This is a genomic window from Saccharopolyspora erythraea (assembly GCF_018141105.1).
GTDB lineage: Bacteria > Actinomycetota > Actinomycetes > Mycobacteriales > Pseudonocardiaceae > Saccharopolyspora_D > Saccharopolyspora_D erythraea_A.
The window spans coordinates 2,338,604-2,396,274 of record NZ_CP054839.1 but is presented as its reverse complement, the minus strand read 5'-3'; the positions used below and the strand labels follow the sequence as shown (position 1 = coordinate 2,396,274).

51 protein-coding genes and 1 riboswitch (2 of these 52 running past the window's edge) are annotated in these 57,671 nt (G+C 72.6%); of the genes, 21 read left to right on the top strand and 30 right to left on the bottom strand.

What is annotated here, in order from left to right; genetic code table 11:
- Positions 1–340: the 3' portion of a bifunctional 4-hydroxy-2-oxoglutarate aldolase/2-dehydro-3-deoxy-phosphogluconate aldolase gene (eda, locus tag HUO13_RS11065; RefSeq protein WP_009943794.1), read on the top strand. It extends 296 nt beyond the left edge of the window; only the last 340 of its 636 coding nucleotides appear in the window; its start codon lies off the left edge, out of view; the stop codon is at positions 338–340.
- Positions 341–658: 318 nt separating this feature from the next.
- Here eda and HUO13_RS11060 read toward each other — a convergent pair whose 3' ends face one another.
- The 3 genes from HUO13_RS11060 to recA all read right to left on the bottom strand — a co-directional run bounded on the left by HUO13_RS11060 (position 659) and on the right by recA (position 3,958).
- Entirely contained in the window at positions 659–1,327 is a 669-nt protein-coding gene (locus tag HUO13_RS11060; protein WP_211901306.1) for an HAD family hydrolase, read from the bottom strand.
- A 135-nt stretch (positions 1,328–1,462) separates the two neighbouring features.
- The gene (locus HUO13_RS38255; RefSeq protein ID WP_349253369.1) at positions 1,463–2,473 is read right to left on the bottom strand and encodes a regulatory protein RecX; all 1,011 of its coding nucleotides are present in this window, start codon (positions 2,471–2,473) and stop codon (positions 1,463–1,465) included.
- Between the two features lie 444 nt (positions 2,474–2,917).
- Positions 2,918–3,958, bottom strand: coding sequence for a recombinase RecA (gene recA / locus HUO13_RS11050; RefSeq protein WP_211901305.1), 1,041 nt, complete (start codon positions 3,956–3,958; stop codon positions 2,918–2,920).
- 271 nt (positions 3,959–4,229) lie between these two features.
- On the opposite strand from recA, the gene HUO13_RS11045 reads away from it, so the two are divergent.
- Positions 4,230–5,087: a DUF4383 domain-containing protein gene (locus tag HUO13_RS11045; RefSeq protein ID WP_211901304.1), complete on the top strand. Its 858-nt coding sequence runs from the start codon at positions 4,230–4,232 to the stop codon at positions 5,085–5,087.
- 38 nt (positions 5,088–5,125) lie between these two features.
- Here the strand turns inward: HUO13_RS11045 and HUO13_RS11040 are convergent, their stop codons facing one another.
- Positions 5,126–5,320: a DUF3046 domain-containing protein gene (locus HUO13_RS11040; RefSeq protein WP_211901303.1), complete on the bottom strand. Its 195-nt coding sequence runs from the start codon at positions 5,318–5,320 to the stop codon at positions 5,126–5,128.
- A gap of 39 nt (positions 5,321–5,359) precedes the next feature.
- On the opposite strand from HUO13_RS11040, the gene HUO13_RS11035 reads away from it, so the two are divergent.
- Positions 5,360–5,497: a hypothetical protein gene (locus tag HUO13_RS11035; RefSeq protein ID WP_211903425.1), complete on the top strand. Its 138-nt coding sequence runs from the start codon at positions 5,360–5,362 to the stop codon at positions 5,495–5,497.
- Positions 5,498–5,534: 37 nt separating this feature from the next.
- Here the strand turns inward: HUO13_RS11035 and HUO13_RS11030 are convergent, their stop codons facing one another.
- Positions 5,535–7,376 carry an Hsp70 family protein gene (locus HUO13_RS11030; RefSeq protein ID WP_211902817.1) on the bottom strand — a complete coding sequence of 614 codons (1,842 nt, stop codon included), beginning with the start codon at positions 7,374–7,376 and terminating at the stop codon, positions 5,535–5,537.
- A 123-nt stretch (positions 7,377–7,499) separates the two neighbouring features.
- Here HUO13_RS11030 and HUO13_RS11025 point away from each other — a divergent pair, with 123 nt between their 5' ends.
- The 8 genes from HUO13_RS11025 to HUO13_RS10990 all read left to right on the top strand — a co-directional run bounded on the left by HUO13_RS11025 (position 7,500) and on the right by HUO13_RS10990 (position 19,329).
- Positions 7,500–7,994 carry a DUF3291 domain-containing protein gene (locus HUO13_RS11025; RefSeq protein WP_211901302.1) on the top strand — a complete coding sequence of 165 codons (495 nt, stop codon included), beginning with the start codon at positions 7,500–7,502 and terminating at the stop codon, positions 7,992–7,994.
- Positions 7,995–8,028: 34 nt separating this feature from the next.
- The gene (locus HUO13_RS11020; RefSeq protein ID WP_211901301.1) at positions 8,029–12,588 is read left to right on the top strand and encodes an ATP-dependent helicase; all 4,560 of its coding nucleotides are present in this window, start codon (positions 8,029–8,031) and stop codon (positions 12,586–12,588) included.
- Between the two features lie 269 nt (positions 12,589–12,857).
- Complete coding sequence (locus tag HUO13_RS11015) at positions 12,858–13,448, top strand: TetR/AcrR family transcriptional regulator (protein WP_211901300.1); 591 nt, start codon at positions 12,858–12,860, stop codon at positions 13,446–13,448.
- Positions 13,445–14,623, top strand: a complete 1,179-nt coding sequence (locus HUO13_RS11010; RefSeq protein WP_211901299.1) for an FAD-dependent monooxygenase — start codon at positions 13,445–13,447, stop codon at positions 14,621–14,623. Before HUO13_RS11015 ends, HUO13_RS11010 begins: the two co-directional genes overlap by 4 nt.
- A 165-nt stretch (positions 14,624–14,788) precedes the next feature.
- Positions 14,789–15,184, top strand: coding sequence for a hypothetical protein (locus tag HUO13_RS11005; protein WP_249124656.1), 396 nt, complete (start codon positions 14,789–14,791; stop codon positions 15,182–15,184).
- Positions 15,185–15,448: 264 nt separating this feature from the next.
- Positions 15,449–16,576: a PLP-dependent cysteine synthase family protein gene (locus HUO13_RS11000; RefSeq protein WP_211901297.1), complete on the top strand. Its 1,128-nt coding sequence runs from the start codon at positions 15,449–15,451 to the stop codon at positions 16,574–16,576.
- Positions 16,576–17,826, top strand: a complete 1,251-nt coding sequence (locus HUO13_RS10995; RefSeq protein ID WP_211901296.1) for an MFS transporter — start codon at positions 16,576–16,578, stop codon at positions 17,824–17,826. The genes HUO13_RS11000 and HUO13_RS10995 overlap by 1 nt, the downstream gene beginning before the upstream one ends.
- A gap of 198 nt (positions 17,827–18,024) precedes the next feature.
- A complete protein-coding gene (locus HUO13_RS10990) occupies positions 18,025–19,329 on the top strand; it encodes a phosphodiester glycosidase family protein (protein ID WP_211901295.1) in 1,305 nt (434 codons plus the stop codon).
- Positions 19,330–19,849: 520 nt separating this feature from the next.
- Here the strand turns inward: HUO13_RS10990 and HUO13_RS10985 are convergent.
- A complete protein-coding gene (locus HUO13_RS10985) occupies positions 19,850–20,710 on the bottom strand; it encodes a maleylpyruvate isomerase N-terminal domain-containing protein (protein ID WP_249124655.1) in 861 nt (286 codons plus the stop codon).
- 11 nt (positions 20,711–20,721) lie between these two features.
- Positions 20,722–21,174: an SAV_6107 family HEPN domain-containing protein gene (locus tag HUO13_RS10980; protein WP_211901293.1), complete on the bottom strand. Its 453-nt coding sequence runs from the start codon at positions 21,172–21,174 to the stop codon at positions 20,722–20,724.
- Positions 21,175–21,479: 305 nt separating this feature from the next.
- Between HUO13_RS10980 and HUO13_RS10975 the strand changes: the two genes are divergently transcribed.
- A complete protein-coding gene (locus HUO13_RS10975; protein ID WP_211901292.1) occupies positions 21,480–22,055 on the top strand; it encodes a GNAT family N-acetyltransferase in 576 nt (191 codons plus the stop codon).
- 124 nt (positions 22,056–22,179) lie between these two features.
- Here HUO13_RS10975 and HUO13_RS10970 read toward each other — a convergent pair whose 3' ends face one another.
- Positions 22,180–23,856, bottom strand: a complete 1,677-nt coding sequence (locus HUO13_RS10970) for a DUF885 domain-containing protein (protein ID WP_211901291.1) — start codon at positions 23,854–23,856, stop codon at positions 22,180–22,182.
- 79 nt (positions 23,857–23,935) lie between these two features.
- Here HUO13_RS10970 and HUO13_RS10965 point away from each other — a divergent pair, with 79 nt between their 5' ends.
- Positions 23,936–24,631 (top strand): DUF3153 domain-containing protein, encoded by a 696-nt coding sequence (locus tag HUO13_RS10965; RefSeq protein ID WP_249124653.1) that lies wholly within the window; start codon positions 23,936–23,938, stop codon positions 24,629–24,631.
- A gap of 41 nt (positions 24,632–24,672) precedes the next feature.
- Here the strand turns inward: HUO13_RS10965 and HUO13_RS10960 are convergent, their stop codons facing one another.
- Entirely contained in the window at positions 24,673–25,671 is a 999-nt protein-coding gene (locus HUO13_RS10960) for a helix-turn-helix transcriptional regulator (protein WP_211901290.1), read from the bottom strand.
- Positions 25,672–25,792: 121 nt separating this feature from the next.
- Here HUO13_RS10960 and HUO13_RS10955 point away from each other — a divergent pair, with 121 nt between their 5' ends.
- Positions 25,793–26,830: a hypothetical protein gene (locus tag HUO13_RS10955; RefSeq protein WP_249124652.1), complete on the top strand. Its 1,038-nt coding sequence runs from the start codon at positions 25,793–25,795 to the stop codon at positions 26,828–26,830.
- Positions 26,831–27,007: 177 nt separating this feature from the next.
- On the opposite strand, the gene HUO13_RS10950 is transcribed toward HUO13_RS10955, so the two are convergent.
- Positions 27,008–27,448, bottom strand: a complete 441-nt coding sequence (locus tag HUO13_RS10950) for a hypothetical protein (RefSeq protein WP_211901289.1) — start codon at positions 27,446–27,448, stop codon at positions 27,008–27,010.
- An 82-nt stretch (positions 27,449–27,530) separates the two neighbouring features.
- Complete coding sequence (metF, locus tag HUO13_RS10945; protein ID WP_211901288.1) at positions 27,531–28,415, bottom strand: methylenetetrahydrofolate reductase [NAD(P)H]; 885 nt, start codon at positions 28,413–28,415, stop codon at positions 27,531–27,533.
- A 231-nt stretch (positions 28,416–28,646) separates the two neighbouring features.
- Here metF and HUO13_RS10940 point away from each other — a divergent pair, with 231 nt between their 5' ends.
- On the top strand, positions 28,647–29,723 hold the full coding sequence (locus HUO13_RS10940; protein ID WP_249124650.1) for a polyprenyl synthetase family protein: 1,077 nt from the start codon (positions 28,647–28,649) through the stop codon (positions 29,721–29,723).
- Positions 29,723–31,189: a phytoene desaturase family protein gene (gene crtI, locus HUO13_RS10935; RefSeq protein ID WP_211901287.1), complete on the top strand. Its 1,467-nt coding sequence runs from the start codon at positions 29,723–29,725 to the stop codon at positions 31,187–31,189. The genes HUO13_RS10940 and crtI overlap by 1 nt, the downstream gene beginning before the upstream one ends.
- A gap of 38 nt (positions 31,190–31,227) precedes the next feature.
- On the opposite strand, the gene HUO13_RS10930 is transcribed toward crtI, so the two are convergent.
- The 3 genes from HUO13_RS10930 to HUO13_RS10920 form a co-directional block, all read right to left on the bottom strand.
- Positions 31,228–31,845, bottom strand: a complete 618-nt coding sequence (locus HUO13_RS10930; RefSeq protein ID WP_249124648.1) for a VanZ family protein — start codon at positions 31,843–31,845, stop codon at positions 31,228–31,230.
- A gap of 239 nt (positions 31,846–32,084) precedes the next feature.
- On the bottom strand, positions 32,085–32,285 hold the full coding sequence (locus HUO13_RS10925; protein ID WP_211901286.1) for a hypothetical protein: 201 nt from the start codon (positions 32,283–32,285) through the stop codon (positions 32,085–32,087).
- A 110-nt stretch (positions 32,286–32,395) separates the two neighbouring features.
- Positions 32,396–32,761 (bottom strand): Rv2175c family DNA-binding protein, encoded by a 366-nt coding sequence (locus tag HUO13_RS10920; RefSeq protein WP_211901285.1) that lies wholly within the window; start codon positions 32,759–32,761, stop codon positions 32,396–32,398.
- A 127-nt stretch (positions 32,762–32,888) separates the two neighbouring features.
- On the opposite strand from HUO13_RS10920, the gene pknB reads away from it, so the two are divergent.
- Together pknB and mptB are read left to right on the top strand one after the other, a co-directional pair.
- A complete protein-coding gene (gene pknB, locus HUO13_RS10915) occupies positions 32,889–34,901 on the top strand; it encodes a Stk1 family PASTA domain-containing Ser/Thr kinase (protein WP_249124646.1) in 2,013 nt (670 codons plus the stop codon).
- 225 nt (positions 34,902–35,126) lie between these two features.
- Positions 35,127–36,692, top strand: coding sequence for a polyprenol phosphomannose-dependent alpha 1,6 mannosyltransferase MptB (gene mptB / locus HUO13_RS10910; protein WP_211901284.1), 1,566 nt, complete (start codon positions 35,127–35,129; stop codon positions 36,690–36,692).
- A gap of 106 nt (positions 36,693–36,798) precedes the next feature.
- Here the strand turns inward: mptB and HUO13_RS10905 are convergent, their stop codons facing one another.
- From HUO13_RS10905 to HUO13_RS10875, 7 genes are all read right to left on the bottom strand, one after another.
- Complete coding sequence (locus HUO13_RS10905; protein ID WP_211901283.1) at positions 36,799–38,187, bottom strand: class II 3-deoxy-7-phosphoheptulonate synthase; 1,389 nt, start codon at positions 38,185–38,187, stop codon at positions 36,799–36,801.
- Positions 38,188–38,340: 153 nt separating this feature from the next.
- Positions 38,341–39,570: an acyltransferase family protein gene (locus HUO13_RS10900; protein ID WP_249124645.1), complete on the bottom strand. Its 1,230-nt coding sequence runs from the start codon at positions 39,568–39,570 to the stop codon at positions 38,341–38,343.
- Between the two features lie 242 nt (positions 39,571–39,812).
- Positions 39,813–40,490, bottom strand: a complete 678-nt coding sequence (locus tag HUO13_RS10895) for a response regulator (RefSeq protein WP_211901282.1) — start codon at positions 40,488–40,490, stop codon at positions 39,813–39,815.
- A 5-nt stretch (positions 40,491–40,495) separates the two neighbouring features.
- The gene (locus HUO13_RS10890; RefSeq protein WP_211901281.1) at positions 40,496–41,740 is read right to left on the bottom strand and encodes a sensor histidine kinase; all 1,245 of its coding nucleotides are present in this window, start codon (positions 41,738–41,740) and stop codon (positions 40,496–40,498) included.
- Between the two features lie 128 nt (positions 41,741–41,868).
- On the bottom strand, positions 41,869–42,894 hold the full coding sequence (locus tag HUO13_RS10885; protein ID WP_211901280.1) for a 6-phosphofructokinase: 1,026 nt from the start codon (positions 42,892–42,894) through the stop codon (positions 41,869–41,871).
- A 117-nt stretch (positions 42,895–43,011) separates the two neighbouring features.
- A complete protein-coding gene (locus HUO13_RS10880; RefSeq protein WP_211901279.1) occupies positions 43,012–43,512 on the bottom strand; it encodes a polyadenylate-specific 3'-exoribonuclease AS in 501 nt (166 codons plus the stop codon).
- A 43-nt stretch (positions 43,513–43,555) separates the two neighbouring features.
- On the bottom strand, positions 43,556–44,317 hold the full coding sequence (locus HUO13_RS10875; protein WP_211901278.1) for a lysophospholipid acyltransferase family protein: 762 nt from the start codon (positions 44,315–44,317) through the stop codon (positions 43,556–43,558).
- Positions 44,318–44,838: 521 nt separating this feature from the next.
- Here HUO13_RS10875 and HUO13_RS10870 point away from each other — a divergent pair.
- Positions 44,839–45,318, top strand: coding sequence for a DUF308 domain-containing protein (locus HUO13_RS10870; RefSeq protein WP_211901277.1), 480 nt, complete (start codon positions 44,839–44,841; stop codon positions 45,316–45,318).
- 94 nt (positions 45,319–45,412) lie between these two features.
- On the opposite strand, the gene HUO13_RS10865 is transcribed toward HUO13_RS10870, so the two are convergent.
- The 6 genes from HUO13_RS10865 to HUO13_RS10840 form a co-directional block, all read right to left on the bottom strand.
- On the bottom strand, positions 45,413–46,366 hold the full coding sequence (locus HUO13_RS10865; RefSeq protein WP_211901276.1) for an ROK family glucokinase: 954 nt from the start codon (positions 46,364–46,366) through the stop codon (positions 45,413–45,415).
- Positions 46,360–46,761, bottom strand: a complete 402-nt coding sequence (locus tag HUO13_RS10860) for a hypothetical protein (protein ID WP_211901275.1) — start codon at positions 46,759–46,761, stop codon at positions 46,360–46,362. The genes HUO13_RS10865 and HUO13_RS10860 overlap by 7 nt, the downstream gene beginning before the upstream one ends.
- A 5-nt stretch (positions 46,762–46,766) precedes the next feature.
- A complete protein-coding gene (locus HUO13_RS10855) occupies positions 46,767–47,969 on the bottom strand; it encodes an ArsA family ATPase (RefSeq protein WP_211901274.1) in 1,203 nt (400 codons plus the stop codon).
- Positions 47,970–47,988: 19 nt separating this feature from the next.
- Complete coding sequence (locus tag HUO13_RS10850; protein WP_211901273.1) at positions 47,989–48,432, bottom strand: SRPBCC family protein; 444 nt, start codon at positions 48,430–48,432, stop codon at positions 47,989–47,991.
- Positions 48,433–48,532: 100 nt separating this feature from the next.
- Entirely contained in the window at positions 48,533–49,321 is a 789-nt protein-coding gene (locus tag HUO13_RS10845) for a metallophosphoesterase family protein (RefSeq protein ID WP_211901272.1), read from the bottom strand.
- 25 nt (positions 49,322–49,346) lie between these two features.
- On the bottom strand, positions 49,347–49,739 hold the full coding sequence (locus HUO13_RS10840) for a polyketide cyclase / dehydrase and lipid transport (protein ID WP_211902810.1): 393 nt from the start codon (positions 49,737–49,739) through the stop codon (positions 49,347–49,349).
- Positions 49,740–50,037: 298 nt separating this feature from the next.
- Here HUO13_RS10840 and HUO13_RS10835 point away from each other — a divergent pair, with 298 nt between their 5' ends.
- The gene (locus tag HUO13_RS10835) at positions 50,038–51,846 is read left to right on the top strand and encodes an AMP-dependent synthetase/ligase (RefSeq protein WP_211901271.1); all 1,809 of its coding nucleotides are present in this window, start codon (positions 50,038–50,040) and stop codon (positions 51,844–51,846) included.
- Between the two features lie 351 nt (positions 51,847–52,197).
- On the opposite strand, the gene HUO13_RS10830 is transcribed toward HUO13_RS10835, so the two are convergent.
- From HUO13_RS10830 to HUO13_RS10820, 3 genes are all read right to left on the bottom strand, one after another.
- Positions 52,198–53,514, bottom strand: a complete 1,317-nt coding sequence (locus HUO13_RS10830; RefSeq protein WP_249124643.1) for a basic secretory family protein — start codon at positions 53,512–53,514, stop codon at positions 52,198–52,200.
- Between the two features lie 128 nt (positions 53,515–53,642).
- Positions 53,643–54,599, bottom strand: a complete 957-nt coding sequence (locus HUO13_RS10825) for a C40 family peptidase (protein WP_249124641.1) — start codon at positions 54,597–54,599, stop codon at positions 53,643–53,645.
- A gap of 105 nt (positions 54,600–54,704) precedes the next feature.
- A riboswitch (cyclic di-AMP (ydaO/yuaA leader) is annotated at positions 54,705–54,858 on the bottom strand.
- Positions 54,859–55,259: 401 nt separating this feature from the next.
- Positions 55,260–56,573, bottom strand: coding sequence for an NYN domain-containing protein (locus HUO13_RS10820; protein ID WP_249124639.1), 1,314 nt, complete (start codon positions 56,571–56,573; stop codon positions 55,260–55,262).
- A 350-nt stretch (positions 56,574–56,923) separates the two neighbouring features.
- Between HUO13_RS10820 and HUO13_RS10815 the strand changes: the two genes are divergently transcribed.
- On the top strand, positions 56,924–57,671 hold the 5' end (the start) of the coding sequence (locus HUO13_RS10815; RefSeq protein ID WP_211901269.1) for a DEDD exonuclease domain-containing protein. Its footprint extends 971 nt past the window's final position; 748 of the gene's 1,719 nt are visible here — the first part of the coding sequence; it begins with the start codon at positions 56,924–56,926; its stop codon lies off the right edge, out of view.

Genomic DNA, 57,671 nt, shown 5'->3' with positions numbered 1-57,671 from the left:
GCTGCTCGACGACGTCGAGAGCGCCGGCATCCCCTACCTGGCGGGGGTGAGCACCGTGTCGGAGGCGATGGCGCTGGCCGAGCGGGGCGTCACGGCGATGAAGTTCTTCCCGGCCGAGCCCAGCGGGGGCGTGCCGTACCTGAAGGCGATCGCGGGGCCCCTGCCCGGCCTGCGGTTCTGCCCGACAGGCGGGATCAGCGTGGAGACCGCGCCGAAGTACCTCGCGCTGGCCAACGTCGGTTGCGTCGGCGGCTCGTGGCTGACGCCGAAGAAGCTGCTCGACACCGGCTCGTGGGGCCAGGTCGAGGCCCTGGCCCGCCAGGCTTCCGCTCTCGGCTGAGGTTCGGGGCCGCCAGGGCTCGCTTCTGTACAGGGCCGGTCACGGCTCGCTTCTGAGCTGGGGCCGGGTGAGCGCATCACCCGGCCCCAGTGCTCAAGCTGCCGCGTCTGTCCAGAACGCAGGGCTTCTGGCCCGGTAGCCGGAGGCTTCCCCAGCCCGCGAGGTTTCCGCCCGCTCGGTTTCCGCACACCCGCTCGGCCTCCGCCGACTCGGCTTCCGCCCGCCCGCTCGGTTTCCGCCCACGCGGCTGGCCCTCTCTCGCCGACCTTGTTCGGCCGCCCGCGTCGTCCGCTCGGTCAGTTCAGGAGGGTCGCTCGGTCAGTTCAGGAGGGCCAGCGCCTCCGGGATCGAGTCGGCGACCGGGAAGTCGGTGGCTTCCAGCTTCGAACGGCTCATGACGCCGGTCGTCACCAGCACGCATGAGGTACCGGCGTGCCGGGCCGCTTCGGCGTCGTCGACGACATCGCCGATCAGGACGACGTCGGCCGGGTCCAGCCTGAGTTCGGACAGGTGCTGTTCGAGGTGGGCCGCCTTCGAACCGCCGCCGACCTCCGCGCGCAGTCCGTCCATCCGCGCGAACAGGCCGTGCAGGCCGAGGTGCGTCACCAGCGCCACCAGCTCCTCGTGGAACCACATCGACAGCAGCGACTGCGTGCGCCCGGTCTCCCGCCAGTCCTCGAGTGCGTGCGGGACACCCTTCGCCAGTCCGCACGTGTGGAGCAGCTCCCGGTAAGCGTCGTGGTACAGCACGTCGATGCGTGCCCAGTCCTCGTCGCTGAGGGAACGCCGGAGCAGGCGTTCGTAGCACTGGAGCAGCGGACGGCTGAAAACGGCGCGCCACTCGTCGATGTCGATGTGGTCGCGCTCGAACGCCGAGCACACCTCGTTCACGGCCGACACCACGGCGTGGTTGTCGTCGAGGAGAGTTCCGTTCCAGTCCCAGACGATGTGTCGCGGGCTCCCCGGCGTATCGGCAAGACTCGTCATGGTCGGTGACTCTACGATGCCACCACGACAATCCGGTACCGGCGTCCCAATACTGGGAACTCGATCAACCTGGACGATCTGGATGACTCGCGGTCAGCGCATTGCGTCGGCCTGAGGGGCCGATGCCCGACCAGGTCAGAGGTCGTCGGAAGGTGGGCCGTCTGCGGCGTCGTCTTTCGCACTCGAACCCGAGCGTTCCAGTTCTTCCTTGGCCACGCGGTACGCGAGACCTTCGGAATAGCCCTTGCGCGCAAGCATTCCGACCAGCCTGCGCATCTTCGCCGTGTAGTCGGCAGAACCCAGCGAGCGGAGCTTGCGCCGCACCAATTCGCGGGCGCGCTCCACCTCGACGTCCTCATCCACAGTGGACAACGCGGCTTCGACCAGGTTCTCGTCAACACCCTTGCGGCGCAGCTCGAAACCGAGCGCCCTGCGCCCGAGTCCCTTGTTGCGCTGCCTTGCGTGCACCCACGTCTCGGCGAACGCGGCATCGTCGATCAGGCCCGCGTCGGCGAACTTCTGGAGCACCTCGTCGGCGACGTCTTCCTCGATCTCCTTGCGCAGCAACGCCTGCCGCAGCTCGGAACGACTTCGCGCCCGCGCGGCCAGCAACCGGTACACGGTGTCGCGGGCGAGTTGCTCCGGCGACTCGGACCGGCCCGGCGACTCGGACCGCTTTGGGCCGGTGGACTGCGCGGGTGAGTCGGTGTGTCCGGGCGAGTCGGCCTGCTCGGACGCGGCGGGCACCTCGACCGAGTCGGACTCGCCGTAGGCAGCCGACTGCTCGGAGGCACGGGACCGCCGGGACGGGCCAGACCGCCTGGACGCACTGGAACGCTGAGCCGAACCGGAGCGCTGGGACAAACCGGAGCGTTGGGAGCCCGGAGCGTGCTTGGGCGTGTCCGGACCTGCCGAGGAGACCGGCTCCTCCTCGGCGGCCTCAGCCGAGATCGCCGACCGCCGACGCTTGCGCCCACCGGGGGCCACCCCACCGCCCGCGCCCGACAACGCCGAGGCGGTGAACACCCCGGGCACCTGCCCAGCCGCCGGGCCACTGGCAGCCGCCACCTCGTCGGCAGCCGCGCCTTCGGCGACGGCGTCGCCGCCGGTGTCATCGCCCGCGAGCCCGCCGGTCGCGGGACTCACGCCCGCAGCACCCGCTTCGGCGCCATCGGCAGTGTCTCCACCCACTGTGCCCTCACCCAGAACCCCGCATGCCCAGCCATCGACCGGCACTCTCAGCGCATCGACAGCCCGGCTACCCACCGTTCAGCAGCACACCCGGACCCGATCGTTTCTGTGAGCCCGGCTCACCAACCGGCCCGTTCGACCGTTCCCTGGCCGCCTGTCGCCCGATCGTTCCCAGCCCGACCGGTACCCCCGCCGCTCGGGCACCCCGGCATACCAACCGACCTACTTCCCCAGCCGCCCGGCACCCCGATCGCTCCAGACCGTTTCCCGGCCGCCGGTACGCCAGCCGCTCCAGACCCGCCCGGTACCCCGGTACCCATCGCCCCGTCCGCTCCCCACCCCGCCCCGCCCCCGGCGGGCCCGGCGGGGGCCCGGCGGGGAGCCGGGGAGCGGAAAGGCTCAGAAGTCGACCGGTGCCGGGTCGGCGCTCTCGGAGTCGACCTGCGCCCCGATGCCGAGCTTCTCCTTGATCCGCTTCTCGATCTCGTTGGCGACGTCGGGGTTCTCGCGCATGAACTTCCGGGCGTTCTCCTTGCCCTGGCCGAGCTGGTCGCCCTCGTAGGTGTACCAGGCACCGGACTTGCGGATGATGCCCTGCTCGACGCCCATGTCGATCAGCGAGCCCTCGCGGCTGATGCCGACGCCGTAGATGATGTCGAACTCGGCCTGCTTGAACGGCGGCGCGACCTTGTTCTTGACGACCTTGACGCGGGTGCGGTTGCCGACCGCGTCCGAGCCGTCCTTCAGCGTCTCGATCCGGCGGACGTCCAGGCGCACCGACGAGTAGAACTTCAGCGCCTTGCCACCGGTGGTGGTCTCCGGGGAGCCGAACATCACGCCGACCTTCTCCCGGAGCTGGTTGATGAAGATCGCCGTGGTCTTGGCGTTGTAGAGCGCGGAGGTCAGCTTCCGCAGCGCCTGGCTCATCAGCCGGGCCTGCAGGCCGACGTGGCTGTCGCCCATCTCGCCCTCGATCTCGGCGCGCGGCACCAGCGCGGCCACCGAGTCGATGACGATGATGTCCAGCGCGCCGGAGCGGATCAGCATGTCGGCGATCTCCAGCGCCTGCTCACCGGTGTCGGGCTGGGACACCAGCAGCGCGTCGGTGTCGACCCCGATCGACTTGGCGTACTCCGGGTCCAGCGCGTGCTCGGCGTCGATGAACGCCGCGGTGCCGCCGAGCTTCTGGGCGTTGGCCACCGCGTGCAGCGCCACCGACGTCTTACCGCTGCTCTCCGGGCCGTAGACCTCGACGATCCGGCCCCGCGGCAGGCCACCGATCCCCAGCGCCACGTCCAGCGAGATGGAGCCGGTCGGGATGACCTCGATCGGCGCGCGCGTCTCGTCGCCGAGCCGCATAACCGATCCCTTGCCGTACTGCTTGTCGATCTGTGCGAGGGCGAGCTCTAGCGCCTTGCCCTTGTCGGGTGTCGCTGCCATCGGGGGTCCACCTCGGTCGAAGTCGAACGTCGTCTCTGCGTCAGCACCGACGCTACGGGTCGGGACCGACAATTCACCCGCGGGGCCGCCGCCTGCGATCGCCCGATCCCGCTGCCGCCATACTAGACGAACGGGTGTTCGATCTAGATGCCGACACGCCAGTCTCGCTACTCGTTCGTGTGAACGTGTAAGGAGTGCGGCGAATGGGGACTCTGTTGTCGACAGATCAACGTGGTCGACAGATCAACGCAGCACCCGGGGAGGCGCCGCGATGAGAATGGATCGTTATCTGCCGCCGGACCACCCGCTGAGCAAGATCTACCGCATCGGCGCCGCCATCTTCGGCGCGGGGCTGCTGGCCTTCGGCGTGCTGGGGCTGGCCAACCAGCTCCCCTTCCTGAGCACCGAGGGCGCCGTGCTGCTCGGGTTGTCCTCCAACGGGCTGCTGTCGGTGATCTCGATCCTCGTCGGCGCGATCCTGATCGGCGCGGCGGTGTGGGGCGGCGCGATCGCCTCCACCACGACCACCGTGATCGGCGTGCTGTTCTTCGTGTCCGGCCTGGCCAACCTGGCGGTCATGGAGACGCCGTTCAACCTGCTGGCGTTCCGCTGGCCCAACGTCATCTTCAGCCTGGTCGCGGGCATGCTGCTGACGTTCTTGGGCACCTACGGCCGGATCGCGGGCCGGCTGCCGGAGGACAACCCGTACTACCGCTACCGCCACCACGAGCCGCCGCCGGACGAGGAGCCCGTGGAGGAGGTCACCAACGAGGTCCCCTCCGCCTCCGACGACGAGCTGACCGAGGCCGAGATGGCCTTCGCCGAGGGGCACCCGACGCCGAAGCAGGAGCGGATGGTGCGCGCCGACGCCTGGCGGCACCAGCAGGAGGAGCGCCGCCGCGCCTACCAGCACTACGCGGAGAGCGGCCGCACCCCGGACCAGGAGATCAGCGCCCAGAACCTGTGGGCGGACTTCCCGTCCGAGGGCAAACCCACCGCACCCGGTGAGGGCGAGAGCGCGCCCGACGTGGGCGCCCCGGGCGAAGGCGCACCCGCTGACAGCACACCCCCGAGGACCAGGCCAGGCGTGGGCACTCACCGCCGGACCGGAATAGCGCGGGAACCCTAGGCAGCGACACGCACGCACACGAGGTGCCGGCCTGCGGCTCAGCGCCGTTCAGCTGGCACCTCGAACGCGTCGCAGACCGCCGTCCAGACCTCCTTGGGCGGCATGCCTGCCTCCAGGGCCTCGTCCACGGTTCGCCCGCCCAGCGACGAGAACACGTGGTCCTGGGCGAGCATCTCGGCCCGGGTCTGTCCGAACTCGGCCGCCATCCAACGGCGGAAAACTGTGTGGCGCATCGTCGCCCAGCCTACGACCGGCCGTGGCATGGTGGAGTCGTGTTCATCGCACTGCTCGCGCAGGCAGATCCGACGGGGATGTCCAGCCCGCTTGGCAGGCTGGTCGTCGCCGCGGGGCTGCTGGTCGTGATCGTGCTGGCGGTCCGCTTCCTGTGGGAGCGCCGCAACAAGCGCTGACGGCGGCGCACCTGCGGTCCCGGCAACGCGGCGCCGGTCAGTCGGTGCCCGGCTGGATCCTGCGCTCGAACTCGTCGGCCACCTGCCCGGGCGCGAGCCGCTGATCCTTGTTGGGCATCAGCACCATCCCCACCAGCGGCCTGTCGTCCACGGTGAAGACGAGCGTGCCGAAGGTGTCGCTGGTGACGGCGCGGTACTCGCCGGACAGCCCGTTCCCGCTCCAGTCGGCCCGCACCTGGTCGCCGGTGACGCCGTTGAACTCCAGCAGCAGATCGGCCCGCTGCTCCGCCTTCTGCATCGAGTCGAGGTGGGTGTAGACGATCGTGGTGCCCTCGTTGGGGTTGCCGATCGAGCAGGACGCGACGGCGCCGCCCAGCTCGCGCAGGCCGGGCATGATCCGCTGCCACCCCGGCGCGCAGTTGGTCGTCTCGGGCACGTCACCGGCCAGTTGCAGCATGCACTTGTCGAAGCCCTTGGTGTCGCGGGTCTCCGAGGGAGCCCGGCACTCCGAGGCGCTGGCGGCCTGGGCGCCTCCGCCCGAGGTCAGCACGATCGACACGACCGCGACGATCACCGCGACCAGGGCCACCGCGCCGAGGCCGACCAGCATGTTGCGCGAGACGGTGCGCGGCTGCTCGGCGCTCTGCCGCCGCACCTGCTGCGGGTAGGGCTGCTGCTGCGGGACGACGGGCGCGAACGCCGTCCGGACGGTCTCGGGCTCCTGGTAGACCGGCCGCGGCCCCTGGTTGCCGACGCCCTGCTGGGCGGCGGTGAACGTCGAGCCCAGGTCCTGGGTGTTGAGGGCGGTGCCGTCCCGCGAGACGTGGTGGGCGCCGAGCGCCACCGCGGTCTCCGGCTGGTCGAGGCTGGTGGCCACGATCCGCAGCTGCTCGCCGATCAGGGTGGCCACCAGCGGCAACCGGCTGGACCCGCCGACCAGGTACAGCCCGGCGAGGTTCTCCGGCGCCATCCCGTTGGACCGGACAACCGAGGCCACCATCTCGACGCTGCGCAGCATGCTCGGCCGCACCAGCGCCTCCAGCTCACCGCGGGTGACCAGCACGTCCTCGAACGGCTCCGGCATCGGGACCTCGGTCTGGACGTGCCGGGAGAGCGCCTCCTTGGCGGCCTTGACGTCCTCGCGCAGCGCCCGCTGGGCGCGGCGGTCCGCGGTGGACTCCGGCCGCAGCAGGCGCTGCCACCGCTGCGGGTCCTTGTTGGAGACCTGGCGTCCGACGTGCTCCAGCAGCGCCTGGTCGACGTCGAGACCGCCGAGGTCGGGCAGGCCGTCCTCGGCCAGCACGGCGAAGCCGCCCTGGGTGGCGCCGACCACGGCGCAGTCGAAGGTGCCCGCGCCGAGGTCGTAGACGGCCAGCGCCTGGCCGGGCGCCAGCGAGCGGTCGGGGAACGAGGCGAAGTGCGCCGCAGCGGCCACCGGCTCCGGCACCAGCACCAGGTTGCTGCCGAAACCGGCCAACCGGGCCGCCGACAGCAGCACGTTGCGGCGCGTCGGACCCCACTGCGCGGGGTGGGTGAGCCGCACCTCGTCGGGCTGCGCGCCGCCGAGCTGGCGGGTCGTCTCCTCGGCAACCCGGTGCAGCACCGCGGCCATCGCGTCGGTGACGGTGATGATCGACTCGCCGAGCAGCAGCGTGCCCTCGTCGACGCGGCGCTTCGGGTTCGGTTCGAACCGCGACGGGTCGAGGCGGGCGCGCCGTTCGGCCTCGCGTCCGACGATGATCGCGCCGTCCTCGGCGGCGAACACCGCGGAGGGCATGGTCGCCGACCCGTCCACCTCGACCACCCTGGGTGGCCTGCCGTGCGCCGAGAGCACCGCGACGGTGTTGGAGGTGCCGAGATCCACCGACAGGACGCGCACCGGATGCCTCCTACTGCTGTTGTTGCCGGGCGCGTGCAAGGTCATCGCCCGGCCGAGATGTTGCCATGCCGCTACACCCGAAAGGCGGTGATCCCCGCAATTGGCCGAACTAGTCTCACGTCCATGGCTGATCACCACCTCGCGCAGGTCAACATCGCGCTCCCCGCGGCCCCTATGGACAGTGCCGAGCTCGCCGGGTTCGTCGCGGCGCTGGAGCCGGTGAACGCGGCGGCCGACGCCGCGCCCGGTTTCGTCTGGCGGTTGCAGACCGAGGACGGCGACGCCACCGCCGTCCGCGGCTTCGGCGACGACCGGATCATCGTCAACATGTCGGTGTGGGAGTCGGTGGAGGCGCTGGCCGACTACGTCTACCGCGACCCGGAGCACGTCGCGGTCCTGCGGCGCCGGCGCGAGTGGTTCCCGAAGATGGCCGAGGCGCACACCGTGCTGTGGTGGGTGCCCGCCGGGCACCGGCCGACGGTGGCCGAGGCCGAGGAGCGGCTGGCGCTGCTGCGCGCGAACGGGCCGTCACCGGCCGCGTTCACCTTCCGCGAACCGTTCCCCGCTCCGGACGGTGCGCAGGTCAGCGCCGACGACGACTGGATGTGCCCGGCCTGACGCGGGTGTCGGTGGGCTGGTCCAGCATGGGGGTGTGACCGACGTGCTGGACCGCTTCTCCCCCGCGACCCGGGACTGGTTCCGCGGTGCCTTCGACGCGCCGACCGAGGCCCAGGCCGGCGCGTGGGAGGCGATCGCCGACGGCGAGCACGCGCTGGTCATCGCCCCGACCGGTTCGGGCAAGACGCTCGCGGCGTTCCTGTCCGCCCTCGACCGGCTGGCCGCCGAGGGACCGCCGAGGGACCCGAAGCAGCGCTGCCGGGTCCTCTACGTCTCGCCGCTGAAGGCGCTGGCGGTCGACGTCGAGCGCAACCTGCGCGCTCCGCTGGCCGGCATCCGCCAGGCCACGCAGCGCCTCGGCGGCGAGCCGCCCGACATCACCGTCGGCATGCGCACCGGGGACACCCCGGCCGACCAGCGCCGCTCGTTCGCCCGGACACCGCCCGACGTCCTGGTCACGACACCGGAGTCGCTGTTCCTGCTGCTGACCTCGGCCGCGCGGGAGTCGCTGCGCGGGGTGGAGACGGTGATCGTCGACGAGGTGCACGCGGTCGCGGGCACCAAGCGCGGCGCGCACCTGGCGCTGTCGCTGGAACGGCTCGACGAGCTGCTGCCGCGTCCGGCGCAGCGCATCGGCCTGTCGGCCACGGTGCGGCCGGTCGACGAGGTGCGCACCTTCCTGGCAGGCGGCCGCCCGGTCCGCACGGTGCAGCCCGCCAACGTCAAGCAGGTCGAGGTGCGGGTCGAGGTGCCGGTGCCGGACCTGGCCGAGCTGGGCGGCGCCGACGACGACCAGCACCCCTCGATCTGGCCGTCGGTGCAGACCCGCGTGCTCGAACTGATCCGTCAGCACCGCTCGACGATCGTGTTCACCAACTCCCGGCGGCTGGCCGAGCGGCTGACCGCGGGGATCAACGAGCTCGCGGCGGAGGAGGTGGAGGAAGACGAGCCGGTGCAGCGCTTCCCCGCCGAGGCCGTCGGCGGCTCGGGGATCACGCGCGGTGCCGCGGCGACCGTGGCCAAGGCCCACCACGGGTCGATGTCGAAGGAGCAGCGGGCGGTCGTCGAGGAGGAGCTGAAGTCAGGGCGGCTGCCGTGCGTGGTGGCGACCTCCTCCCTGGAGCTGGGCATCGACATGGGCGCGGTCGACCTGGTCGTGCAGGTGGAGACGCCGCCGAGCGTCGCGTCGGGCCTGCAGCGGATCGGCCGCGGCGGGCACCACGTCGGGGCGGTCTCGCGCGGGGTGGTGTTCCCGAAGTTCCGCGGCGACCTCGTCGGCTGCGCGGTGACCGCCGAGCGGATGGCCGACGGGCTGATCGAGGCGCTGTCCTTCCCGCGCAACCCGCTCGACGTGCTGGCGCAGCACGTGGTGTCGATGGTGGCGATGGACACGTGGTCGCTGGAGCGGTTGGCGACCGTGGTGCGGCGCTCGGCGTCCTTCGCCGGGTTGCCGGACTCCGCGCTGCACGCGGTGCTGGACATGCTCGCCGGCCGCTACCCGAGCGAGGAGTTCGGCGAGCTGCGCGCGCGGATAGTGTGGGACCGGATCGACGACGAGCTGCGGGCCAGGCCGGGCGCGCAGCGGCTGGCGGTCACCTCCGGCGGCACCATCCCCGACCGCGGGCTGTTCGCGGTCACCACCCCCGGCGACGACGCCGCGGGCAAGGGCGGGGTGCGGGTCGGCGAGCTCGACGAGGAGATGGTCTACGAGTCGCGCGTCGGCGACACGTTCCTGCTCGGCACCTCGTCGTGGCGGGTCGAGGACATCACCCACGACCGGGTCGTGGTCACCCCCGCGCCGGGCGAGCCGGCCAGGATGCCGTTCTGGAAGGGCGACTCGCCGGGCCGTCCGCTGGAGCTGGGACGGGCGCTGGGAGCGTTCGTCCGGGAGCTGACCGCGGCCGACCCGGAGGCCGCGCGGACCCGCATCAGCGATGCGGGGCTGGACCAGTGGGCCGGGGACAACCTGCTGAGCTACCTGGACGAGCAGCGGCGGGCCACCCGCCACGTGCCCGACGACCGGACCATCGTCGTGGAGCGGTTCCGCGACGAGCTCGGCGACTGGCGGATGGTCGTGCACTCCCCGTTCGGCGCCAAGGTCAACGGACCGTGGGCGCTGGCGATCGGGGCCCGGCTCCGCGAGCGCCGCGGGATCGACCCGCAGGTCGCCTCCTCCGACGACGGCATCGTGGTGCGGCTGGCCGACGCGCTCGACGACGCCGGGACCGAGATCCTGCCCGCCGCCGAGGACGTCCTGCTCGCGCCGGACGAGGTGCAGCAGGTCGTCACCGACGAGGTGGGCGGCTCGGCGCTGTTCGCGGCGCGCTTCCGGGAGTGCGCGGCCCGCGCGCTGCTGCTGCCCCGCCGCGACCCGCGGCGCCGCTCGCCGCTGTGGCAGCAGCGGCAGCGGGCGGCGCAGCTGCTGTCGGTGGCCGCGCAGTACGAGCAGTTCCCGATCGTGCTGGAGGCGATGCGGGAATGCCTCCAGGACGTCTACGACGTGCCGGGACTGACCGAGCTGATGGCGCAGGTCGCCGCGCGCAAGGTGCGCGTCGTGGAGGTCGAGACGCCGACGCCGTCGCCGTTCGCGCGCAGCCTGCTCTTCGGCTACATCGGGATGTTCCTGTACGAGACCGACGCTCCGCTGGCCGAACGCCGCTCGGCCGCGCTGAGCCTGGACTCGACGCTGCTGGCCGAGCTGCTGGGGTCGGAGGCGCTGCGGGAGCTGCTCGACCCCGAGGTGGTGGCCGAGGTCGAGTCGCAGCTGCAGCGGCTGGCTCCCGAGCGCCACGCCCGCGACGCGGAGGGCGCGATCGACCTGCTCAGCTTCCTCGGCGACCTGTCGGCCGCGGAGGCCGCCGAGCGCGGTGTCCGGCCGGAGTGGCTGGAGGACCTGCACGCCCAGCGCCGGGTCCTGCGGGTGCGCATCGCGGGCGAGGAGCGCTGGATCCCGATCGAGGACGCGGGCAAGGTCCGCGACGCGCTCGGGGTCGCGCTGCCGGTCGGGGTGCCCGAGGCGTTCACCGAACCCGTCGCCGATCCACTGGCCGACCTGGTCATCCGCTACGCCCGGTCGCGCGGGCCGTTCACCGCCGACACCGCCGCGCACCGCTTCGGCCTGGGTGTCGCGGTGATGCACGGCGTGCTGGACCGGCTCACCGGCAGCGGCAGGCTCATCCGCGGTGAGCTGCGCCCGCTGGAGGCCGGTGGCGGCCGGTCGCTGGAGTACTGCGACGCCGAGGTGCTGCGCCGGATGCGGCGGGCGTCGCTGGCCCGGCTGCGCGCGGAGGTCGAGCCGGTCGAGCCCGCGGCACTGGGCCGGTTCCTGCCGTCCTGGCACGGGATCGGGGCGCGGCTGCGGACCGCGCCCACCGTCGACGACGTGTTCTCGGTCGTCGAGCAGCTCGCGGGCGCACCGGTGCCCGCCAGCGCGCTGGAGTCGCTGGTCCTGCCCGCGCGCCTGCCCGGCTACTCACCAGCGCTGCTCGACGAGCTGACCTCGACCGGCGAGCTGGTGTGGGTCGGTTCGGGCTCGCTCGCGGGCGGCGACGGCTGGATCGCGCTGGCGCCCGCCGACGTCGCGGACCTGCTGCTGCCCGACGTGCCGGAGGAGCGGCCGGACTCGCCGCTGCACCGGGCGATCGTGACCACGCTGGAAGGCGGCGCGCAGTTCTACCGGCAGCTGGCCGACCGCGCCGGCGCGATCCTGCTGGAGCAGGGGGAAGCGGCCCCGGAGGACGAAGCGGTGACCGCCGCGCTGTGGGACCTGGTGTGGGCGGGCACCGCGACCAACGACACGCTCGCGCCGCTGCGCGCGCTGGTGTCGGGGCGCGGTGCCACGCACAAGCCGCGCCGCAGCGCACCCCGGGGCCGGTACGCGCGGCTGCGTGCGGGCCGTCCGGCGATGCCCAGCCGCAGTGGACCGCCCGCCGTCTCGGGCAGGTGGTCGCTGGCACCGCAGTCGTCGAGCGAACCGACCCGGAGGGCGCACGCCCGCGCCGAGGCGTTCCTCGAACGGCACGGCGTGCTCACCAGAGGCGCGCTGGACACCGAACGCGTCACCGGCGGTTTCTCGGCGGTGTACAAGGTGCTGCGGGCCATGGAGGAGTCGGGGCGGTGCCGTCGCGGCTACGTCGTCGAGGGGCTCGGCGCGGCGCAGTTCGCGGTTCCGGGCGCGATCGACCGGCTGCGCGCGTCCTCGCGCGCCGAACGTCCGGAGGAAGAGGCGCAGGCGGTGGTGCTCGCCGCGGCCGACCCGGCCCAGCCGTACGGGGCGGCGCTGGAATGGCCCGCGGCCGTCTCCGGCACCCGGCACCGGCCAGGGCGCAAGGCGGGCGCGCTGGTCGTGCTCGTCGCGGGTTCCGCGGCGCTCTACGTCGAGCGCGGCGGCAAGTCCCTGCTGTCGTTCACCGAGGACGAGGACGTGCTGCGGCTGGCGGCGGCGGGGCTGGCGCGAGCCGTACGGGAGGGCTGGCTCGACCAGCTCGCGGTGCAGCGCGCCGACGGGGAAGGCGCGCTGGGGTCCCGGATGGCGGAGATCCTCACCGAGGCCGGTTTCCGCGCCACCCCCAAGGGCCTCCGGTTGCGGGCCTGAACGCGGCCGGGCGTGGCCGGGATGCCGGCGCATTGCGCGGCGCCTTCGCGGCTGAGCGCGGCCGGGTGTGGCCGGGATGCCGGCGCACTGCGCGGCGCCTTCGCGGGCATAGCGGGTTGAGGCACGCGAACCCCCGAGCAGGACCGGGTGCCGCTACCCGGGCCTGAGCAGCGCTCGACTTCGGTCTGCGGCTTCCGCTTCTACCTGCACACTTGTCGACTTGGACGTTCGCCCAATACGATCGACCAAGACGATCCCGGGGAGAGGCCATGGTGAACTCCGCAGCGGAACGCGGGCGGGAAGTGCGGCGGCGGTTGACCGGCGCCGCGGTCGAGCTGATCGCCGAGAAGGGCTGGACCGGCGTGCACACCCGGGTCCTCGCCGAGCGCGCCGGAGTGGCCCCCGGGCTGGTCCACTACCACTTCGCCTCGCTGCAGGCGCTGCTCACCGAGGCCGCGGTCGGCGTGCTGCGCGAAGCGGTCGCGGGGATGCGGCCGCTGTTCGACGCCGCCGCGACGCCGGACGACCTGCTCGACGCGATCCTCGGGACGCTGGAGCGCTACGCGTCCGACGAACCGGCGTCGCTGCTGGTGAGCGAGACCTACCTCGCCGCGACCCGGGACCCGGAGCTCAAGCGCGCGGTGGCCGGAGTCGTCGACGACTTCCGGCGCGACCTCGCCGGCTGGCTGCGCGCCCGCGGCGAGGCGACCCCGCGGGAGACCGCGATGGTGCTGGCCGCAGCCGTCGACGGTGTCGTGCTGCACCAGGCGCTCAGCGGCGACCTGAGCGCGGCGACGGCGCGCCCTGTCCTGCGCCGGATGTTCCGCTCCACCCACCCGACCGAGGAGGGACAGCCGTGAGAGCCGTGATCTGCGGGGCTGGGATCGCCGGACTGGCGCTGGCGAACCGGCTGCACGCCCATGACTGGGAAGTCGTCGTGCTGGAGAAGGCACCCGGTCCGCGCGAGACCGGATACATGATCGACTTCTTCGGCCCCGGCTACGACGCCGCGGAGGCGATGGGCCTGCTGCCGCGGCTGCGCGAACTCGGCTACCGCGTCGAGGAAGTGAGCTACGTCGACGAGACGGGCCGCCGGCGTGCCGGCCTGCGCACCTCTCAGCTGACCAAGGCGGTCGGCGGACGGCTGCTGAGCATCATGCGCCCCGATCTCGAGCGGGCCCTGCGAGAACAGCTCCCCGACCAGGTCGACCTGCGCTTCGCGACCGCGCCGGAGCACATCGGGAACGACTCCGACCGGGTGCGGGTCACCCTGCCCGACGGGAGCGTGCTCGACGCCGACCTGCTCGTCGGCGCCGACGGGATCCACTCGTCGGTGCGCGCAGCGGTTTTCGGCGCGGAGAGCCGGTTCCTGCGCTACCTCGGGTTCCACACTGCCGCGTTCCTCTTCGACGATCCGCGCGTGCACGCCGAGGTGAACGGCCGGTTCTGCCTCACCGACACGCTCGGGAGGCAACTGGCCTGCTACGGCCTGCGCGACGGACGGGTCGCGGTGTTCGCCGTGCACCGGGCAGCCGATCCGGCACTGCCCGACGACGCGCGTGCCGCTCTGCGCGACGTCTACGGTTCACTCGGCTGGGTCGCTCCCCGGGCTCTCGCGGCGTGCCCACCGTCCGACCAGGTGTACTACGACCAGGTGGCGCAGATCGAAGCTCCACAGTGGACCAACGGCCGGGTGGTGCTGCTGGGTGACGCCTGCCAGGCGGTGTCGCTGCTCGCCGGCCAGGGTGCGTCACTCGCGATCGCCGGTGCCTACGTGCTGGCCGGACAACTCGCCCGGGCCGACACCGTCGACGCCGCGCTCGCCGAGTACGAGCGGCTGTGGCGGCCGGTCGTGACCGAGAAGCAACGCGTCGGACGCAGCAGTGCCCGCTGGTTCGTCCCGGACACCCGGACGCAGCTCGCCGTGCGGCGCACCGCCCTCCGCCTGGCCGGACTGCCGGCCTTCAGCCGGTATCTCTCCGGCTCGCTCGCGGGCAAGCCGACGAATGTCGTCCGGCAGCTCGGCGCCCACTAGCGGCGCCCACAGTGGACTGAGCCCGCCGCAGAGCTGCCGCGGGTCCAACCCCGTCCTCAGAGCGATTCCCTTGTCAGGCAATCATTTGCGCACACGTGTTCGTGCACTCGGCGGTTGCCGGGCCGAAGTGGCAGGCCGCCACAGCACGTGGCTAGACTCGTCAGCGTGCGCGCCACTGGAAGCACTACGCGGAACCGATCGGCCGTCCGGCTGTTCGTGGTCCTGGCATTCCTGGGGTCTTTCCTCGCCGCGCACGTCACGTTCGGCGAACCGCACGAAGCCGTGGCGGCACCGGTGCAGAGCATCTCGACGCACTGCGCTCCGCAGCACGAGCACGACCCGCACGTGCACGCCGCGCACGGTGAGATCTGCTTCGCGACCTCCCGCGACCTGCAACACGCCGAACTTCCCGCACCGATCTGGTCACCCGCGGTCGAGGCCGTCGCCGCCGACGACCTCCGCGTCCACGACGCCGGATGCACGCGGGAATCCCCTGTTCCGGTCTCGCAATCGCGATCGGGCCGGGCACTGCTGACCCGGGTCTGCATCACACGAGTCTGATGAGCGCGCGCTCCCGCCACCGCTGAGCAGCGGTGGCCGACACCGGGCCGTCGGCGTCGATGGCTCACCTCTTCTTCCTGTTCCTCGCGCGGTGATTCCGCCTGCGCGCACGGCATTGCCCTGCGCCGCAGGGCAATGCCGCATGCCCGCACTGCGACGCGAGACGAACGCGGCCATGGCGCCACGCGCCCGCACGACCGCTGCCGCATCGCGATGCCGCGTGCTCGCACGGGGATGCCGCGCGCCTCCTGGAAAGGACCATTCGTGGAAACACTGACCCCGCACGCCCAGATCCCTCCGCAGACCGGCCTCTCACCCGCTCAGCTCACCGCCGCGACCGCACCCTGCCGCCGCCCGGCAGCCGCGGTCGGCGGCACCCCGGTGCTGTGGATCGACCAGCCCTTCAACCTCGCCGGCAGCGGTTTCTGGGCCAAGCTCGAAGGTTTCAACCCCGGCGGCATGAAGGACCGCCCCGCGCTGCACATGGTCGAGGCGGCACGCGCCCGCGGTGAGCTGGCGCCCGGCGGCACGATCATCGAGTCGACCAGCGGCACCCTCGGCCTCGGCCTGGCGCTGGCCGGCGCCACCTACGGGCATCCGGTCACGCTGGTCACCGACCCGGGCATGGAACCGATCATGCGCACCCTGCTCACCGCCTACGGGGCGACCGTCGACGTCGTGACCGAGCCGCACCCGACCGGCGGCTGGCAGGAGGCGCGACGCGAGCGGGTCCGCGCGCTGCTCGCGTCCCACGGCGGCTCGTTCTGCCCCGACCAGTACAACAACCCCGACAACGTGGCCGGATACCGTTCGCTGGCGCTGGAACTCGTCGCGCAGCTCGGGCGGATCGACGTCCTGGTCTGCTCGGTCGGCACCGGCGGGCATTCCGCCGGGGTGTCCAGGACGCTGCGGGAGTACTTCCCGCACCTGAAGCTGGTCGGGGTCGACACCACCGGGTCGACGATCTTCGGCCAGCCCGCCCGCAAGCGGCTGATGCGCGGGCTCGGCTCCAGCATCCATCCCCGCAACGTCGACCACCACGCGTTCGACGAGGTGCACTGGGTCGGCGCGGCCGAGGCGGTGTGGGCGGCGCGACGGCTGGCGGCCGCGCACTGCACCAGCGGCGGCTGGAGCGTCGGGGCGGTGGCGCTGGTGGCGGCCTGGCTGGCGCGCACCGAACCCTCCGACACCCGCATCGCCGCGGTCTTCCCGGACGGACCGGAGCGCTACTTCGACACCGTCTACAACGACGGCTACTGCCGGCAGCACGGCCTGCTCCTGGACACCGCACCGGTCGAGCCGGAGCAGATCGCCGATCCGTTCAGCGTCGAGGTCGAGCGCTGGACGCGCTGCCGGACCGTGCTGGACCCGACCCGGTTCGGGAGGTCCTGATGCGGCTGCTGACCCGCTTCCGGTCCTTCCCGGCGCCCGTGCGGATGCTGATGCTGAACCAGCTCACCATCAACCTCGGGTTCTACATGCTCATCCCCTACCTCGCCGCTTACCTGGCCGGGGACCTGGGGCTGGCGGTGTGGGTGGTCGGCCTGGTGCTGGGCGTGCGCAACTTCGCCCAGCAGGGCATGTTCCTGATCGGCGGCACGCTGGCGGACCGCTTCGGCTACAAACCGCTGATCGTCGCCGGATGTGCCCTGCGCACCGGCGGGTTCGCGTTGATCGGCCTGGTCGACAGCCTGCCCGCGCTGCTGCTCGCCTCGGCGGCGACCGGGTTCGCCGGGGCGCTGTTCAACCCCGCCGTCCGCGCGTACCTGTCGACCGAGGCCGGTGACCGCCGGGTCGAGGCGTTCGCGCTGTTCAACGTCTTCTACCAGTCCGGGATCCTGCTCGGGCCACTCGTCGGGCTGGCGCTGACCGGAGTCGCGTTCGAGATCACGTGCCTGACCGCGGCCGGGATCTTCCTGGTGCTGGCCGTGCTGCAGATCCGCTCGTTGCCGCAACGCACCGGCGAACCGGCGCGGGGGCGGACATCGGTGCTGGCGGAATGGCGGACGATGCTCGGCAACGGCCCGTTCGTGCTCTTCTCCCTGGTGATGACCGGCAGCTATGTGCTGAACTACCAGATCTACCTCGCGCTGCCGCTCGAGGCGCGGCGGCTGGCCGGTGACGAGCGGACCGCGACCACGGCGGTGGCGGTGCTGTTCGCCGTGTCGGGCGTGCTGGCGATCGCGGGCCAGGTGCGGATCACCGCGTGGTGCCAGGAGAAGTTCAGCCCCGGCACGTGCCTGGCGGGCGGACTTGCGCTGATGGGGTTGTCGTTCCTGCCGCTGCTGGCCGGAGCGGCGCAGCCAGGACAGTCCACTGTGGCCACTTTCGGTCCGATGGTGCTGTCGGCGGCGATGCTGTCACTGGGCACGCTCGTGGTCTTCCCGTTCGAGATGGACACCATCGTCCGGCTGTCCGGCGAACGCCTCGTGGCCAGCTACTACGGCCTCTACAACACGGTGTGCGGAGTGGGGATCATGCTCGGCAACCTGCTGACCGGCAGCGCTCTCGACGTGGCCCGGGGAGCCGGACTGCCCTGGCTGCCGTGGACCGCACTGTGCGCGCTCGGCCTGGTGTGCGGCGGTCTGCTGTGGCGGCTGCACCGGTCGCGGCGCTGGAACGCACGGTTGGCCGCTGTGTGACGCGGCGGGCCCGCTGGATGAGCGCCTTTCCGGGCGACATCCAGCGGGCCCGTCGGTTGGGCGCCTCCGGGCATTCTCCACGGGCTCGTCGGAACTGAACAAAACTGGCCAGAATTCCGCCAACTGTTCACCACCGCGCATTCACCGGGGAATGATCTGCTCCCGGAACGCCCGTCCCCAGCCGAAAGGTGCTGCACGGTGACCCCGAACTCCACCGCAAGACGGCGGACGGCCGCCGGTCCGACAGGACGTCGCAAGGTCTCCGGCCCGGCACGGCGACGGCTGGCCGCAGCACTGGCCGCGGTGTGCGGTCTCGCCCTCGTCCAGAGCAGCGCGGCCGCGGCCACCCCGGAGCCGCTGGTCTCCGACGTCCTGTTCTCCGGCGAGGAGCAGGTCGCCCCCGGAGTGACCTTCCGCTCGTTCACCTGGGAGACGGGCCACGGGTCGACCCAGGGCTACGTGCTGGAAGCCGACCTCGCCAACCCGCTGGTCGATCTCGGTCTGCTGCACCGGAAAAGCGTGACCGAACCGACCGCGGTCTCCGCGCTCGCCGACGGCCAGGGCGCGGTGGCCGGGGTCAACGGGGACTTCTTCAACAACACCGACGAACACGAAGGCGTCGAGCCGACCGGCTCCGCCGTCGGCGCCGAGATCTCCGCGGGCGAGGTGCGCAAGGGCGCGGTGCCCGACGGGCAGCGGTTCGGCCCCGGGCTGCCGGACGGCACGTCGACCGAGGACGTCTTCGGCCTGGGCACCGACCGGACGGCGCGGGTGGCGAGCGTCCGGCTGGAAGGCAAGATCGAAACCGGCCACGGCGTCCTCGGCGTCGACGGGCTCGACCAGTACGCGATCCCGGTCGGCGGAGTCGGGGTCTTCACCGAAGCATGGGGGACGACCTCGCGGGTCAGGGCAACCTGCGGCACCGACACCGACCGCGGCGCGCCGTGCAGCGACACCACCATCGAGGTCGTCGTGCGCGACGGCAAGGTCGCCGAGGTCCGGCCCGAACCCGGGGCGGGCGCCATCGCCGCGGGCGACTTCGTGCTGGTCGGCCGCGAGGACGGTGTCGGCGAACTCGACGACCTCAAGCCCGGAGACCCGGTTGCGGTCGACTACCAGCTCGCCCCGGTCGGCGTGCCCGAGTTCCGGTTCGTCGTGGGCGGCTTCCCGATCCTGCGCGACGGGACGGCGTTGCCCGGTCTCGACAACCAGGCCCTGGCGCCGCGGAGCTCCGCCGGCGCCAGCGCGGACGGCAAACGCGCCTACCTGGTGGCCATGGACGGCCGCTCCCAGGTCAGCGCCGGACTCACGGTCAGCGAACTCGCCGACCTCCTCAGGCGCTCGGGCGCCGACGACGCGGTGAACCTCGACGGCGGCGGCTCCACCACCCTCGTCGCCCGCGAAGCAGGCGCCCAGCAGGTCACCGTGCGCAACAACCCCTCCGACGGCCGCGAACGCCCCGTCGCCAACGGCATCGGCATCTTCAGCGGCGGCGGGCAGTAGCGCCGCGAAGCGGCGCGCGGCAGGGCGCGGCGGCGCGCGGAGCGCGAAGCGGGGCGGAGCCAGGCGGTGCGCGAAGCGCGGCGGAGCGGGGCGAAGCGCGAAGCGCGAAGCGCGGCGGAGCGGGCGGCGCGCGGAGCGGGGGCGCCCATGAAGGCTGCGCGAAGGCCCGCGCGCCACAGCCCGCGCGTGCCCGCTCGCCCGCCGTGACCGCCCAGCCGGATTCAGATTCCGCGCCCGTAGGTCGGCGTACGCCCGCCAGCTCCACGTTCGCCAGCCAGGTCCACGTTCGCCAGCCAGGTCCGCGTTCGCCAGCCAGGTCCGCGTACGCCTGCCAGATCCCACGTTCGCCAGCCAGGTCCACGTTCGCCAGCCAGATCGCCGAGCCGCCCGCGCGCTCGCCCCGCACACCGCAGCTTCCAGGTCCACCGGACCGCCATCCCCGGACCGCCGTCCGGCCCGATCCGCCCTGCTCCCCCGCTCCTCGGCCTCCGCTCCAGCGGCTGCTCGCTCCCGCGCCGCTTCAGCGGGTCGCCAGGCGCAGGAGGCCCCAGAGCTGGGCGATGGCGTCCGGGTCGCCGTCGGCGGTCACCGCGCGATCCGGGAGGCGCCCCCACAGCCACAGGTAGACCGCCGGGGGCTCGCCGCTGAGCACCGCGCTCACCTCGGAGTCAACGGAACCACCGCAGCCGTCGGAACCCTTCGCACCGAAGCCACCCAGGACCCCACCCGGCCCAACAGCCGTGCCGGGACGCCCCGCGCCCGTAACGGGCGCTGACGGTTCGTCCGTCGGCGACCAGACCTCGATGCCCTCCGGCGTCGCGGACGCCCGCCACGACCGCCCCCCTGCCTTGACCACGACCGAGCAGGGCCGGGTGGCGGTGATGCCGAGCGCGCGCAGCCGGTAGCCGAACCACAGCCGCAGCACCTCGTCGATGCCGTCCAGCGCGAGGGCGGGATCGATCGGGGTCATCTCCACCCCGGCCGCCGTCTGCACGTCGACCCGGTGCACCGTCGTCGCGTGCAGAATCCGCCGGAGCCAGAAACCCACGGTGTGGTCGTGCGGCCACCACGTCGCGCAGCGCTCCTGCGGCGACCTGGTGCCGAACTCGGCGAGCAGGTCGGCCAGCCTGGCGGTGAACCGCCCGGTGAGCTCGCGCAGACCCGGCTGCCGAGGCGGACCCCAGTTGCGCGCCGCGCTCTCCGACGCGCCCATCCACGACAGCGCGTCCTCGCACAGGTCGCCCAGGTGGCCGACCGACTGCCCCAGCGTGCGCCCGGACGCGCCGGAAACCGGCAGGTCCTCGTGCGCGTCGTGGGTGGCGGCGGTGAGCAGCTGTCCTTCACTCCCGAGCAGGTCGAGCATCCGCCCGTGATCGACCATCGCACAGGCCATCATCGAATCACCCCCGAAAGACTTCGCGCGACGATGTCCAGGAACTCCTCGGACCGTCGCAGCAGCTCATCGGCATCGTCGGCGGTGATGCCCGGAATGCCTGCCTCGGCCGCGGCGCGGCGGTCCGACCTGGCCGCGTAGAAACCGGCCCAGTCGCGTAACTCCGGCGCGGCGTCGGTCAGCAGCCGCCAGACGCTGGTCGGGCGGGAGCGCTCCCGCTGCCAGGAGCGCGCCACGACCACGGCGGTCGCGGCGCGCAGCGCGGCGATGTGGGCGGCGATGTAGCGCTCGGCGGGCTTGGCCGTCCGCTCGGCCTCGAGCAGGCAGGCCCTGGCCTGCACCAGCAGCGAGAGCGATCCGGCAGGTGCCTGGGCCTCCGGTGTGGGAGCCGGCCAGTGGTCGTCCGGGGAGCGTCGCGGGGCCGGTATCGAGAGGTGAGCTGAGAGGGACATCGGCGTTCTCCTCGAGGTCGAGTGCACGACGGGACGAGCACGTCCGTGTATGCGCTGCCGTGGGGAAGCCGGCGGTGCCCGGCAGAAGGGTGCTTCCCCCACCCTCCCGCCGGGCGGTGTCCGAACCGGCCATGGCGACATCCTGGGAGGGGATATCGAACCTCAGTTCGAACAAGTCCAGATTAGCCGGTGGCCAGGATCGACTCAAGCACTGCGCCGTAGCTCACCTGTTCGAGTGGTTGCGATCGGCGATGATCACCCGCCCGGACACACGCGGAGGGCGCCTGACCCTTTAGTGTCGGCGCGTGACAGCCGCGCCCTCACCTCGCCACGACCGGGTCGTCGAACTCTCCGCCGACCAGCTCCGGCAACGCCTCGGCGAAGCCATCGAGATCTACGTGAACGCGATGGGCTACCCGACGTCCACCGCGCAGCAGCGCGCGCCGATGTGGTCGGCGCACATGCTGCGTCCCGGCTGGCGCTGCGTCGGTGCGTTCAACGAGCAGGACGAGCTGGTCGGCGTCGGTTACGGCTACCTGGGCAACACCGGCCAGTGGTGGCACGAGCAGGTCCGGCGCGGCCTGCTGGCCAGGCACGAGGACGACGCCGTCGAGACGTGGCTGAACGACTACTTCGAGCTGACCGAGCTGCACGTGCGCCCGGACAGCCAGGGCGGCGGCCTCGGCGAGGAGGTCCTGCGCACGCTGCTCGACGGAGCATCCGGCGGAAAGGTGCTGCTGTCCACGCCGGAAGGTCCGACGCGGGCGTGGCGGCTGTACCGCAGGGTGGGGTTCCAGGACGTGCTGCGCGACTACCACTTCACGGGCGACCCGCGCCCGTTCGCGGTCCTCGGCCGCCCGCTGCCGCTCGACCCCCGCTGACGGGCGCGCGAAGGCCCGCCGGAGCAGCGGACGGACCGGCACCGCGGCCGGTACCGACGCCCATCGGCACCGGCCGCGGTCTGCCCCTGTCCGCCCCGACCACCGGGGCGAACCGCGCGCGGCTTCAGAGCCTGGCAAGCTGCTCGCGCAGGGTGTCCAGGCCCATGGCTCCCATCCGCAGCGCGTCGCGGTGGAAGTCCTTGAGGCTGAACGCGTCGCCGTGGCGCTTCCTGGCGTCCTCGCGGGCCGCCAGCCACAGCCGCTCGCCGAGCTTGTACGACGGCGCCTGACCCGGCCAGCCGAGGTAGCGGTCCACCTCGTCCCGCACGTGCGCCGGGTCCTGGATGGTGCGGGTGAGCAGGAACTCCAGGCCGAGCTCCGGCGTCCACCGCTCGCCCTCGTGGAACCCGGTGCCCGCCGGGATCTCCAGCTCCAGGTGCATGCCGATGTCGACGACCACCCGGGCGGCCCGGAAGAGCTGGTCGTTGAGCATGCCGAGCAGGTTCCCGTCGTCGTCGAGGTAGCCCAGCTCGCGCATCAGCCGTTCGGCGTAGAGCGCCCAGCCCTCGCCGTGCCCGGAGACGAAGCACGCCAGCCGCTGGAACTTGTTCAGCCGTCCGGACTCGTGCACCGACGTGGCGACCTGCAGGTGGTGGCCGGGCACCCCTTCGTGGTACACGGTCGAGACCTCGCGCCAGGTCGGGAACTCCTCGCGGTCGGCGGGCACCGACCACCACATCCGGCCGGGCCGGGAGAAGTCGTCGGTCGGACCGGTGTAGTAGGCGCCGACACCGCCGCCGGGCGGCGCGATCTTGCACTCCAGGGTCATCAGCCGGTCGGGGATGTCGAAGTGCTCGCCGCGCAGCTCGCGCAGCGCCTCGTCGGAGAGCTGCTGCATCCAGTCCTCGAACTCGCGCTGGCCGCGCACCTGGTAGCGCGGGTCGGCGTCGAGGAGCGCGGCGGCCTCGGCGAGCGTCGCGCCCGGCTTGATGCGGTCGGCCACCTGCTTCATCTCGGCCTCGATGGACGAGAACTCGCCCCAGCCCCACTCGTAGGCCTCCCGCAGGTCGAGCCGGGCGCCGGTGAAGTAGCGCGACCAGAGCCGGTAGCGCTCCTCGCCGACGGCGTCCTTCTCCGGCGCCTTCGGCAGCAGCTCCGTGCGCAGGAAGCGCGCGAGGCCCGCGTACGCCTCGGCCGCGGCGCCGGCCGCCGAGTCCAGGTCGGCACGCAGCGCCGGTTCCGCCTCAGCGCGGGAGACCATCGTGGCGAAGAACGACTCGCCGTCCCGCCCGGACCAGGTCTCGCACTGTTCGGCGACCTTGTTGACCTGGCGGGCGGCGGCGACGTTGCCCTGCGCCGCCGCCTCGCTCAGCCCCGCGCGCAGCCCGTCGACCGCGCCCGGCATCGCGGCCAGCCGCCTGGCGATGGTGCGCCAGTCCTCCGCGGTCGAGGTCGGCATCAGGTCGAAGACCTGGCGCAGGTCCTGCACGGGGCTGGCGATCACGTTCAGCGCCGCCATGTCCGCGCCGGCGTCGTGCAGCTCGAGGTCGAGGCCGACGCGTTCGGCGAACACCGCCCGCGCGATCCGCTCCCCCTCGTCGGCCGGTGCCGCGGCGGAGACCTCCGCCAGGCACCGCCGGGCCAGCTCGGCGCGGGCCTGGTGCCCCTGCGGCGAGTAGTCGGTCAGCTTGTCGTCCCCGCCCGGAATCCCCAGGTAGGTTCCGGCGATCGGGTCGAGCGCGGCCAGCTCGTCGACGAACCGGTCGCTGATCTCGTGCACACCGTCGTGGTTCGATCCCATGCCCGGAACGCTATCCCGCTGCGCCAGCCGGATTCCGCACGCGCGGCGGAAACCCGCCGGGGATGGGAAGATCGGTGATGTGCGGGGAAGAACCGTCCGCGCGGCCGGCCTCCGGATGCGCGCGGCGCTGCTGCTGGTGATCGGGCTGAGCGCGGTGCTGCTCAGCGGGTGCCTGCACGCCAGGGCGTCCCTGAGCATCGACAACGAGGACCTCGTATCGGGTGAGCTGCTCGTCTCCACCCAGACCCCGGACGGCCAGGTGCCGTTCCGGCTCGAGCCACCGCCCGACCTGGCCGACAGGGTCAGCGTGGAGCCGTACGCGGCGGACGGGCGGGTCGGCTCGCACCTGTCGTTCCAGGGGCTGACGTTCGAGGAGCTCGACCGGCTGGCCAAGGCGCTCAACCCTTCGGACTCGCGCTACCGGCTGCAGCTCAAGCGAAGCGGTTCGCTGGTGATCCTGGACGGGGCGGTGGACCTGACACCGCTGTCGGGCACCGACTCGGCGTTCACCGTCGAGCTCAGCGCGCCGGGCGAGGTCACCAACACCAACGGGCAGGAGACCGCGGGCATGGTCACCTGGCACCCGGAGGCGGGCGAGCTCAACGAGCTGTCGGCGACCTACCAGTACGCCGGTGACCAGGACCAGGCGTGGCTCACGTGGGCGCTGCTGATCGGTGGCGTGGCGCTGGGTGCGGCGGTCCTGGTCGGCGTGCTCGCGCAGCAGTCGCACGAACGGGCGCACCGGCCGTCCGACGAGCGCACCACGAGCCAGTAGGGCACACCGGCTGGGAGGTCGTTACCGGCGGGAAGCCCGGGTCAGCCGCCTTGCGGGTCTGGGATGCCTGCCGCGGCGGCGTACCGGTGGGACAGCTCGGCGCACGCGGCGACGAGCTCGGGCGGACCGATCACCTCGATGTCGGCGGCGAAGGTGCCGACCAGCGCGGCGAGCCCGGTCCACGACCACGCGCCGAGGACCAGGCGGCAGCGGTCGGGCCCGAGTGCCTCGACGACGGGACCGCCCGGTGCCCAGCGTGCGACGACTTCCGCCGGTGCGTCCAGCACGACCTCACCGCGGCACGGCCAGTGGCCGGGCACGTCGCCGCGGTCGAACTGGCTGGTCACGAAGGCGGCGACGTCGGCACCCGGCAGCTCCCGGCGGGTGAACCGGCGTCCGGTCGCGGTTGGCTCGCCGATGCGATCGACCCGGAAAGCGGCCCAGCCGGGGAGCCCCTGGTCCCACCCGGCCAGGTACCAGCGGCCGCTCCAGATGACGAGGTGGTGCGGCTCGACCCGTCTCGCCGGTTGCCGCCCCTCGCCGGGGCCGGAGTGGTCGAGGTAGTCGAACGCCAGCACCTCACCGCCGCGCACCGCCGTGCCCAACGCGAGCAGCAGTCCGGAGTCCACCCGCGGGGCGGCCAGCTCCCACGGGTTGGCCAGCGGGGTCACCCGCATCGCGTCGATCGCGTGCCGGAGCCGCGCGGGCATCACCTGCCGGATGGTCGCCAGCGCCCGCGCGGCCGCCTCGTCGATGCCGGAGACCGTGGTCGGCGCGGTCCGCAGCGCGACCGCGACGGCGACGGCCTGCTCGTCGTCGAACAGCAGCGGCGGCAGCCGCGACCCGGCGTCCAGCCGGTAGGCGGCGCCCGGTCCCCTGGTGACGTGCACGGGGTAGCCGAGATCGCGCAGGCGGTCGACGTCCCTGCGCACGGTCCGGCGGCTGACCTCCAGCCGCGCCGCGAGCTCGCCGGTCGGCCACTCGCGCCGAGCCTGGAGGAGGGACAGCAGGAGCAGCAGTCGCGCGGAGGTCTCTGGCATTCCCCGATCCTGCCCCGGGAAGCGGCCAGAACCTGGCCACTTCCGCCGGAACAGTGGTCGAGCCGCCTCATCGCACTTCCGCGGAGGCGGAGTGTTCCCACGACTCTGATTCGAGGTTCCGATGCCACCTGTCGCCGTCCACTTCAACGGTGGGGTGAACCTGCCCGACACCACGGCCGTCCTCCGCACGCTCGCCGAACGGGTGCCACGCGGATTCCGCAGGCTGCCCGACGGGGAGACCGGTGAACGCGCGCAGTGGATCGGCTACCAGCGGCCGCGGTTGGAAGCCACACCCGGTCTCGAACTGACCGCGGGCGAGCCCGGCGCGGAAGGCCCGTACGGAGGCGGTCCGGTGCTGCGCGTCTCGGAGGCGACCGACCCCGATCGGATCGCGTGGCCGGAGATCGGTTACGCGTCCGAGTACCGGGCTTCGTACGCGACGTTCCGCGAGTTGCGTGGTGAGGACGTCGTGCCGGTGGACGTCCGGTTCCAGGTCGAGTACCCGACGCCGCAGGCGGTGAGCCACCTCTTCCACCCGGCCGACAGGGCGCGGATCACCCCGTCCTACGAGCGCGCGCTGCTCGCCGACCTCGGCGAGCTCCTGGCCGCCGTACCGCACCGCGACCTGGCCGTGCAGTGGGACGCGGCGGTGGAAACCGTCACCGCCGCCCTGGCTCCGGAGTCCCTCGGCGAGCAGGCCGGGCAGCTCGCCGGGCTCGTCGACCACGTGCCCGGCGAGGTGCACGCCGGAGTGCACCTCTGCTACGGCGACGCCGGGCACGAGCACATGGTCGAGCCCGAATCGCTCGCCACGCAGGTGCGACTCGCCAACGCCGTCGTCCGCCGCGCCCGCCGGCCGCTGGACTGGCTGTCGTTCACCGTGCCGCAGTACCGGGCGGACGCGGCGTACTTCGCGCCTCTCGCCGACCTGCGGACCGGGCCTGGGACCGAGCTGTTCTTCGCCCTCGTGCCGTACCACCCCGACGAGCAGGCGGCGGGAACGACCGAGGCGCAGGTGGCGCTGGTCGACCGGTACCTGCCGGGCGGCAGCGGGCCCTGGGGCATCTGCACCGAATGCGGCATGGCCAGGGCTGATCGCGCGGACGTCCCGAGACTGCTCGACCTGCACCGCGAGATCCTCGCCGAACACTCCGCGTAGGAGAGGTCCGAGGTGGCCGGGTCGCGGCGCTCGGGGGAAGAGCCCTGCGACCCGGCCGGACGGCCCGGTGTCCCTTGGGAGAGGAGGACGGACGCCGGGCCGAGCCACCGAGATCCACAACGGCTCCGGTCAGGAGTGCATTCCCGGTGGCTTTCCGGCAACCGCTGCGCGCCCGGGTCAGCCGGGCCAGCCCGGGACGACGGAGACCGGAATCGCCGCCTCCCGCCACAGCGCGATCACGCCGGGGTTGTCGTCGATCGCGTGCACGACGTCCCAGCGGCGCCGGATGCCCGCCAGGATGTCGCGCTTGACCTCGTAGTCCGGCCGGTAGTCGCCGTCACGGCGCATGAACAGGGCGTCGGTCGGCACGTCGTGCAGCGCCAGCCACATCGAGCTCAGCCGCTCCCACCGGCGGGAGCGGCCGGTGACCACGACGACGTCGCGACCGAGCGCGGCGTGTTCGCGCACCTCGGCGACGACGCCGGGGTTGGGCGGGCAGTCGATCGAGGCGGCGTGGAAGGCGGCGAAGTTGCGCTCCGGTCCGGTCACGTGGTGGCGGATACCGCTCACGTCGACCAGCGTGCCGTCCATGTCGGCGATCACGGCGGGCCGGGACACGCTCACCACCTCCTGCTTCGCGCCACCGGCCCATTGTGGAGGGCAGCGGCGAGCCAGGTGAACGGTTTTCGGCCGGGCGTGCTCAGGCGCGCGCCGGCAACAGGCCCAGGTTGGCCACGACCTGCCGCGTGGCCTTCGAGCGGTTGAGCGTGTAGAAGTGCAGCGCGGGCACGCCCTCGGCGATCAGCCGCTCGCACAGCTCCGTCGCCAGCTCCACGCCTTCGGCGCGGAACGCCGCCGCGTCGCCGGCGAGCGGCTCCAGGCGTTCCAGCACCGCGGGCGGCACCGGCGCGCCCGACAGCTCGCCGAACTTGCCCAGGACGCGGGGCGTGGTGATCGGCATGATGCCCGGCAGCAGCGGCACGTCGCAGCCCCGCTCCGCCATCCGGTCGCGCAGCCGCAGGAAGTGCTCCGGTTCCAGGAACAGCTGCGCGACGGCGAACTCGGCCCCGGTCTGGATCTTGCGCACCAGGTGCTCGACGTCGGTGTCGAGGCAGGTCGAGCGCGGGTGCCCGTGCGGGAACGCCGCGACGCCGACGCAGAAGTCGCCCAGCTCGCGCACCAGCCGCACCAGCTCCTCGGCGTAGGTCAGGCCGTCCGGGTGCGTCACCCACTCGCCGTTGGGATCGCCCGGCGGGTCGCCGCGGATGGCCAGCACGTTGCACACTCCGACGGCGGCGTACCAGCCGATGACGTTGCGCAGCTCGGCCACCGAGTGGTTCACGGCGGTCAGGTGCGCGACCGGTGTCAGGGTGGTCTCCTGGGCGATCCGGCCGGTGGTCCGGATCGTGCGGTCGCGGCTGGAGCCGCCCGCGCCGTAGGTCACCGACACGAAGGCCGGGTCCAGCGGTTCGAGCTCGCGCACCGCGCGCCAGAGGATGCGCTCCTCCTCGTCGTCGCGCGGCGGGAAGAACTCCACCGAGAAACCCGTGCGCCCGCCGGCCAGCCGGTCCACCACCGCCGTCATGGGGAAAGCGTAAGCGCCGGGAGAGCGGCAGCCGGAGTCGTGGCACCCGTCGGGGCCAGGGAAGCAGACGGCCGGGGCAACCCCGCGAAGCATCGCTACGCTCCGGGTTCGCGCTGGTCACAGCCCGCACACGAGCAGGGTGGACGGGATGCCGCACCCGCCATCGAAGAGGATGGTGAGGTGCCTGTACCGCATTTGGCCCGTGAGCAAGCCACCGCCGAGGACGCTGTCGTGGAAGCAGATCTGCCCGGTCGGGTGCAGCAGACCCTGACCGACTACCTGCAGACCCGCCGAGACCAGAGCCGCGAGCTCGACGCGGCTTTCGCGACGGCGGTGGACGAGCTCGTGCGTTTCGTCCTGGGCGGCGGCAAGCGCATCCGACCCACCTTCGCGTGGTGGGGATGGCGCGCCGCGGGCGGTGCGGCCGACGGCCCCCGGGCGCAGGCGATGCTGCGCGCCGCGAGCTCGCTGGAGCTGCTGCAGGCGTGCGCCCTGGTCCACGACGACCTGATCGACGACTCCGACACCCGCCGCGGCAACCCGACCGTGCACCAGGCGTTCGCCGCGCTGCACCGGCAGCAGCGCTGGAACGGCGAGGACCGCCAGTTCGGCATGGCCGCCGCGATCCTGCTCGGCGACCTGGCCCTGGCGTGGGCCGACGACATGCTGCACGCCTCCGGCCTGCCGCCGGAGGCCATGGCGCGCGGCCTGCGCCCGTGGCGGGCGATGCGCACCGAGGTCCTCGCCGGCCAGTACCTGGACCTGCTGGGTCCGGTTCGCGGTGACGAGACACCGCAGGCCGCGCTGCGCATCGACGAGCTGAAGTCGGCCTCCTACACCGTCCAGCGCCCGTTGGAGCTCGGCGCGGAGCTCGCCGGTGCCGACGAGACCGCGCTGGAGGCGCTGCGGCGTTTCGGCAGCGACATCGGCGTCGCCTTCCAGCTCCGCGACGACCTGCTCGGCGTGTTCGGCGACCCCGAGGTCACCGGCAAGCCCGCGGGCGACGACCTGCGCGAGGGCAAGCGGACCCTGCTGATCGCCGAGGCCCTGGAAAGCGCCCAGGGGCAGGGCGACCAGGACGCCCTCGACCTGCTGCGCGGTGTGCTGGGCGACGAGAACCTGGACGAGAAGCGCGTCGAGCAGAGCAGGGAGGCCCTGCGGCGGCTCGGCGCGGTCGACGCCGTCGAACGCCGCATCACCGAGCTCACCGGCACCGCGATGGCCGCGCTGCACGGCGTCGGGCTGGCCGAGCCCGCCGCGTCGCGGCTGGCGGAGCTGGCCGTGGCGGTCACCGACCGGAACCGCTGATGCGGCGCGTCAGCGGTCCCGTGGACCACGTCCTGGTCGTCGGGGCGGGGCTGGCGGGACTGTCGGCGGCGCTGCACCTGGCCGGCGCCGGACGCCGGGTGACCGTGGTCGAGCGCGAGTCCACCCCCGGCGGCCGGGCCGGGACGCTGCGCGTCGACGGCTACCGGATCGACACCGGCCCGACCGTGCTGACGATGCCCGAGCTGGTCGACGACGCCTTGGCCGCGGTCGGCTCGTCCCTGCGGGAACGCCTCGACCTAGTGCCGCTGCGGCCCGCGTACCGGGCCCGGTTCGCCGACGGGTCGGCGCTGGACGTGCACACCGACGCGGAGGCGATGGAGGACGAGGTCCGCCGCTTCGCTGGCGCGGAGGAGGCGGCCGGGTACCGGCGGCTGCGGCGCTGGCTGACCGCGGTGTACCGGGCCGAGATGCGGCGGTTCATCGACGCGAACTTCGACTCGCCGCTGGACCTGGTGTCGCCGGAGCTGGCGCGGCTGACCGCGCTCGGCGGGTTCGGCAGGCTCGGCCCGGCCATCGGCCGGTACCTGCGCGACGAGCGCCTGCGGCGGGTGTTCTCCTTCCAGGCGCTCTACGCCGGCCTGGACCCCCGCCGGGCACTGGCGTTGTACTCGGTCATCTCCTACATGGACACCGTCAACGGCGTGTGGTTCCCGCGCGGCGGGATGCACGCCGTGCCCGCCGCCATGGCCGACGCGGCGCGCGATGCCGGTGTGGGTTTCCGGTACGGCACCGAGATCACCGGCCTGGAACGCCGCGGCGACCGGATCACCGCCGCGACCACCTCGGGCGGGGAGCGGATCAGCGTCGACGCCGTGGTCATGACCCCGGACCTGCCGGTCACCTACCGCCTGCTGGGCGCCGCCCCGCGCCGCCGGCTGCGCTGGTCGCCGTCGGCGCTGGTCCTGCACGCCGGGACGACCCGCAGCTGGCCCGGCACCGCCCACCACACCATCTCCTTCGGCGCGGCGTGGGACCGCACCTTCACCGAGATCATCCGCGAGGGCGCGCTGATGTCGGACCCGTCGCTGCTGGTCACCCGGCCCACCGCCACCGACGCGTCGCTGGCGCCGCCGGGCCGCGAACTGCACTACGTGCTCGCGCCGTGCCCGAACCTGGCCGCGGGCCGGATCGACTGGGAGCGGATCGGCCCCGCCTACGCCGACGAGCTCCTCGCGGTCCTCGAGCGCCGCGGGTTCACCGGGTTCGCCGACTCGGTCGAGGTGCGGCGGCTGGTCACCCCGCTGGACTGGGCGGCACAGGGGCACGCCGCGGGCACGCCGTTCTCCGCCGCGCACACCTTCGCCCAGACCGGCCCGTTCCGGCCGCGCAACCTGGTGCGGGGGCTGGACAACGTGGTGCTGGCCGGTTCGGGCACCACACCGGGCGTAGGCGTGCCGCCGGTGCTGATCTCGGGCAGGCTCGCCGCCCAGCGCATCACCGGGTGAGCGGCTGCGCTCACCCGCTGATGCCGCGGGGCCCCTCGTCAGCCGCTGTGCGGACGGGCGTACTGGGGCCGCAGCGCGGCGGCGGCACGTGCCCGCGCGGCCGCCTGCCGCAGCCGCGGGACCCGGAAGTCGGCCCACCAGCGCCGCGACAGCAACGCTCCCGCCAGGCCACCCGCGGTGTTGAGCAGGACGTCGTCGGCCGAGACGACCCGGCCGGTCAGCAACGCGTACTGCACCAGTTCGATGCAGCAGGTGGCCGCGAGGACGACGAGGGCGGCCTTCGCGCAGGTGTCCACCGCGGCCAGCCGCAACGGCAGCAACGCGCCCAACGGCAACAGCAGCAGCAGATTTCCGAGCAATTGCAGCCAGGGTTCGATATCCCCTGGCGCGGCTTGCACCGCCACCCCCAGATCCGTTCCCGGTACCAGTCGAACGGCGTTTTCGGCCACCACCGGCTGCGGAATTGCCACCAGATGGACGACAAGCAGCGTCGAATATGCCAAGGCGATGTCGACGACGGAAACACGAATCGCGTGCATCACCTGCAACCAGCGACAACGCACTAGCACGGCGACGACGGCGGCCACAACCGCCACCGGGAACATGAATAGCGTAGTATGGATCACACCACTGAATGCCGATTCGAGCGGGCGCACGTTCCCACTGCCTCCCCAGCCGGGCGATGAATTGCCGGACCTGACCCCTGGATCAGATTCCAGCAGCCGGATGTGACATCACGTTTGAATTACGGGATAAACGAGGTGAATTCCACCCGGAACACACCTGTGAGGCAACACGAACGCACGATTGCGCGACCACGGTTGCGGGGGCGTGAACACGTCCGAGGGGCGTCGTCAGGACTGCGGCGAGACCGCGTTCACGGGCGGCGCGGTGTTCACCGCACCGCAACCTCCACAGGCACCGCAACGTCCACGGGCGGCGCGGTGTGCACGGGCGGCTCGTCGTTCACGGGCGGCGCAGCAACCACGAGCGGCGCGCTGTTCACGAGCGACGCAGCATCCACAGGCACCGCGACGTCCACGGGCGGCGCGCTGTTCACGAGCGACGCAGCATCCACAGGTGGCTCGTCGTTCACGGGCACGCGAGAGGCCGGACCGGCGGATCGCCGGTCCGGCGCGTGGTTCAGGGGCAGGCGTGCGAACGCCTGCGGTTCAGATCAGCTCGACGGTGTCGCCGCGGCGCTGCTCAGAAGCCCATCGCCTGGGCGCGGCGCTTGACCTCGCGGCCGCGATCGCCGCGCAACGCGTCGATCGGGGTGCCGGGCAAGGTGTCGTCGGCGGTGAACAGCCAGCGCAGGATCTCGTCGGCGTTGTAGCCGTTGTCCCTGAGCAGGGTGATGGTGCCACCGAGGCCCTTCACCACCGCGTCGCCTGCGAGGAACACCGTCGGAACGCCGAGCACGCCGTCACGGCGCACGGCGAGCAGATGACCGTCACGAATCAGCTGGTGCACCCGGGTAACCGGCTGACCGAGTCGCTCGGCGACGTCGGGCAGCGGGATCACCTCCACATCGGGAGCGAGCACATCCGGGGCGGCGGGGATCGCACTCACACCCCACACGATGCCACATCGCCGACGCAGATGCCGTGCACCGGACGGGTCACGTCCTCTCCTACCATCAGCTACGTGACACACGGCGACCCCCACGCACCGCCCGTCGAGCGGCGGCGGAGCAGACATGACGCCTGAGACGACACGGCCCGGCCGGGGCACCAACCTGGTCGGGAGCATGCTCGAGCGCCGCTACCGGGTGGACTCGCTCATCGCCCGGGGCGGCATGTCGGCGGTCTACCGCGGCCTCGACACCCGCCTCGACCGGCCGGTCGCGCTCAAGGTGATGGACCCGCATTACTCCGGCGACCGCTCGTTCGTCGCCCGCTTCGAGCTGGAGGCCCGCTCCGCGGCGAAGCTGCACCACCCCGACGTCGTCGCGGTCTACGACCAGGGCGTGGACCGCGAGATCGACGGTGACCAGGTCTACCTGGTGATGCAGCTGGTCGAGGGGTGCACCCTGCGCGACCTGATGCGCGACCAGGGCCGCCTGTCGCTGCCGATGGCGCTGAGCGTGCTCGAGCCGATGCTCTCGGCGCTGGGAGCCGCGCACCGCGCCGCCATGGTGCACCGCGACATCAAGCCGGAGAACGTGCTGATCGGGCTGGACGGTTCGGTCAAGGTCGCCGACTTCGGGCTGGTCCGCGCCGCGGCGTCGGCCGGCACCACCAGCGGCAGCGTGATCCTGGGCACCGTGGCGTATCTCTCGCCGGAGCAGGTCACCACCGGAGCGGCCGACAGCCGCACCGACATCTACGCCGCCGGGGTCGTGCTCTACGAGATGCTGACCGGCGAGCCGCCCTACGTCGGCGACACGGCGCTCTCGGTGGCGTACCGGCACGTCAACGACGACGTCCCGGCCCCGAGCGAGCGGGTGCCGGAGCTGCCGCCCGCCATCGACGACCTGGTGCTGCGCGCCACCCGCCGCGATCCCGCGGTGCGGCCCGCCGACGCCGCGTCGTTCCTCAGCGAGGTGCGGCAGGTGCGGGCGAACCTGGGCATCGAGCTGGTGGGCGTGCCCGTGCCGGCCAGCGAGGAGAAGACGGCGCGGGTCGCCGTGGACGACGGCCCGCCGACCGACCAGTTCCCGCCCGTCCCGGCGGCGCACGGCGCGTCCGGCGGCCCACAGGGCACCCGCGCGCTGCAGCGCCCGGGACCCGACGCCGACGAGACGCACGAGATGGCCGCGGTCGGCGCCGAGACCCCGCCGCCACCCGCCCCGGCCCGCACCCGGCACTCCGACGAGCGTCGGCGCGGCTCGCGTGTCTTCGGCGCGTGGGCCGGTGCCGTGGTCGCGCTGGCCGCGCTGATCGGGCTCACCGCGTGGTGGCTCGGCACGGGTTCGAGCGTCGAGGTGCCGCGCGTGGTCGGCCAGCCCGAAGCCGTCGCCCAGCAGGTCCTCTCCCAGGCCGAGCTGCCGGTGTCGGTGGTCCGCGAGCACCACAACACCGTCCCCGAAGGCACCGTCATCAGCTCGACGCCCAAGGAGGGCACCAAGACCGTCACCGGCAAGGAGGTCCAGCTCGTCGTGTCGCTGGGCCGACCGAAGGTGCCGTCGATCGCCGAGGGGGCGACGGTCGAGGAGGCCAAGAGCGCGCTGCTCGACGCCAAGCTGCGACCGGAGCTCAACGAGTCGGTCGACCGCTACCACCCGAGCGTGCCGGAAGGCCGCGTCATCGGCGTGCAGCCGGGACCGGGGACGGCGCTGGACATCAGCTCTCCGGTCACGCTGGTCGTGAGCAAGGGCCCGCAGCCGGTGAACGTGCCCGACGTGCGCGGCATGAGCAAGGACGAGGCGTTCGCCACCCTGCGCAATGCCGGTCTCGAGCCCTACGAGGCGGCCCAGCGGTTCGACGCCGACGTGGAGGCCGGCCACGTGATCAGCACCGACCCGGCCATCGGCGAGCAGGTGCTGCTGACCGGCACGACCAGGGTCGGGGTGGTGCTTTCCAACGCAGTCACGGTGCCGGACTTCGGCCGGTTCACCGTGGACCAGGCCAAGTCCGAGGCCGCGCGGCTGGGGCTGAACCTGGAGGTGCACCAGTGGTGGCCGCGACCGGACGCGGTGATCTTCGGCCAGCTCCCGTTCGCGGGGAAGCGCGTCGAGCCGGGCAGTTCGGTCCAGGTGAGCGCCTTCTGACCGCCTCAGCGGCGCGGCCGCGGCTTCGCGGACCGCGCCGCTGAAGCCCCTTCGGAGTGATGTCGACCTCGTCGCGGCACCCGACCGCTGCCGCGCCACAGTCGGAAAAATCCACTGCTACCTGCGAAAACCTCCGCTCCGGCGGAGGTTTTCGGCCTTCATCGCCGACATGGTGGGGGAAACCCGCCGCTAACGCCAGGGCGTTGTGGAAGTATTAACCGCACGATGCCTCCGAGTGTTTCCACCTCGTCGGCGCAGCAGCGTTGGTCCGGCTGGACCGAACTCGTCGCCGCCGACGTCATCGACAACGGCGGCCGCGGCCTGCGCGGTCCGCTGCCGTTGCGCACGATCGCACTGGGTGCGATCGGTTCACTCCTGCTGCTGGCCGGCTCGTTCGGCGCCGCCGGTGTGCTTGTGCACGACCCGATCCTGGGGTCGGGTCCACTGTCGGCCATGCGCTACGGCCACGGCAAGGACCTGGCGACCGCGGTGGTCTACCTCGGCTTCGGCCTCCTGGTGTGGGCGTGGGTGCGGCTGGGACGCGGTGTGCTGGCCAGATTGGTCGACTCGCGCGGTGTCCTGCTGGCCACCGCGGCGTGGCTGACGCCGATGCTGGCCGCACCGCCGCTGTTCACCCGCGACGTCTACAGCTACCTGGGGCAGGGCCTGCTCGCACTGCACGGCATCGATCCCTACGCCGTCGGACCGTCGACGCTCACGGGGCCGATCCCGGACAACGTGCACCCGACGTGGCAGACGACACCCGCGCCGTACGGCCCGCTCTTCATGGGCGTGGCCAAGGGCGTGATCCTTATGGCCGGGGACGGCATGATCTCCAGTGTCATCGTGATGCGGCTGGTGCTGCTCTGCGGTCTGGGCATGTTGATCTTCGCACTTCCGGGTCTGGTTCGTCACCTCGGGGGGCGGTTGCCGGTCGCGCTCTGGCTTGCCGCGGCCAGTCCGATGACCGTCGTTCACCTGGTAGGCGGGCCGCACAACGACATGCTGATGATCGGCCTGCTCGCGGTCGGCACGCTGCTGATCCTCGACGGCAAGCACGCGGGCGGGCTGGCGCTGGCGACCATGGCGATGGCGATCAAGGCCACCGCCGGGCTCGCGCTGCCCTTCCTGGTGTGGGTGTGGGCATCACACCTGACCGGACCGCGCTGGCAGCGCTTCGCCCGCGCGGTGGTGCCCGCGCTGGCGCTGTTCGCGGTGGTCTTCGGCGCGTGCATGGCGCTGGCCAAGGTCGGTTTCGGCTGGCTGCCCGCGCTGTCGGCGCCGGGGATGATCGTGAACTACCTGTCGACCCCGACCGCGGTCGGACAGGCGGCGTTCGGCCTCGCCTCGCTGTTCTTCGACGCCGACTACGGCGCGTTCGTCTCCGCGGGCCGCTCGCTCGGTTCGGTGGTGCTCGTGGGCATCCTGGTCTGGCAGTGGTGGCAGGCCCGCGACGGCGGGACGGAGGCCGTGCGCCGCGCGGCGATCGTGCTGTTCGCCGGTGCGCTGCTCTCGCCAGTGGTGCTGCCCTGGTACCTGACGTGGGGCATGGCGCTGGCCTGCGCCCTGCCGTGGAGTCCGCGCGCGCTGTCGTACGTGGTCGGCGCGTCGGTCGCCCTGGTGCTCGCCTACTCCCCCGACGGCGAGCAGGCGATGTACAACTGGCCGCTGATGGCGGTCGGCATCTGCGCAGCCTTCCTCGGGGCGCTGTCCCTGGTGCGTTTCGACCCGCTGGGGTTCAGCCCCCTGTTCCAGCGGGCCACGCAGGTGGAGCAACACCTGCCGCAGTAGCGAGGCGCTCGACCTCGACACCCAGGTCTGTCCGAAGTGGACCGATCCTTCCGCGCAATACGAACGGCCCGGAGCTGGTGCCCCGGGCCGTTCGCGTTGCCGATGATCAGGTGCGCAGCATCTCCGCGACGAGGAACGCCAGCTCCAGCGACTGCTGGGTGTTCAGGCGCGGGTCGCAGGCCGTCTCGTAGCGGCCTGCCAGGTCGGTGTCGGAGATGTCCTGGGCGCCGCCCAGGCACTCGGTGACGTCCTCACCGGTCAGCTCGATGTGGATGCCGCCGGGGTGGGTGCCGAGCCGGTGGTGCACCTCGAAGAAGCCCTGCACCTCGTCGACGACCCGGTCGAAGTGGCGGGTCTTGTAACCGGTGCTGGACTCGTGGGTGTTGCCGTGCATCGGGTCGCACTGCCAGATCACCTGGTGTCCCGACGCGGTGACCTTCTCCACGATGGCGGGCAGCACGTCGCGCACCTTGCCGTTGCCCATCCGGCTGACCAGGGTCAGGCGGCCGGGCTCGTTGTTCGGGTCGAGCCGCTCGACGTACTCGACGGCCATCTCCGGCGTCGTCGTCGGCCCGATCTTGAGCCCGATCGGGTTGGAGATCAGCTCGGCGAAGGCGATGTGGGCGCCGTCGAGCTGGCGGGTCCGCTCACCGACCCACAGGAAGTGCCCGGACAGGTCGTAGAGCCGCGGCTCCGCCCTGCTGTTGTCCAGCCGCAGCATCGCGCGCTCGTAGTCGAGCACCAGCGCCTCGTGGCTGGCGTAGAAGTCCACCGAGTGCAGGCTGGAGTCGTCGACGCCGCAGGCGCTCATGAAGCGCAGCCCGCGGTCGATCTCGGCGGCGACGGACTCGTAGCGCTCGCCCGCGGGCGAGTTGAGCACGAAATCCTTGTTCCAGTCGTGGACCTTGGTGAGCCCCGCCATCCCGGCGCCGGTCATCGCCCGCGAGAGGTTCATCGCGGCCGAGGCGTTGGCGTAGGCGCGGATCAGCCGCGACGGGTCGTGCCTGCGCGCTTCCTCGGTGGCGACCAGCGAGTTGACCATGTCGCCGCGGTAGGACTGCAGGCCGAGGGCGTCGGTGTTGCTCGACCGCGGCTTGGCGTACTGGCCCGCGATCCGGCCGACCTTGACCACCGGCATGCTCGCGCCGTAGGTGAGCACCACCGCCATCTGCAGCAGCGTGCGGATGTTGCCCCTGATGTGCGGCTCGGTGTTGTCGGCGAAGGTCTCCGCGCAGTCCCCGCCCTGCAGCAGGAACGCCCGCCCCTGAGCCACGGCGGCGAGCTGCTGCCGCAGCCGGTCCACCTCCGACGGCACGGTCACCGGCGGAACGCTCTCCAGCACCTTGCGGACGCTGGCGGCCTGCGCGGCGTCGGGCCACTGGGGCTGCTGGGCGGCGGGCCGGGCGAGCGCCTCGTCGAGCTGTGAGCGCAGCTCCGGCGGCAGCGGCGGCAGTTCGGGAAGCTCATCAACCGGTACGTCAACGGTCCAGTTCACGGGCTCCAGGGTAGGCGCTGGACGCCAGCGGTTTTCAACCGGACCGACGTCCCGGCATGCGAGACGGTGTTGTTCTTGAACGAGCAAGTCCGGAGGCTGTCGGCGGCCACCCGGTCGTGAGCGGGACCACTAACACGACCGGGTGACCTGGGTTCACGCCGCCCGCGCGGCCAGCGCCAAGCTCCGCCGCTCCGGCAGAGCGTCGCGGCGCGGCCGCGCGAGTCCGACGGCCGCGGCCAGCAGCGCGGCACCGACCGCGGCGGACACCGGGGTGAAGCCCGCGACCAGGACCACCACCACGCCGGCGATCGCCGCCAGAACGCCGAGCGCCGCCGCCCCAGGTGACGGCGCACCGGCGCCACCGGCCCGGTGCTCGAAGCCGCCCACCAGGGCCACCACCGCGCGGACGATCAGCGCGATGCCCGCGATCCAGGGCAGCCGGGTGAGCCACCACCCGTCGCTGAACACCTCCGGCCACGGCGCCCGCGCCACCAGCAGCAGGGCGGCCAGCAGCACCAGCGCGGGCATGTGCCAGAGGTAGACGGTCAGCGAGCACCTGCCCATGGCGTCCACGGACCCGCGCACCCGCGGCCGCTCCAGCCAGCGGCGCAGCCGCGGCGCGGCGAGGGCGACCAGGCAGATCTGGGCGACGCCGAGCAGGACCAGGCAGACCGTCGGGGGGTTGAGGTTCGTGTACATGTTCGCCGAGTAGAGACCGCCCGTGGTGATCGTGAGCAGCAGCGCGAGCGCGCCGGCCGCTCCCCATGCCGGCCACGCGCGGCCGCGGAACCATCCGTCGGCGTAGCAGAAGCCGATCTGCTGGACGGTCAGCCAGACGAAGGCGAGGTTGGCGAGCCCGGCGGCCGGGGCGGCCGACGCGAGCAGGTCCACCGCGAGCACGAGCGCGAGCAGTCCGGCCAGGGTCCGTCCGGGCGCGGCCTCGTGCGCCCGCACCAGGACCGGGACCAGCGCCGACACGCCCAGGTAGACGCCGAGGAACCACATCGGCTGGCCCATCCGGTAGCCGATCTGCGCGAGCAGGTCGGCCGGCGCGCCGGCCAGCCCCGCCACCGCCAGGCCGGAGCCGATGACCGCGAAAGCAAGCAGCGCGGGTCTGGCGAGCCGTTCCAACCTGCCCCGCACGAATTCGACGGCGCTTCGCCCCTGGTCCCGCATTCGCCGCCACTGCGTGATTCCGGCGAATCCGCCGACGATGAAGAACAGCGGCATAACCTGCACGCACCAGCTCGCCGGGACGAACCACCCGGCGTAGTCCATGGCGTTGACGATGTGAATTCCACCGGCGTCAACCGTGATTCCGGCCATCAGCGCGTGCAGCACGACCACGACCACCAGGCAACCCGCCCTGACCAGGTCGAGCACCGGATCCCGCCGCGAACCGGAATTCGCCGGGAGCGATTTTTTCGCGCCGGAGAACGGCGCGGATGAAGTGCGCACGAAAAGACCCGCTTTCCCCAGGAACAACGTGCCCGATCGCTTTTCGGGCACGGCGAAAGCGTATGGCGGAGAACGCGGCTCCCGCGTCCGTCGCGGGAGCGCTTCGCAAGGCAGTACCGGGGTAGGGGGTGGGGCTGCGGGCTAACCCCGCGGAGCCACCCGCGCGGTCAGGAGGACCCGCCCGAGGACACCAGTCCGGTCTCGTAGGCAGCGACGACGGCCTGCACACGGTCGCGCACCCCGAGCTTGCCGAGGATGCGGCTGACGTGGCTCTTCACCGTCTGCTCGGCGATGAACAGGGCGTCGGCGATCTCGGTGTTGGACAGGCCCCGGGCGACGTGCACCAGGACCTCGCGCTCGCGGTCGGTGAGCGCGTCCAGGCGTGGCGGCTTGGTGACCGGCGGTGCGGCCGTGCGGGAGAAGTGCTCGATGAGCCGCCGGGTGACGGTAGGGGCCAGCAGCGCCTGACCGCCCGCGACGACGCGCACTCCGGCGATCAGGTCCGCGGGGAGCGCGTCCTTGAGCAGGAAGCCGCTGGCGCCCGCTCGCAGCGCCTCGTAGACGTAGTCGTCGATGTCGAAGGTCGTCAGCATCAGCACGCGCGGGACGTGGGTGACGTGCGCGGGCGGGGCCAGCAGCCTGCGGGTCGCCTCGATGCCGTTGAGCACCGGCATGCGCACGTCCATCAGCACGACGTCCGGGCTGTGCCGGTGCGAGAGCTCCACGCCGCGCTCGCCGTCGTCGGCCTCCCCCACGACCTCCATGTCCGGCTGGGCCGCGAGCAGCGCGGCGAACCCCGCGCGCACCATGGCCTGGTCGTCGACCACCAGCACCTTGATCGTCACCGCCGCTACCGCTCCTTCGCGCTGTCGTCGCCGGTTCCCAGCGGGAGGACGGCGTGCACCTCGAAACCGCCGTCGCCGGTCGGCCCGGTGCGCACCGAGCCACCGAGCAGCGCCGCCCGCTCCCGCATCCCGACCAGGCCGTGCCCGCCGCCGGCGGCGGGAGCAGCGGTACCGCGTGCGGGCGCTTCGTTGCGCACCGAGATGTCCAGCCGGCCGTCCACGCGGCCGAAGCGCACCTCCGTGCGCGCTCCGGGGGCGTGCCGGGTGGCGTTGCTCAGCGCCTCCTGCACGATCCGGAACGCCGCGACGCCCGCGATGTCGCTGACCGCCTCGTCGGCGAGGACCTCGACGCCGTGCGACTCGATGCGCATCCCCGCTCGCCGGGCGCCCTCGACGAGCTCCGGAACGCGGGCCAGCCCAGGCTGCGGCGCCAGTTCACCTGCCGCTTCCTCGTCGCGCAGGACGCCGAGCAGGCCGCGCATCTCGGTAAGCGCCTGGCGCGAGGACGCCGCCATCGACTCGAACTCGCCGACCAGCCCGGAGTCCATTTCCGGATACCGGTACCGCGCGGTGCTCGCCTGCACGTTGATGATCGACATGCTGTGCGCGATCACGTCGTGCAGCTCCCGCGCGATGCGGGTCTTCTCCTCGACCAGCACCCGCCTCGCGTGCTCCTCCGCGCTGACCTCGCGCTCCCGCAGCAGCTGGGCTCGGATCGCCTGCCACTGCTGCACGACCAGGCCGAGCACCAGCAGCCCGCCGGAGACCGAGGCCAGCACCGCGATGTTGGCGGTGACCCCGGCCGGCGCGCGCGGCACCAGCGACGCCGCGGCCGCCGCCACCGCGACACCACCCATCCAGGCGCACAGGCCGGCAGGCCAGGCGGCGCGCAGGCCGAGCACGAAGACCAGCAGGATCTGGGTGAGCAGCGCCGTAACCGGGTACGGCCACGCGGCACCCACGTCCTGGCTCCCGGCCACCGCCAGCAGGAACGCGCCGACCACCGACGCGACCACCGCCGTCCAGGGCCGGAACAGGGCGAGCCCGACCGAGGCGACGTGCAGGACGGTCAACGGGAACGCGACAAGCAGCGGGATGCCGTAGACGGTGACGTTCACCGGGACGCCGACGGAGGCCAGCGCGACGGTCGGCACCGCGAGCAGGAGAGCAGCCTGGGCGCTCGGCTTGAGCCGGTTCAGCCGCCAGCGGTTCCCGGTGCCGGACCGGCGATCGCGCTTGGTCCTGGCCACCGCTGACTCCGTCCCCCATCGGACCACCCCTGTGGGGGATGTCCGGCTCCGACTATAGCCGGTGGATCACCGGCGCAGCCGTGATCGCGGGCGGCGGCGCGGTCCGGCGCACCGCCGCCCGGGGCGGATCATCCGAACAGGACCTCGGCCTCGGTGTAGCGCTCCAGCGGCACGGTCTTGAGCTCCGCGGTGGCCTCGCTCAGCGGCACGCGGACGATGTCGGTGCCGCGCAGCGCGACCATCCTGCCGTAGTCGCCGTCGCTGACCGCGTCGATCGCGTGCAGGCCGAAGCGGGTCGCCAGCACCCGGTCGTAGGCCGTCGGGGTGCCACCGCGCTGCGTGTGCCCGAGGACCACGGCCCTGGACTCCTTGCCGGTGCGCTGCGCGATCTCCTCCGCGAGCCAGGTGCCGACGCCGCCCAGCCGCACGTGCCCGAACGCGTCCTTCTCACCGGTCAGCAGCACTTCGCCGCCGCCCTCCGGGACGGCGCCCTCGGCGACGACGATGATCGGCGCGTACTGCCGCTCGAACCGGCGCTCGACCCACTCGCACACCCGCTCGACGCTGAACCGCTTCTCCGGTCCGAGGATCACGTTCGCGCCACCGGCCAGGCCCGAGTGCAGCGCGATCCAGCCCGCGTGCCGTCCCATCACCTCCACCACCAGGGCGCGGTGGTGGGACTCTGCGGTCGTGCGCAGCCGGTCGATCGCCTCGGTGGCGATGTGCACGGCGGTGTCGAACCCGAAGGTGTAGTCGGTGGCGCCGAGGTCGTTGTCGATGGTCTTGGGCACCCCGACCACCGGCACCCCGTCGTGGGTGAGCCGGTCGGCGACGCCGAGGGTGTCCTCGCCGCCGATGGCGACGAGCGCGTCGACCCCGTGCTCCCGCATGGTGGCCTTGATCCGGGCGATGCCGTCGTCGATCTTGTAGGGGTTGGTGCGGGACGAACCGAGGATGGTGCCTCCCCGGTTCAGGATCTCCTCGACCCGGTCCAGCCCCAGCGGCATCGTCAGCCCTTCGACCGGCCCCAGCCATCCGCTGCGGAACCCGAGGATCTCGTGCTCGTAGACCGAGATCCCCTTGCGGGTCACCGCGCGCAGGACGGCGTTGAGCCCAGGGCAGTCACCTCCGCCGGTCAGAACTCCGACACGCATTCCAGTCGGCATCTCCTCGCCGCCTCCTCGTTCGAACCCGCTCGCTCGGGTGATTTACGTCTCCCCGCCGGGGCGAGCGTTTCACGAACTGGATCGGTGCAGCAAGTAGGGGTGCGCTCACAGCGGGTATCCGCGGCGGCGCTGCACCTCCTCGATCACCTTCCAGCGCTCGAGGTTGTGCCTGGCGTCGGCCAGCGCGTCGTGGGCGTTCTCCGGTGCGGCGGGCAGCTTGGGCTTGCCCACGTCCTCCCAGCGCTGCCGCAGGTCGCGGGTGAACTTCGGGATCCGGGACGGCAGCGCGGGCATCGGCCCCCACAGCTGGGCCAGCGCGACGTGGTCGTAGGCGGCGTACCAGGCCCACAGCTCGATGTTGGCGCCGCGGGCGGTGAGGAAGGAGTACAGGTCCTCGCGGATCCGCGCCCGCGACCGCCAGGCCGGGTCGGTGGCGGGCGGGAGCTGCGGGAGCACGTTCTGGCGCACCCACTGCCCCGCGCGGCTCGGGTCGAACTCCGTGGAAACCGCGTAGAACTCGCGGCCGGACTCCTCCACCATCCCGATCGACACCAGCTCGATGGTGTGCCCGTCCTCGATGAACTCGCAGTCGTAGAAAAACCTCACCGGCAAAGCCTAGGCTCCGCCGGTGCGCGGGCGCCGACCCCCGTCAGCCCGCCTTGCTCTCGGGCACCCGGTCGCGCTCGCGGGCGGGAGCGGTCGTGGACTTCCAGCCCGCGACGTGCTTGCCCTGGGCTGCCAGGTCGTCCTTGGCCTTGGCGGCGTAGATGTCGACGTACTCCTGGCCGGAGAGCTCCATCAGCGCGTACATGATCTCGTCGGTGATCGAGCGCTCGACGAACCGGTCGCCGGCCAGACCCTCGTAGCGGGAGAAGTCCAGCGGTTCGCCCACCACGATCCGGACCTTGTACGGGCGCCACATCTTCGACCCGATGGGGTTGACCTTGTCGGTGCCGAACATGGCGATCGGGATCACCGGGACGGCGGCCTCCAGCGCCATCCGCGCCACGCCGGTCTTGCCCTTGTAGAGGCGGCCGTCGGGCGAGCGGGTGCCCTCGGGGTAGACGCCGAGCAGCTTTCCCTCGCCGAGCAGCCGGACACCGGTGTCCAGCGCGGCCTGCGCCGCGGCGCCGCTGGAGCGGTCGATCGGGACCTGGCCGACGCCGGAGAAGAAGTACTTCTTGAGCTTGCCCTTGACGCCCTTGCCGGTGAAGTACTCGCGCTTGGCCAGGAACGTGACCCGGCGCGGCATCATCAGCGGCATGTAGAACGAGTCGGCGACGGCGAGGTGGTTGCTCACCAGGATCGCCCCGCCGGTCGGCGGCACGTTCTGCACGCCCTCGATCACCGGTCGGCAGAACAGCTTCATCAGAGGGCCGAGCAAGATGTGCTTCATCACCCAGTACAGCACTGCGCCGCTGCCTCCCTGAGAAGTTGTCTTCAGCCTGGCCGAGCCCGGTCGTCCGCGCGGTCCGGTCAACTCTGACGGATCCGGGCACGGCGGTCCTGGGCGGCCGAGTCCCCCCGCTCAGCCTACGGAGCCGGAACTCCCCGCACAATGCGGGCCGCCGCAGACCGTCCCACACCGCCGCGTCGCGTGCGACGATGAGTCGGTACGGCTTGCGGATGCGGTTGGGAGGCTGGGGTGCCCGTACTTCTCGGGGGCGAACCGCTGGTCGACGGTTCGTGGGACATCGAAGTACCGCGCTGCCAGGGGGTCGGCGGCACCCCGGGGCAGGTGCGGGCGTCGCGTCAGGCCGGCGGTGTGCGTTTTCTCCTGCCGCGTCCGCTCTCGGAAACGGCCGTCCGGCAACCGGTCGGCGAGCACGTGTCCTCGCACGTGACGGCGTCCGATCACGACGCGCGGACGGTGTCGCCCGGTAGCGTCGGGTTCGTCCACCGGATCCATCGCGAGCGCTCCGAGGTAGCTGCATGAACACCCGGCACGACAGGTCCGATGGACCCGACGACATCGACGCCGCCTTCGCGGAGATCGTCGCGGGCCTGGAGCGCGAGGGCGGGGTCGGCAAATGGCCGGACTCCGACGAAGAGGACGACGGCCCGGCCGCCGAGAAGGCGACCCGCGACGAACCCGCATCCGCCCCGGACGACACCTCCGACGACAGCGCGCAGGGCCCGCGGGACTGGACACCGTCCGCCGAGCCCGAGGACGAGGGGCATTACGAACCGCCGGAGCCCCCGCCGCTGCCCACTCCCCGGCCGTCCACGCTCGGCGGCATCGTCGTGATCGCCATCGGCCTGCTCCTGCTGCTGGTGCCGGCGCTGGCGGGCATCGGCAGCTCCTCGGCGCTGCCCATCGGCCTGATCGCGGTCAGCGCGGGCATCATCTGGCTGCTGCTGCGGATGCGGCAGGGCCCGCCGAGTTCCGGCGACGACGGCGCCCGCCTCTGAGCGCCTGTTCTCGACCTTCGAAGCGGCGTAACCGCTTGGCCCACCCCCGCAATCCGCACCGCCACGCAAGGTGAGTTCAAAGAGAGGAGCCCGGTCAGCGGCCGGTGACCTGGTGGGCGACGACGTGCTCGCGGGCCAGGGTCGCCGCGCCGACCATGCCCGCGTCGTCGCCGCGCTTGGCCACCGCGATCCGCGCCAGCGGGCGGTGCCCCGCGCCGGTGAGCGCCTTCGCGTAGTGCTTGCGCGCCTCGCCCAGGAACAGGTGCGCCGACCCGGACACCCCGCCCGCGATGACCACGACCTCCGGGTCGTAGACGTCGGCGACCAGTGCCAGGCCCTCGCCGAGCCACCGCGCCAGCTCCCGCATCGCGCGCCGCGCGAGCGGGTCGCCCTCCTCGGCCGCGCGCGCGACCCGGACCCCCGTCAGCGGGGTGCTCTCGCTCAACAGCGGACCGGCCGTGCCGTCGCCCCGTTCCTGCAGCTCCCGCACCGTGCTCACCAGCGCGGTGCCGCTGCAGTAGCGCTCCCAGCAGCCGCGCTTGCCGCACGGGCACGGCCGCCCGTCGGGGACCAGCCGCAGGTGGCCCAGCTCCGGCGCCACGCCGTAGGCACCGCGGAAGACCTCGCCGTCGAGCACCAGCGCCCCTCCGATGCCGGTGCCGAGCGCGACCAGCGCGGCGACCCGCGCCCCGGTCGCCGCGCCGAAGCGCTGCTCGGCGATGGCCGCGGCGTTGGCGTCGTGTTCCAGCACCACCGGCAGCTCGACCCGCGCGGCGATCCGGTCCGCCACGGCGACGTGGCGCCAGGCCAGGTGCGGGGCGAAGCGCACGACACGGCGGTCCTCGCTCACGAAGCCCGCCACCGCCAGGCCCACGGCCGCGACCGGGTGCCGCAGCGCCAGACCGCGGACGACGTCCGCGATCGCCGAGTCCAGTTCCTCGCCGGTGTCCGGGGTCGGCACGCGCAGCGTGTCGAGCACCGCGCCCCGCGGGTCGACCACGCTGGCCCGGACGCTCGTACCACCGACGTCAACGCCAACGGTCAGCAACCTGATCCGGCCCCGTTCTCGCTGAACACGCGCCCTCCGACACGCCGCACGTCGATCCGCTGCACCTTCGGGGCCGCGTCCGGATCGTCGTCGCCGGGCTCCGGCGCGGTGCCGGTCGCGGCCTGCGGTGCGGGTTCCGGCGGCGGGTGGCCGGTCCGCTCGGCCAGCGCCTCGCGCAGCACGTGCACCAGGTCCGCCAGCTTCGCGGTCAGCTCCGGTCGTTCCCCGCGGGCGATGGCGACCACCGCGCACACCGGGCACCAGCCGCAGCTGCCCTCGCAGGGCACACCGCCCTCTCTCACACCGCGCAGGTAGTCCTCCGCGCGCACCGCGAGGCCCTCCAGCAGCAGGCGCAGCTCCTCGGCGACCTGGTCGCGTCCTGGTTCCTCTGCCATCTCGCTCACCGCATCCACTGGTCCGGATCGGGCCGGAAGCCGATCGTCAGCCCGTCGTCCCCGGCGACCGCGGAGGTGACCACGCAGCGGCGCAGGACGGCGGGCAGCGCGATCAGCCTGCGCCTGCCGTCGACGGTCACCGCGAGCTCGTCGGCGATGCGCGCGAGGTCGACATCGGCGTCCTCGTGCAGCGGCAACGCGATCCGCAGCGAGTACTCGGAGTCCAGCGCGCGCCCGCCGCCGGTGACCCGCATCGCCGGGATGTCCTCGCCGGCCGCCAGCGGGTCGCCGTCGCCGTAGAGCTCGTCGGCGAGCTCCCGCAGAGCCTCGACACCGACCGGCTCGGCCGCGCGGTGCTCGACGGTGCGCAGAGGCACGTCGGTGGCCGCGCGCACCGAGTCGAGCACGGCTTCCTGCTCGCGCCTGCGGGTCCGCATCCACTGCGCGGCCTCGCCGCGCGCCGCGCCGGGGTTCGGCACCAGGCGGTTGGCGACCAGCCCGTCCACGCGGACCTGCTGCAACGCCAGCGCGGTCAGCGTCCGGCGGGTCTCGGCGGCCACCACGCTCTCCGGCGTCAGCACCAGGCGCACGCCCGTGCCGGGGTCGGCCAGCATCTCCCGAAGCGCGGTGAGGCGTTCGGCCAGTCTGCTCAGCGCTTCGGCGGCGGCGTCCCAGCGCTGGACGTTCTCGCTGCCGGCCATGCCGGCCAGCATGCCGCGCACGACCCTGCGGTGCGCGGGGAACAGCCGCTCCAGGTAGCCGGACAGCGACTCCGGAAGCGCGAGCAGCCGCAGCGTCTCGGCGGTCGGTCCACAGTCGACGATGACGGCGTCCCAGAGCCCGCTGGCGGCGAGCCGGTGCACCTCGGCGAGCGCGAGGAGGTCCTCCACGCCGGGAAGCAGCGTCAGCTCCTCGGCCTCCAGCTCGGCGACGCCTGCCGCCAGCAGCATGGTGCGCAGGTGCTCCCGCAGCTCGGCCCAGTTCTTGTCGACCAGGCCGCGGGTCTGCACCTCGGCGGCGTGCATGCCCAGCGGGATCTCGCGGGGTTCCGGACCCAGCGGCACGCCCAGCGCATCGGCCAGCGAGTGCGCCGGGTCGGTGGACACGGCCAGCACCCGCTCACCGCGCGCGGCGAGCCGCGCCGCGGTCGCGGCGGCCAGCGTGGTCTTGCCCACGCCGCCCTTTCCGGTGAACAACAGGATGCGCAAAGGGCCGTCTTTCGGTGCGTCAGCGGGAGGTCTCGACGCGGCGCTTGAGCTCCTTGAGCGCCGTGTCCATGATCATCTTCTCCGCCTTGCGCTTGAACATGCCGATCATCGGGATCGCCAGGTCCACGGCAAGGCTGTAGGTCACCTCGGTGCGGGAGTCGCCCTGCGGGTCCAGCCGGTAGCTGCCGCGCTGCGCCTTCTGCACCTGCCCCTCGGAGAGGTTCCAGCTCACCGATAACCCGTCTTCGGCCCAGTCGTAGACGTTGACGTAGGTGTCCTTGACCACACCGGCGTCCAGCACGAACCTGACCTTCTCGGCCCGCCCGCCCGTGGTGGTCGACAGCACCTCGGTTTCCTTGACCGCCGCCGCCCATTCCGGGTACGCGGCGAAATCGGAGATCACCGCCATGATCTCCGCGGCGGGAGCTTCGATCACGATGGACTGGGTGGACTGATCGACCATGCACCGCAGGTTACAGGGCGCGACGCGCCACGTCGCGTGACGCGTCGCGGCACCGGCGCACACGTCCGGAGACGGGGTCCGGCCATCGCCGCGGCGCGGGTCACCACTCCAGCACGTACGGTCGTCCGGTTCGCTTGAAATGGCCGACGTTGACGCATTCGGTGCGTCCGACGCGGACCCGTTGCGCGAGCGGCTGGTGCACGTGCCCGAACAGCGACCAGCGCGGGGCGTCGGTGCGGATGCGCCGCAGCAGAGCCGCCGACCCGTGCTCGGGACGCCTGGCCACGACGTCGTAGAGCAGCTCCGGGACGGCGGGCGGCAGGTGGCTGCACAGCACGTCCAGCGGCTCCAGCGCGGCCAGCGCGTCGTCGTACTCCTGCTCCGGCCGCAGGTAGGGCACCCACGGGGCGTGCTTGCGCAGCACGGCGCCCTCCGGCAGCAGGGTGCCGCCGATGAAGCCGAAGCGCAGGCCCCCGATCAGTGCGCTACCGCCGTCGAGGACGTGGATGCCCTCGCGCTCGAACTCCGGCCACAGCCGCGGGGCGTCGACGTTGCCGGGCGTGGCGTAGGTGGGCGCGGTCATCGCGCCGAACAGCTCGGAGTACTGGTCGCGGACGGCGTCCTCGACGACCTTGGCCGGGTCGGACAGGCTCTCCCACAGCGACCGGGCGTAGGCGGAGATCTCCTTGCCACGGTGGCTGCGGCGCAGCTCGGCGAAGCGCGCGACCTTCTCGGGCCCGAAGACCGCGCCCAGGATGCCCTTGTCGTGCTCGTGGTAGTCGACGAAGTCGATCAGGTCGCCGAGCACGACCAACGCATCCGCGCCGTCGCCCGCGCGCTTGAGATCCTCCACGTTGCCGTGGACGTCGGAGACCACGTGGACGCGCAACCCAACTCCATTCCGCAGCGCCTGCTCAGTGCACCTGATCCGAAACTAGCGCCGGCGGGCAGCCCGGCGCACGACCCGACTCGAGCTGGTCCTTGAGCGCGAACGCGACCGCGCGGGCCGCCAGCCGGCGGCGTCTCGCCTCGGTGGCAGCCGACCTGCGGACGCCCGCGGGCAGGTCGGCGCGCAGGAAGTAGTGCAGCACCGTGCCGTCGAGCACCGGCTCGAGCCACACCTCCATCGTGCCGGTCAGCGGGCCCGCGATGCTCCAGCGCACGCCCTTGACGCCCCTGGCCTCCTCGACGCGCAGCACCAGGTCTGGCCAGTAGCGCCGGTGCCGCGCCGGGTCGGCGAAGCGCTCGGCGACCGCGCCCGGCGCGGCGGCGATGAAGACCTCGTCGGAGACGTCGATCGCGGGCATGCCCACAGCCTGCCATCCCGCCCGGCGCGTGCGGACGCCGTCCCGCCGGGTGAGCGGGCGGGCCACGGCGCGGATGCGAGCCGCGGCGGCCCGAGCGCGGAGGCGCGGGCTCACCTGCCCCATCCGTGCGGTGACGGTGCCCACGCACCGCCAGCGACCTGGGCTGGCGCATGGCAAGCTTCCGGAAGGATCAACGACCCCCACCATGCGCCGGGGGTAGCAAAACCGGGACTACCGCTCGGTAACTATCGGCGTTAGGTTGTGCCCCGACCAAAGGCGTGTTTTCGGAGGTTTCGACGTGCGAGAGTTCAGCGTCCCAGCCACGGCGAAGGTGGCAGACGACGAGAACCTCACCGACATGGTGTGGGCCAACGCGGAACGTTTCGGTGGCACCGTGAGCTTCCGGCGCCGGGTGGACGGCACCTGGATCGACGTCACCGCCGCGGACTTCGCCGCCCAGGTGCTGGCCGTCAGCAAGGGCATGATCGCCGCGGGCCTGCAGCGCGGCGACCGGGTCGCGCTGATGTCCAAGACCCGCTACGAGTGGACGCTGCTGGACTTCGCCATCTGGGCCGCGGGCTGCGCCACCGTGCCGATCTACGAGACCTCCTCCGCCGACCAGGTCGAATGGATCCTCACCGACTCCGGGGCCAAGGCCGCCTTCGTGGAGACCGCCGCGCACCGCGCCGAGATCGACGCGGTGGTCGACCGGCTCCCCGACGTCGGCCACGTGTGGCAGATCGACGGCCCGACCGACGGCGGCGCGGCAGGCGCGGTGGACGAGCTGACCGCGCTGGGCTCGGGCATCGACGACCGCGAGGCCCACCAGCGCCGCCGCGAGGTCGGCGCCGACGAGCTCGCGACGCTGATCTACACCTCCGGCACCACCGGCCGGCCGAAGGGCTGCGAGCTGACCCACCGCAACCTGCTGGCCGAGGCGCGGGCCGAGATCAACGCGTTCCCGCAGCTGATGCAGCCGGGCAACTCGATGCTGATGTTCCTGCCGCTGGCCCACGTGCTGGCCCGCGCGGTGGCGATCGGCTGCATCTACGGCCGGACCACGCTCGGCCACACCGGCGACGTCAAGGACCTGATCAGCGACCTCGGCTCGTTCCGGCCGACGTTCGTGCTGGCGGTCCCGCGCGTGTTCGAGAAGGTCTACAACACCGCCAAGCAGAAGGCGCACGCCGACGGCAAGGGCCGGATCTTCGACCTCGCCGAGGAGACCGCCGTCGCCCACAGCAAGGCCCACGACGACGGCGGCGCGGGCATCGGCCTGCGGCTCAAGCACCTCGCCTTCGACAAGCTCGTCTACGGCAAGCTGCGCGCCGCGCTCGGCGGCCGCTGCATCGCCGCGGTGTCCGGCGGTGCGCCGCTGGGCGAGCGGCTGGCGCACTTCTACCGCGGCATCGGCGTCGCCGTGCTGGAGGGCTACGGGCTCACCGAGACCACCGCCGCCGCGACGGTCAACGTCGAGAGCGCCTTCAAGATCGGCACGGTCGGCCGCCCGGTCGCGGGCACCACCGTCCGCATCGCCGAGGACGGCGAGATCCTGATCAAGGGCGACGTGGTGTTCCGCAGCTACTGGAACAACCCGACCGCGACCAAGGAGTCGCTGGAGGACGGCTGGTTCCACACCGGCGACCTCGGGTCGCTGGACGACGAGGGCTTCCTGCGGATCACCGGCCGCAAGAAGGAGATCATCGTCACCGCGGGCGGCAAGAACGTGGCACCGGCGGTACTCGAGGACCACCTGCGGGCGCACCCGCTGATCAGCCAGTGCATGGTCGTCGGTGACAAGAAGCCGTTCATCGGCGCGCTGGTCACCATCGACCCGGAGTTCCTGCCGTCGTGGCTGGCCAACCACGGGCGCAAGGAGACCACCACCGCCGCCGAGCTGGTCGACGACCCGGAGCTGCGCGCCGAGGTGCAGAAGGCGATCGACGAGGCCAACAAGGCGGTCTCGCGGGCCGAGCAGATCAAGCAGTTCCGCATCCTGCCGGAGGACTTCACCGAGGCCACCGGCGAGCTCACCCCGAGCATGAAGCTCAAGCGCAACAAGGTCGCCGAGAACCACGCGCAGACGATCGAGTCGATCTACGCCTGACGCGCTCACGTCCGTCCCGGCCGGTCCGCACCCGAGCGGGCCGGCCGGGTCGTCTTTTCATGAGCGGCACCCACCCTCGCAACCGGCACCGCCTGAGAGTCAGTTTCTGGTCTTCGAAGCGGCGCAGCCGCTTGGCCCACCCCCGCAACCCACACCGCCGCGGGTTCTCAGGCGTCCTCTGGCGAGGACAGCTTTTTCGCCGCGTATGAGCGATACGTCAGAAAAAGATCCCGGAGCCAGAGGGCGCCTGAGGTTCCGCCACCGACACCGCCACGCAAGGCGAGTTCGAAGACAGGTACTGAAGGTCGGCTCCCCGCACTGCTATGCAAACCACGCTCCGCGCGGCCTCGCTCAACCGAAGGTGCGGAGCAGGTGCTCGCGCCAGCCGTCGAGGAGCTGCCCGGTGCTCATCCCCGCCACCTCGCGCAGCGCGAGGTCCACCGCCTCCGGTGAGCTGGAGCCCGCGACGCGCCGATAGAGCAGCACCAGCCGCTGCTCCCCGACCCGGCCCGCCAGGTAGCCGACGACCGACCACGCCTGCTGGTAGGCCAGGTCCAGCCGCCGCCCCGCCAGGTGGAAGTCCCGGTCCGACGGCAGCCCCGCGGGCGGCCCCTCGCCGCGGACCTGCCGCACCAGCTCCGGAGCCACCTGCGCCGGCGCGATCCCGCTGTCGCGGTAGCCGACGTAGTCGGCGAAGCCCTCGAGCATCCACATCGGGGCGCCGTCGACGGTGTCGGCGCGGGCGGCGACGTGGGTGATCTCGTGCCGCAGCACCACGCCCAGCGCGGTGTCGGAGAGCCCGGCCGCGGTGATCGGGTTGAGCACGATGCGCGGCCCTTCCACGCGCCGGGCCGCGGTGTCCACGCCGTCGGCCACGGCGACCGCCGCTATGCCGTCCACGGCGAACTCAGGGCCGACCAGCGCCCGCAGCTCGTCGCTGGTGCTGGGCAGCAGCACCGCGACCCGCCGCGGCCAGTCGGTGCCCCAGACCCGGCTGACCCGGTCGGCCGACTCGTCGAGCATGCCCGCCACCCGCTCGACCAGTTCGCGGTTGTCGTCGTGGCCGACGACCAGTCCCCCCGCGGTGGTCGTGGTGCGGCACGACGCGAAGTCCCAGGGACCGCGCCAGGTCGGACGTCCCCGGGTTTCCAGCGCGTCGTCGGAGGTCAGGTACCAGGAGTCGCCGCGGCGGACGAACAGGTAGCCCATCGTGCGGCGGGTCGGCACGGTGTCGACGGCTTGCAGCGCGTACTCCAGGCTCACCCGGGGTGCCCAGACCTCGTCACCGGGCACCGGCGGCACGGGAGCCGACGGCAGCACGTCGGCGGCGTCGACGTGGTAGGCCCAACGGGACAGCGGCACCTCGGCGAGGTTGTGGAACAGCGCCCGCTGCCGGTCGTGGAAGTCGGTCGGCGCCTTGGGGTCCACTGAGGACAGGAACGAGAGCTCGTCACGCGCCCGCAGCGCGGCGGCGCGCCGCTCCAGCAGCGCGCGGACCGCGGCGGTCCGGGGGTCCACGGGAGCCCGCGGCTGCCGTCCGGCCAGGCGTTCCGGCCCGGGGCGCGGCGGACTGCCGTCACCGGGCAGCGAGATCACCGACAGGCCGGCGACGACCGCGGCGGCGGCGGCCGCGGCCACCCACCCGCGCAACGTCCCGTGGCCTGGCACAGCGCGGATCGTAGGCCGGGGCGGGGACCGGAGCCCGCCGCGATCACCCGGTATCGCAGGCCGCGGAACCCCGTGTCACACGAAAGGGACCGGCACGATGCCGGTCCCTCCCGATGGAACTGCGGTCGTCAGCCGACGACTCGGCGAATCCCGTTGACGTCACCGATGCTCTTGTAGTCGGCGACCTTCACCACGTCGCCCGTGGTGGGCGCGTGCACCGCCTTGCCGTTGCCGATGTACATCGACACGTGGCTCTGGCTGTCGTAGTAGAAGATCAGGTCACCGGCCCTGAGGTCGCCTGCCGAGACGGAACGGCCCTCGGTCTTCTGGGTGCCGGTGCTGCCGCCGATGCTGACGCCGGCCTGCTTGTACGCCCACTGCATCAGGCCGGAGCAGTCGAAGTTGCTCGGACCCTTGGCGCCGTAGACGTAGGGCGAACCGGTCTTGCTCAGCGCCGCGCGCACCGCGGACGCTGCCGCGCCCGCACCGTCGATCGGACCGTTGTAGCTGGTCTCGCCGTCGCCCTTGAGCGAGTCCTGGTCCTCGCCGCTGAGCTGGTTGTAGCGCTGCTCGGCCTTGTCGATCGCGGCCCGCATCTCCGTCTCCTTGCGGGCGAGGTCGCCCGCGAGACGGCCGGCGTCGGTCTCGGCCTGCACGGCGCGGTTGCGGGCGTCGTGCGCCCGCGACTCCGCGGCCTCGGCCTGGTCGACGGCGGCGGAAAGCCGCTTCACCGCGTCGTTGTTGTCCTTGGCCAGCACGTCCAGCGCCGACGCGCGGTCCAGGAAGTCGTCCGGGGACTCGCTGACCAGCAGCGCGGAGAGCTTGTTCAGCCGCGCGCCCTGGTAGGAGGCGTTGGTGAGCCGGTCGACCTGGCCGCGGAAGCGTTCTTCCTCCGCCCGCGCCTGGTTCGCGACCTGCTCGGCCTGGGCCGCCTCGGCGTTGGCGCGACCGAGCTCGGCCTTCTTGGCGTCGTGGTCCTCTTCTGCCTTCTTCTTCTCCTCGGTCAGCCGCTCTGCCTGGTGCGTGAGCTCACGAACCTGCTTTGCGGCGTCCGAGGCGTTGTCGGGAAGCGGGGGGTCCGCCATCGCCGGCGCGGTCGACATGCCAACGGCGGCCGCGACCGCGGTAGCGGTGAGTGCTCCGCGCAATGAGCGCTTCAGTCGGTGCGACGCCACGTCGCGCATGCTCCTTCGTCTGCTCCGACCGCCTGCCGGGTGAGCTGACGGGTTCGGGCTCGAAGCTGCCCTACCAGCGGGCATGCTCCGCACACCCGGACCGGATTCACCCCACGGGTTGGTTCCCCGGCTCGGCTCCCCGACAAAGCCGATTCGGCGGCGACTCGCGGAGCCGCCCGGTTTGGGAAGCTGATCGCCGCGAAGTCCCGGTTAGGTTACGAAAGGTGAGCCGCGGCGTCCAGAAGTGGGGCCATAAATATGTGAACCAGAGCGCAAGGTATCTAACGGAGGAGATTCGTGTGCTCACGGTAGCGCTACCAGCAGGGCTTCTACCTGGCCTTGTGATTGCGCTGCCAACGCTTGCGGGAACCGGCTACCCGTGCTGTCACCGGCCTATGAGATCGGCCACTCGCCCAGCGGTAGCGATCCGGCGCCGAACCGCGCGCCCGTCCCCTCCCGCCTGCCCGGACCCCGCGCCGGAGGGTCTGTTCGGCGAAATCCCCTTGGCGGCGGCGGAAACTCCGGCTCCGCGTCCGGACTCCCAGCGCAGGCGCCGGAACCCGACGGTGGTCAGACGCGGTGGAGCCGGGACAGCAGGATCGCCGACGGCACCGCGTAAGCACCGCGACGGCGCACCGACTCGACCACCGCGCGGTCCGACGTCGCCACGACGAGCTGCCTGCCCTGCGGCTCGGCGGCGACGAGATCGCGGATCACATCGTCGGCCTGCACACCGGGTTCGCTGAACAGCACCCGCACCCCGCGCGGCCCGGCCGCGGGCACCGCGAGCACGTCGGCACCGTCGAAGACCACCGTGACCTCCGCGCCGGTGCGCGCGGCCAGCGCCGCGAGCTGGTGCGCGAGGCGGTCGCGCTGGTCGGCCAGCGGCAGCTCGGGGTAGCCGGTCTTGGTGACGTTGTAGCCGTCCACGATCAGATGCACCGCGGGAAGCGCCAGCAACCGGTCCAGCGCCGCCACGTCCTGCACCTGGCCAGTGGCACCGGAGTGCGACCGCACGCGCTGCACGACGTCGGCCGGACGCGGGCCGCTGCCGGTCGCGCCGAGCTCCCTGCGCAGTCCGCCGAGCGCGCCGTCGAGCGTCTCCAGCAGCAACGCCAGCCGCACCTCGTCGCCCTGCCTCGCCTCCCGCGCCGAGTGGCGCGCGGTCTCGGCGTCGGCCGCCGCGCGGTCGGCGCGCAACCGCTCCTCCCGGGCGCGGGCCAGCTCGCGGTCGCGCTCGGCGGCGATCTCCGAGATCGCCGCGTCGGCGTCCTCGCGCACCCGCTCCAGGTCGGTACGCGCCGCCTCGGCCTCGTCCTTGGCCTCCTTCAGCCGCACGCCCTGTTCGCGCAGGCGCTTGCGGAGCCGGTCGGCCTCCGCGCTGCTCTGCCCGCAGGCGCGCTCCACGGCCACCTTCGCCTCCGCCAGCTCCGCCCGCAGGCGCTCGGCCTCGGCGGCGAGCTTGTCCGCCCGCGTCGCCGCCGAGTCCCGCTCACCGCGGAGCTGGCCCTGCTCGGTGCGCAGCGCGACGAGCTCGACGTAGTGCGCCGCGACCGGGGCCTCCTGCAGGACGGCGGCGGCCGCGACGACGAGCGGGTCGTCGTCGGTGAGGCTCAGCGCCTCGGGCCGCTCTCCCCGGCACCAGTCGACGACCGCGGTCCGGAAGACCGCAGAGTCGCGCAGCGCGGCGATCAACGCCCCCTGGCCGAGCTTCGCGCGCTTGGCGGGCGCGAAGCGCACCACCGGGCGCAGCTGGGCGGGCACGTCGGCCGCGCGCATCTCCCCCAGCGCATCGGCCGCGAGCTCGGCCAGCCGGGAACGCAGCGGCCCGGCGAGCCCGTCCCAGTCGACCCGCACGCCAGGGGTCTGCTGTGCACTGTCCACAGCAGACTCGTCAGGTGCGGGGGACTGCTCCCCGGGCGTCGGTGGTGCCACCCCCACAGGCTAGTCGCAGCAGCGGGCTTCGAGCGCATCCACCGGGCCGCCGGCACCCGCGTCCGGAGTTTTCGCCGCTCGGGCGGGCCGCCCTCCGGCACCGTCGCAGGGCATACGCGGCTGGTGATCACGCGGTCGCCGCGAGTGTCCACCATGCCCGCGGGCGGTGATCACGACCGAAGGCGGCTTGCCGGCGGTGATGGCGGCGTCGCGATCGGTAGCGCCCCTGCCGCGCGGCCGGGCGCCGCACGCGGCGTCGCGGGCGGCGGTGTCGTGGTGTCCCGCTAGCGTGATCACCGATGACCGCCCACGCCCAGCTCAGCTTCGACGAGATCGTCCCCGAGGTCGAGGTCCCGCTGCACGAGGTCACCTTCGTGGTCGTCGACCTGGAAACCACCGGCGGCAGCAACGCCCAGGACGCGGTCACCGAGATCGGCGCGGTCAAGGTGCGCGGCGGCGAGGTGGTCGGGGAGTTCCAGACGCTGGTCGACCCGGAGCGCGACATCCCGCCCTCGGTGGTGACCATCACCGGCATCACCGAGGCCATGGTGCGCGACGCGCCGCGCCTGGACTCGGTGCTCCCGGCGTTCCTGGAGTTCTGCCGGGGCAGCGTCCTGGTGGCGCACAACGCGCCCTTCGACACCGGGTTCCTGCGCGCTGGTTGCGAGCGGCTCGGCCTGCGCTGGCCCAAGCCGAAGGTGGTGTGCACGGTCCGGCTGGCCCGCCGCGTACTGACCAGGGACGAGACCCCCAACTACCGGCTCGGCACGCTCGCCGGCGTGCTGGGGGCGCGCACCGAGCCGGTGCACCGGGCGCTCGACGACGCCCGCGCGACCGTCGACGTCCTGCACGCCCTTCTCGAGCGGCTCGGCCCGATCGGCGTGCGCACGCTGGAGGACCTGCTCGGGCACCTGCCGGACGTCACCCCGCTGCAGAGGCGCAAGCGCGGGCTGGCCGACGCGCTGCCCAACGCCTCCGGCGTGTACCTGTTCCGCGGGCCCAGCGACGAGGTGCTCTACGTCGGTACCGCCACCGACCTGCGAAGAC

Excerpts from the sequence above, each read along its gene's own strand:
- HUO13_RS10960 (WP_211901290.1), bottom strand. The coding sequence starts at position 25,671 with ATGCCAGAGACCTCCGCGCGACTGCTGCTCCTGCTGTCCCTCCTCCAG.
- metF (WP_211901288.1), bottom strand. The coding sequence starts at position 28,415 with ATGACGGCGGTGGTGGACCGGCTGGCCGGCGGGCGCACGGGTTTCTCG.
- HUO13_RS11060 (WP_211901306.1), bottom strand. The coding sequence starts at position 1,327 with ATGACGAGTCTTGCCGATACGCCGGGGAGCCCGCGACACATCGTCTGG.
- HUO13_RS10825 (WP_249124641.1), bottom strand. The coding sequence starts at position 54,599 with ATGGCGGACCCCCCGCTTCCCGACAACGCCTCGGACGCCGCAAAGCAG.
- pknB (WP_249124646.1), top strand. The coding sequence starts at position 32,889 with ATGACGCCTGAGACGACACGGCCCGGCCGGGGCACCAACCTGGTCGGG.
- HUO13_RS10860 (WP_211901275.1), bottom strand. The coding sequence starts at position 46,761 with ATGGCAGAGGAACCAGGACGCGACCAGGTCGCCGAGGAGCTGCGCCTG.
- HUO13_RS10985 (WP_249124655.1), bottom strand. The coding sequence starts at position 20,710 with ATGGTCGATCACGGGCGGATGCTCGACCTGCTCGGGAGTGAAGGACAG.
- crtI (WP_211901287.1), top strand. The coding sequence starts at position 29,723 with ATGCGGCGCGTCAGCGGTCCCGTGGACCACGTCCTGGTCGTCGGGGCG.
- HUO13_RS10850 (WP_211901273.1), bottom strand. The coding sequence starts at position 48,432 with ATGGTCGATCAGTCCACCCAGTCCATCGTGATCGAAGCTCCCGCCGCG.
- HUO13_RS10840 (WP_211902810.1), bottom strand. The coding sequence starts at position 49,739 with ATGCCCGCGATCGACGTCTCCGACGAGGTCTTCATCGCCGCCGCGCCG.
- HUO13_RS11045 (WP_211901304.1), top strand. The coding sequence starts at position 4,230 with ATGAGAATGGATCGTTATCTGCCGCCGGACCACCCGCTGAGCAAGATC.
- HUO13_RS10955 (WP_249124652.1), top strand. The coding sequence starts at position 25,793 with ATGCCACCTGTCGCCGTCCACTTCAACGGTGGGGTGAACCTGCCCGAC.
- HUO13_RS10870 (WP_211901277.1), top strand. The coding sequence starts at position 44,839 with ATGAACACCCGGCACGACAGGTCCGATGGACCCGACGACATCGACGCC.
- HUO13_RS10995 (WP_211901296.1), top strand. The coding sequence starts at position 16,576 with ATGCGGCTGCTGACCCGCTTCCGGTCCTTCCCGGCGCCCGTGCGGATG.
- mptB (WP_211901284.1), top strand. The coding sequence starts at position 35,127 with ATGCCTCCGAGTGTTTCCACCTCGTCGGCGCAGCAGCGTTGGTCCGGC.
- HUO13_RS10970 (WP_211901291.1), bottom strand. The coding sequence starts at position 23,856 with ATGGGATCGAACCACGACGGTGTGCACGAGATCAGCGACCGGTTCGTC.
- HUO13_RS11015 (WP_211901300.1), top strand. The coding sequence starts at position 12,858 with ATGGTGAACTCCGCAGCGGAACGCGGGCGGGAAGTGCGGCGGCGGTTG.
- HUO13_RS10980 (WP_211901293.1), bottom strand. The coding sequence starts at position 21,174 with ATGTCCCTCTCAGCTCACCTCTCGATACCGGCCCCGCGACGCTCCCCG.
- HUO13_RS11040 (WP_211901303.1), bottom strand. The coding sequence starts at position 5,320 with ATGCGCCACACAGTTTTCCGCCGTTGGATGGCGGCCGAGTTCGGACAG.
- HUO13_RS10885 (WP_211901280.1), bottom strand. The coding sequence starts at position 42,894 with ATGCGTGTCGGAGTTCTGACCGGCGGAGGTGACTGCCCTGGGCTCAAC.
- HUO13_RS11025 (WP_211901302.1), top strand. The coding sequence starts at position 7,500 with ATGGCTGATCACCACCTCGCGCAGGTCAACATCGCGCTCCCCGCGGCC.
- recA (WP_211901305.1), bottom strand. The coding sequence starts at position 3,958 with ATGGCAGCGACACCCGACAAGGGCAAGGCGCTAGAGCTCGCCCTCGCA.